Raw genomic sequence first — 57671 nt, forward strand, 5'->3', positions numbered from 1 at the left:
CTGGGGCCCCAGCCGTAACAGGATTATCGCCTGTGACCATAACCGTTTTGATGCCCATGGCGCGCAAGGCTGCAAAGCGCTCCTTGATATCCGGTTTCACCACGTCTTTGAGATGAATCACGCCAAGCAGCTTGCCATTGTGCGTTACACCGAGTGGTGTGCCGCCTGCACGCGCTATGGAATCAACAGCTTTTTGAAAACTTTGCGGCGCGTTGTCCTTGGTCAAGCCCGCTACGTTCAAGATTGAGTCTATTGCACCTTTGCGGATTTGCTCCTTGCCAACATCGACGCCGGAAATTCGTGTCTGGGCGGCAAAGGGAATAAAGCTGGCATCCTTGCCATCCAGCACAGTGGTGGAGAGCCCATAATCAGCCTGTGCCAGAGCCACGATGGAGCGGCCTTCGGCGGTTTCATCGGAAAGCGAGGCTTGCAGCGCTGCACTTGCAAGCTCTTCCTCTGGAATACCGTCAACCGGGATGAACTCAGTTGCCATGCGATTACCGAAAGTGATCGTGCCGGTCTTGTCGAGCAGCAGCGTGTCCACATCGCCAGCAGCTTCCACGGCACGACCGGACGTTGCAATCACATTGAACCCGATGAGGCGATCCATGCCTGCAATGCCGATAGCAGAAAGCAGCCCGCCGATAGTCGTGGGTATGAGTGTTACAAACAGGGCTGCCAACACAGTCACTGTCATGATCGTGCCGGAATAGGCAGCCAGGCCGGAAACAGTCACAACGGCAATCAGAAACACCAGCGTCAGACCGGAAAGCAGGATCGACAGTGCTATTTCATTGGGCGTCTTTTGCCTCTCTGCACCTTCGATAAGAGCGATCATGCGATCAACGAAGGTTTCGCCGGGTTTGGTCGTGATACGCACAATGAGCCAGTCCGACAATACCTGCGTGCCGCCGGTCACCGCAGAACGGTCGCCGCCCGATTCACGAATGACGGGAGCAGATTCTCCAGTTATGGCGCTTTCATTGACAGAGGCAACGCCTTCGACGATTTCGCCGTCGCCGGGCACAAGATCGTTGACCTCGATGAATACAAGATCGCCAACCTTGAGGCTTGTTGCCGGGACAACATCATAGTCCCGGCCATTGGCAGATTTCAGCCGCTTTGCCACAAGATCGGATTTCGTGCGTTTCAGACTGTCCGCCTGCGCTTTACCGCGACCCTCAGCGATGGCTTCCGAGAACGTCGCGAAAATCACCGTGAACCAGAGCCACGCAGCAATTTGCCCGGAAAACAGCGGAGTTCCACTGCCATTCGCGATGTCCCGCAGCCATAGAAGCGTCACCATAGCTGCAACAACTTCGGTGGTGAAAATGACAGGGTTGTGCACCAGCTTCAGGGGATTGAGTTTGACAAACGATCCTTTCAGCGCCTGAAGCAGGATGCCGCTGTCAAACATTGATATTGATTTTGCCTTTGAAGACATTTTGAAGATCCTTCGAGCAGTTCCAGCAAAAGTGTGAACGGTTTTGCGTCTGGAACTGCGTTAAAACGATGAACTAGAAAGTCTGACCGGAGAGCATCAGGAAATGCTCGACGATGGGACCAAGGGCGAGCGCAGGGAAATACTGCAGACCGCCGAGAATGATGATGATGCCAACGAGCAGGCCCACGAACAGTGGTCCATCCGTGGGGAACGTGCCCGCTGATGCCGGAACCTTCTGTTTGCCCACCAACGATCCGGCGATTGCAAGAACCGGGACGATATAGGCAAAGCGGCCAAGCAGCATGGCTATACCGAGTGTCGTGTTGTACCAGATCGAATTGGCTGTAAGACCGGCAAAGGCGGAGCCATTATTGCCTGCGGCAGACGAATAGGCGTAGAGAATTTCCGACAGGCCGTGCGGGCCTTTGTTGAGCAATCCGGCAAGTCCGGCAGGCAGGATTGCCGAGATCGCCGTGAAGCCAAGAATTGCGAGCGGCAACACCAGAACAGCCAGCATGGCGAACTTCATTTCCCGTGACTCGATCTTCTTGCCAAGGAATTCAGGAGTACGCCCGACCATCAATCCAGCAACAAACACCGCAAGAATTGCGAAAATAACCATGCCGTAAAGCCCGGAGCCAACACCGCCCGGCAATACTTCGCCAAGCTGGATCAGGAACATGGGAACAAGGCCGCCCAACGGGGTCAGCGAAGCGTGCATGGCATTCACGCCGCCGTTGGAAAGGCCCGTGGTCACGGCCGCGTAAAGGGCAGTGCCTGCCTGTCCAAAGCGTATTTCCTTGCCTTCCATATTACCTTGCAATGGGTCCAGACCAAGCTGAGTCAGGATAGGATTGCCGCTTGTTTCAGCCCAGTAGACTGCACCAATGCCGATAACGAGAAGGATCGCCATTGCAGACAGCAATGCCCAGGCCTGACGACGATTGCCGGTAATCTGGCCGAATGTGTAGACCATCGCCGATGAGACAACGAGCATCGAGAACACACCCAGATAGTTGGAAAATGCGTTGGGATTTTCGAATGGATGCGCGGCATTTACGTTGAAGAAACCGCCGCCATTGGTGCCAAGTTGCTTGATGGCTTCCTGGCTGGCGACAGGTCCGGTCGAAATGATCTGCTTTGCGCCTTCCAAAGTCGTGGCAGTAAACGAACCGTCCAGTGTTTGCGGCATGCCGAGTGCGACGAAGAGAAGTGCTACAATAACCGCCAGCGGCAAAAGCACGTAAAGTGTCGCCCTCGTCATATCGACCCAGAAGTTGCCGAGTGTCGTCATGTTTGAGCGCACAAATGCCTTGGAAAGGGCAACTGCGATTGCCATGCCGGTTGCGGCAGACAGGAAGTTTTGAACAGTCAATCCAGCCATCTGGCTGAAATTGCTCATCGTGGTCTCACCGCCATAGGATTGCCAGTTGGTATTGGTGATGAAACTGACCGCCGTATTGAACGCCAGATCAGGCGCGACACCGGCAAAGCCTTGCGGATTGAATGGCAGGACAGCCTGCAATCTCAATATGCCGTAAAGGACAAGAAAGCCCGCCATGCTGAAAAGCAGAACGCCAAAAGCATAAGCGATCCAGTTTTGCTCACGGTTTTTGTCAATTCCGGCAACAGCGTAAAAGGCACGCTCAACGGGAACGAAAACCGGCGAGAGAGGCGTTCTCTCTCCGGCAAAAACACGGCTCATGTAAAGACCAAGCGGCTTGATCGCCAAAAGAACAGCGAGCAGCGTCAGGCTGATTTGCAGCCATCCGACGAGTGTCATTGGTAGTCTCCGAATAGGGAATTAGGGTACTTGGCAAAAGCCAGAAAACTATGCAGCGAGAGCCGAAAAGGCTTGAGAACCGGAGCTGAGCGTACTTTTTTGTACGTGAGCACCGGATCGCATAACCAAGCCGTTTGAAGGCCACCCTGAGCGATTTTCAAGCTGCTAGAAGCGCTCGGGCGCGACAAGCGTCACGACCAGATAAGCGCAAAGCCCGGCAGCAACGCCAAGGCCAAGAACAAGCTCAAACACGGCTCAATGCCTGTGCGTACAGGCCCAGAAGCAGCAAAATACCGCAACCAAGCGCGACAAATATGAAATCCAGCATTTCAGATATCCAAATCGTTTCGATGGACTGAGAATGCGCTTATGGACGTCAGTTATCGATTGCGAATAATGGCACCCGATATAAGGATTATGTAAGGATCAGGCGCGCTCCGCACCCTTCCTTGTCGTTTCAACCGCATAGACTGAACTTGTGGCAGTGATGAACAGGCGCGACCCGTTAGATCCTCCAAATGTCAGATTGGCGACGACTTCGGGTATCAGAATGCGTCCCAGCCTGCGTCCTTCGGGTGTATAGCAATGGATACCATCTACGGCGGAAATCCACAGCAACCCTTCGGTATCGACGCGCAGGCCGTCTGGCACCATATCAATATCGGCGACAACACTGCTCGCGCCGAGTTTGGTATCATCGAGCACTTCCAGCGCCCTGACATGATGCGGGCGACTATCGTCAAAGCCGAAACCATGTCCGCGCGCACGGCCAGAATCGGCAATGTAAAGGACGCTTTCGTCCGGCGAGAATGCCAATCCATTCGGGCGGTCGAAATCTCCAGCCACCAGCTCCACCTCGCCCGTTGACGGGTCGAGCCTGTACACATTGTTGCTGCCGATCTCGCTATCTGCCCGGATACCTTCATGATCAGAAATTATCCCGTAAGGCGGATCGGTGAACCAGATCGAGCCATCGGACTTGACCACCAGATCATTGGGGGAGTTCAGGCGCTTGCCTTGCCAGTGGGTTGCAAGAACCTCGTAAGTGCCATCCTTGCCAGTGCGGCTGATGCATCGTCCACCATGCTCGCAGGAGACCATATTGCCCCCGCGATCCACTGCGCTGCCATTTGTGCGCTGCGAAGGCTGGCGGAAAACCCGTGTGCCTTTTTCCTCCGACCACGTCATCATTCGATTGTTTGGTATGTCGGAGAAGCGCAGTTCGCTTATATCATCAAGCCATACAGGCCCTTCAACCCAGATATATCCGGTCGAAATGCGCTCCAGTGTGGCACCCGGTTGGAAAAAGGATTGAAAGGCTGGATCGTCCTGCGCAAGAAATTCGTGTTGCGACACCATAATCAAAACCCCTCCCGCTTCGATGATCATTGCCTCAGACTTGCCGAACATTTATCTCAAGCAACATATACTAGTATAAAGCTATCAATGATTTGCAAGAGGAAACGACGCTCTAATGACTGAAATCCTGATCAATCCAGATGACCTTTCTGCTCGTCTTGCGGCAGCGCTGAAGAACGAGAATGTATCGGATGAAGCAGTCACGGCAACCACCCGTGCGCTGATGCACGCATCACGTCTTGGTGTCGACAGTCATGGCGCACGGTTGATCACGCATTACTGCAATGTCCTTCGCGGCGGGAGGGTAAATCCACAGCCGGCAATCTCGACACAGCGCACAGGGCCCGCCACTGCCATTGTCGATGGCGATAACGGGCTTGGTCATTTGACTGCCTATCGCGCCACCGCGCTCGCCATAGAGATAGCCCGTGAATGCGGTATTGGCGCTGTGGGAGCAATCCGCTCTTCGCATTTCGGCGCTGCCGGTGCCTATGCACTTGATATCGCAGAGGCCGGTATGATCGGCTTTGCTACAACGAACACGGATTCGGTCGTGACGCTCTTCGATGGTGCCAGTGCCTTTCACGGAACCAATCCACTTGCGTTCGCAGCAACTGTGGCGGGCGGCAAGCCATGGCTTCTCGACATGGCGACATCATCTATACCACTCAACCGTGTACTGCTTTATCGCTCCTTGCAAAAAGAACTGCCTGAAGGCGTTGCGGCCGATGCCGAAGGTGCCCCTACCCATAATGCGGACGAGGCGGAAATGCTGTTGCCGCTAGGCGGTGCGGGATATGGTTTCAAGGGAGCCGCGTTGGCGGGTGTTGCCACGCTTCTGTCGGCAGTCCTGATGGGGACAACACTCGATGCCGATTTCATTCCGATGGTCAGCAAGGACGATGTTTCCACCCCGCGTAACATGGGGCATTTCTTCATCGCCATTGATCCGGCGCGTTTCGCCGGAGCCGATATTTTTGCCACAGGCATGCGAGCCTATCTGGATCAGCTGCGTGCGGTTCCCGCCGTTGCAGGCGGCAAGGTCATGGCACCCGGCGACCGTGAATGGGCCGTGGAGGAACAACGGATGCGCGATGGCATTCCAATTGATCCTGACACGGCGGCATTCCTCGGCGTCAGCGCCTGATCAGCACCGACTATTTGGCCTTTTTGGCGCCAACGAGTTCATCCCACTTCCTGAAGGCAATAACCATCTTGTCCGGCTTTAGCGGTAGTTCGATTGGGTTATTGGCAATCAAATCAGCATATTCCGGCCTGCCAAATTCCTTGATGACATCCTGGCTGTGTTGCGGCGCCATCGAAAGCGGTACGTTCTTCACAGCAGGTCCCGGATAGAGATAGCCTTCGTCATAGGCATAGGCCTGCGCTTTGGGTGTCAGCAGGAACGCCATCAGGTCAAGCACAACCGCAACCTTATCTTCGGCGATCCCTTTCGGAACGCACATGAAGAACGCGTCGGACACCCAATGGAAACCTTTCAGCGTGCCGATCTTGGCCGTTTCCGGCACGATGCCCAGCGCACGTGGATTGATATCCCAACCCGTTGTGCTGATGATGATATCGCGCGAACCTTCGCCAAATTCCTTCATCGTTACGCCGGTTCCCGCCGGATAGTAGTCGATGTACTGACCGATTTCCGCCAGATAGGCCCATGTCTTTTCCCAGCCATCGACCGGGTCGGAAGGGTCTTTATCGCCAAGCAGATAGGGCAGCCCCATCATGAATGTGCGGCCCGGACCTGAATTTGTCGGGCGGGCATACATAAAGCGGCCTGGATTTTCCTTGGCATAGGCAAGCAATTCTTCGGCAGTCTCTGGCACTTTCTTTACGCGCTCGGGGTCATATTCCAGCAAGGGGCCGGATGGGTAATAGTTGATGACCACACCGAAGCCATCGCCTTGCGCCTTCAGAAGATTCAACGCGGCTGGCTCGTAATTCTCTTCAAGATTGGGGAAAGTAGACGAGAAGTCCGGCAGCAGCTTCATCCATGTCTCGTTGACAAGACCTGCAGCAAGACCGTCGCTGCCCGTCAGCACAAGATCGATATCGACGCGATTAGCACTTTGCTGAGCCTTGAGTTTTCCGGCAAGCTCGGTCACAGGAGCCTTAGCGAAAATGATCCGCGAAGCGCGTTCCGGAAAAGCCTTGGCATATTCTTCAAATGCAGGCTGGCTCAGGGCCAATGCACCGCCAACGTCCATAACAGTGATGACGACCGGCGACGCGGGCAATGCAGGTGCCGCAGCGCGTGCTCCGGTAACCCCGGTAACGAGCGAAGCGGCCATGCCGCCGAGCACCGCGCGGCGGTTCAATCTGAAAAACTCCTGTGTCATTTTATTCCCCTTTTGTCTTTTGGATTGTTCATCGGAAAAAGCGCTCTTCATTGCCAATACGCACGCGCGTGATCGCCATCGCGTCCGACCAGTCTAGCTCACTCTCTGCCAGATTTATTCCACGCGCGGTCAACACCGGCGCCAGAACCTCCAGCAACCTTGTAGACGCCATCTCGACCGCCTGTTCAAACGTGGCGATATTCCAGCGCACGAGATTGCGCACCGCATCGTCCAGGCACAGCGATGAACCCGCCAGTCCCGTCGCACCGCTCTGGCTAACCGTGCCATCATCGGAGCGATCAACGTTCATACCGGCAAAAGCGTAAGTACCTGTCGGTGCAGCAGCGGCAGCAACCGCATCTGTTACCAAAGCTGATCGCTCAAAACCTTTGGCTCGGATCAGGCTTTTCAGCACATAGGCAGGCATGTGAATGCCATCGGCGATGAACGTGGCAAGCAGGCGATCTTCTGCCAATTGCGCGAAGAGTGGATTGTCCAGCTTGGGCAATATTTGCGGCAGGCCATTACCCAGATGGGTGGAAAGACCTGCTCCTGCATCCGCCGCAGCAGAGACTAGCTGGCTGGTGGCGGAAGAATGACCTATCGAGACGAGCCGGTTGTCGGCACGCATTGCTTTCACGAATTCAATGCCGCCATGAACCTCCGGTGCAACTGTAACCAGAAGGATCGGCCGCTCGATCAGCTTCTGCAAAGCGGTTACAAGAGCGGGATCAGCACCAATCATCGCATTGGCCGGATGACATCCGGAAAAACCATCAGCAGGGTTTAAGAATGGCCCTTCCAGATGGTACCCCGGACACATCAGCGGTCCAAGACGGCTTTCGGATACAGCCCTGTCCAATGCGGTGAAACGTGCTTCGAGTTCGTTGCGGTGGGCCGTAATGATTGTTGGCAGGCACGTCGTCACCCCTGTTGCCAGCATGGCTTCAAGAGCACGATCCATCGCCTCAGGCGTGAGTTGCGGATCGTTGAAATCAACGCCCGCAAAACCATTCACCTGTATGTCAACGAGGCCGTTCGTAATCATGCAAGTCTCGATGCAGAGTGAGGCTCAAGGAAGAGTACGGTGTTCGGATGTTTCTGCACGATTGATGCCGGGTGCATCGGATCGACCTTGCCTTGCACTGCGTCCTTTACAGCCTGCGACTTACGCTCGTCGGGCACCGACAATATGATGAGTTCGCTTTTCAGTATCTGCCTGATGCTCATTGAAATGGCTTTTTCCGGAACCGCCTCAAGCGTCGGAAACCATCCCTCACCCATCTGCTGTTTGCGGCAGGCCTCATCGAGCGTCACGACAATATAAGGTTTGTCAGTTTCAAAATCCGCGGGCGGGTCATTGAATGCAAGGTGGCAGTTCTCGCCGATTCCCGCAAAACACACGTCAATGTCATGGCGGGTTATCAATGCACTGACTCGCTCTGCTTCGGCTGCGGCGTCACCCTCTCCATTAATAGGATGAAATGCAACAGCCCCACCCAAAGGATCCACGAATCGCTCCTGCAGGAATTTGCGAAAGCTTGCCGGGTGGCTGATCTCCATTCCTACATATTCGTCGAGATGAAAAGCTGTTACTTTCGACCAGTCAATATTCTCTGCGGCAACCAAATTCTGCAGAACTTCGAACTGGCTTGCGCCCGTGGCAACAATGATCGAAGCTTTTCCTTTGGCCGATATTGCAGCTCGGATAGCTTCTGCGCCAAGCTTGGCCGCCGCCGCACCAAGAGAAGCCTTGTCAGGAAGTTGCCTTATATCGATCATATTTTATCCCTTTTGGACATGTCATTCGCCTTGCTCTCATAGTAAGCACAGCTTTATATGACACAGCAAGGTATTTTCGAATATTAAAGTTCAAAAATAGAAACAGGCAGAAACTCAATGTTTTTGACGATAGATGAAACGGCTTACGAGGATGCACACCAGCGTGATTGTGCGCGTGTTGCAGCCCTGCTTTCTGGTGAAGGTCCACATTCACGCGCCAGCGTTGCCGATCGTTTGAAAATGACATCGACGGCGACATCCCATGTCGTTGGAGATTTGACAGAACGTGGTCTTGTCATGGAACGTCCAGGTACAAAGGTTGGTCGTGGACGCCCGCCAATCGGGATAGCCCTGAATTTGAAGCGTCTTGGTGCATCCATCATCCATATATCCAGCAGAACATTGCTGGGATTTCTTCTCGACCTTGGCGGAACTGTTCTTGAGCATAAGGCTGTGGAAATTCCTGCTGATTCGGACAATGCAGCAATGGCTGAGGCCATGCGGCAGCTTGTACAGTGGCTGATCAACAAATGCCCTGTTGGAATGCTCCATCTGGGTACTTCGGTTGCCGTGCCGGGTGTTGTAGATGTCAAAGCCCGAACCTGGCTGATAACTTCGCGCTGGCCGAAGGTGCGCAATCTCGATATCGGCAACGCCCTCGCGCCGGTCACACCCGTTGTCCTCGTTTGCCGCCATCTCGATGCGGAATTGGATGCACGCACGACGCGGGAGACAGCGTATCGTAGTGGCAATACCCTGCTGTTGCATTGGGGATGGGGGATTGGCCTTTCCTGCAGTATTGGCGGCCAGCCTCTACTGCAAAATGGCGGCCCTTTCGGCGAGATTGGTCATTGGCGTTTCAACGCGCTGGATCAACGTGAATGCGATTGCGGTAATCATGGATGTCTTGAAACGGGCGCCGCATTGTGGGCCCTGCTGCCGCATCTGCGGAAATTATGGCCCAATCTTTCAGAGGAAGAAGAACCGTTGGCCGGGCAACTCGCTGGTCTGCCGTTGCTCGATATTCCTGAAATGGCGGAGGCAATAAAGCTGATGGCGCGCTCGCTGACAAATGTTTGTCGTCTGCTGTTTCCGTCACGTGTCATCATAACAGGCCCCTTCGTTGCAAATGCAGACGTTTGGGAAGCCTTCACGGCCGCATTCAAGACAGAGGGACTTATCGGTTCTCTGGAGTTGCCAGCCTTGATCGCTGATAAATTCAGCCAGGAATATGTTATCCATGGAGCATGCCTGCCGCTCCTCAATGCCGGACTGGAAAGCTTCATCCGGGAGAACAAGCGCGCAGCATAAATGATACAAAAAAGCCCGTATTGCACGGGCTTTTGAGTCAAGTCCTGACAGGTAAGATTATGGCTGGTTTGAGTAGTAGATACCGAAGTTGATCGCAATCAACACTGCCAGCATGGCTACAAAGCCAATGACGAAGTTGAGCAATCTTTTCAAACCGGATTGCTCACGGCTTTTCTTGGAAAACGCCATGACGATAGCAACGCCAAAAGAGATTCCGACAATTGCCGGAAGGGTCATCATGTTCATTTGGGATTCTCTGTTTAAGGTAGGACGTAACTGCATAGCTATCATCGCCGCCCTGAACAAGCTTCAACTGAACTCTATTTGCAACACGTATGTTGATAACATTCCGGAACAAAAGCTTTCGCCGAATATTGTTCTTGAGAGCTGCTTAAAGGAGAACTCCCATGGGCTTACCCATAACCATACACCCATATAATGGACCGGTGACCGTGCGATTTCTTGATGTCGTTATTGCATCGACCACAAAGGCGCTGGAGTTGCGCGAGGCGGGCCATGATCCTGTGCTCTACATACCTTTCGACGATATTTACTTCGTTCATCTCGAAAAGACCCAAACCCACACCCATTGCCCGTTCAAGGGTGACGCTTCCTACTGGCGGGTGACCGGTCAGGGCGAAGCTGCCAATGACACTATGTGGTCCTATGAAGACCCGAAGATCGAGGTAAACCAGATCAAGGGATATGGGGCATTCGATGCCCGCAAAGTAACATTTGAAGGGCTTGAGGGCGCCCGGCAAGTTCTGCCATAGCTTTCAAACACTCAGGCGCGGCACCGCATCAATCAACACCCGTGTCGCATTGGATTGTGGATTGGCGAGCACATCTTCCGTTGTGCCCTGCTCTACAATCCGCCCCTCATCCATAACAACCAAACGATCTGCAAAGGCGCGAACCACAGCCAGGTCATGAGAGATAAACAGGTAGGAAACGCCCGTTTCTTCCTGCAAATCCAGCAGCAGATTAAGAATTTGTGCGCGCACGGAAACGTCCAGCGCCGACACGGGCTCGTCAAGCACGATAAGTTGTGGAGTGGTCAGGATTGCCCGGGCAATGGCTATGCGCTGGCGCTGGCCACCGGACAATTCAAGCGGCAGGCGTTGCAGATATTCCTTGCCCAGCCCCACACGCTCCAGAGCGTCAATAATAACCGCACCGAATTCGTTCCTGTCGGCAAGGCCGTGAATTCGCAGAGGATCTTCCAGTATGCGCTTTACATTCGCACGCGGATTAAACGCAGCCAGCGGGTCCTGAAATACCATCTGAAATCGCGGCCTGATGCGGCGCAACGCATTGCCGCCCATGCGCGAAATATCCTGTCCCAGAATGTGGATGGTTCCTTCGTCAGGCTGTGTCAGCCGCATCACCAGTCGGGCCAGCGTGGTCTTGCCGGAACCGGAGCTGCCCAGTACAGCCAAAGTTTCACCGTGAGCAACCGAAAGATTAATGTCCTTGAGCCCATTACGGCTGCGTTCGCCGAAACGTTTGGCAACATTTCTCAATTCCAGCATTGGCGAAGATGACGTTTCCATCACTGCCACTCCAATGTAATTTCCGGAAGGCGTCTGCTGCGCGGCTTTTCCAGTGAGACATAAGTATCGATCAGCGCCTTGGTATAAGGGTGCTTCGGCTCCTTCAGCAGCTGTCCAGCTGGAGCCATTTCCACAAGGTCGCCCTTGTAGAGCACAGCAATCTCATCGGCCCGCTCGGAAGCGAGCGCAATGTCATGGGTAACAAACAAAAGGGTCAACCCGCCATCCTTCACCAGTTCATCCAGTACATCGACAATGTGTCGCTGGATCACTGTATCAAGCGCGCTGGTGGGCTCGTCTGCAATCAATATGGAAGGATTACCTGCAAGCGCCGCGGCCAGAGCGATACGCTGTTTCTGCCCGCCTGAAAACTCGTGAGGATAGCTGTTGAGTCGTGACAGGGCCTTGGGAATTTTAACCCTGTCGAGTAGTTCTGCGGCATGCACCCGTGCCGATATCCAACCCATGCCCAGATGTGTCATCGCCACTTCGGCAATCTGGTCACCAATTTTCATGACCGGATCGAGACTGCCGCTCGCATCCTGAAACAACACGCCAATATCACTGCCCAGCTTTGGCGTACGGCTTTCGAATTCTATGGCACCATTGATCCGCGCCTGTTTTGGCAGGAGACCGGCAATGGCCATCGCCAAGGTCGATTTTCCCGACCCGCTCATTCCTATCAGTGCAAGCCTGCCGCCCTTTGCCAGTTCCAGCGATACGTCTTTTATTGCCGTGGTGCTGCCATAGCTCACATTCAGATTCCGCACATTCAGGTAAGCCTTTGTCATGACTGCAACCTTTCCTTGCGGGAAAGCCCCCTTCCAACCAGATGGACACTGAGAACGGTCACGACCAGTGCGATACCCGGTACGATTGAAAGGTACGGTGCTGCCCGTAAAACTGTGCGGCCTTCTGCTATCATCGTGCCCCAGGTCACACGGTTCGGGTCGCCGAAACCAAGGAAGGAAAGCGCCGCTTCAATGAGGATTGCAGTAGCAACCGAAATCGCCGCGAGTGAAGCTGTCGGGCCGAACGCGTTGGGGAGTATCTCCCGAAATGCAATTTCCATGGGTCGCATGCCAAGTGTGCGCGCTGCCGCAACGAAATCCCGTTCGCGCAAAGACAACACTTCGGCACGGGTAACGCGGGCAGCCTGCGTCCAGTTGCCAAGGCTGATAGCCAGGATCAACGTGGGTATACTGGGCCCAGTGACACTGATCGTGGCGAGGGCAAGAAGAAAACCTGGCACAGTCTGAAATGCTTCGGTGATCCGCATGAGAACTGTATCTGCAAAGCCGCCAAGAAAGCCGGAAATTGTTCCGACAACACTGCCTACAAGCAAAGCTGTTGCGGCCGAAAAGAAAGCGACAAGCAGCGTGGTCCGGGTGCCATGGACCAACCCCGCAAGCACATCGCGACCAAGCCTGTCAGTGCCAAGCAGATGCGCTTCAGACACAAATGGTTTCAGCATGGCTTCGCCGCTGATTGCGAGCGGATCACCCGGCGCAATCCACGGAGCCAGCAAGGCCATCAGCGTAAGAAGTACAAGCAGAGTGGCACCGATCCGTGCCTCAAGATTGAGCGATTTCATCGGCTGATCCTCACGCGGGGATCGAGTTTCCCATAGGCCAGATCAACCAGAAGATTAGCAATAATCACCGTAACAGCACTGCACAGGAGCACGCCTAGCAGCAGCGGCGTATCGCGCCGTGCCACAGCTTCAGCGGCAAGTCGGCCAAACCCCGGAATACTGAATACACTTTCCACCACCACACTGCCGCCGAGCATGGCAGCAGATTGCCAACCGAGCATCGTTATCGCCGGCAGGATTGCGTTGCGGGCGACGTGACGCCACACGATGCGGCGGCGGGTCAATCCCCTCGCCTCCAGACCTTTGACGAATGGATCGCGCCAGATTTCCGCCATGCGGTCACGCATCAGCCGCAGATAAAGAGCCAGATAAACCATTGCCAATGCTGAGACCGGCAAAACCAGATGCACGGCAATATCGCCCAGCCTTGCCAGACCGGTCTTGCCAGAGGCAATTGATTCAATTCCGCCAATCGGCAACCAGCGCAGGTCAACGGCAAAGATCACGATCAAGACCAGACCAAGCCAGAAGCCCGGCACCGCATAAATTGCCAGAGATCCTGTCGATAATATGCGATCGCGCCATGATCCCGGGCGAGCGCCTGCCACCACGCCAAGCAGCGATCCGGCAAAGAATGCCGAGCCTGTCGCAATACTCATCAGCAGCAATGTAACCGGCAATCTTTCCGCTATGACTGATGTTACCGGTCGCTCGAATGCAGTCGACCAGCCAAGATCTCCATGGGCCAAGGCGGATATATAGGCCTCGAAACGATGGACCGGGCCTTTGTCCAAGCCCCATTCATTACGCAGCTGCGCAATCTGTTCTGCATCCATTGCGCCTGACCGTGCGACATAGGCATCCACCGCATCACCCGAAGCCGCCTCAAGCAGCAGAAAACTGCCAACCAGTACGATGAACAGCACGGGAATTGTGGTGATAAGGCGTTTCAGGAAAAAGGAAGCAAGAAGCGGCAAAGGAACCTCTGAGAACTTGTAGCGGTCAAACAATGATCAATTCGATGTTTCAATCAATCGAAAAATAGTATATACACCATGGTATATACATTAGTTTAAGAGGTCACATCATGCCACACACTGCCAAGGTGTTTCGCTCTGGAAATTCCCAAGCTGTGAGACTACCCAAAGAGTTTCGACTGGATACAGACGAAGTTGATATTTCCCGCGAAGGAGATGCAATTATATTGCGCCCCCGCAATAGCTCTGCCTGGAGTTCGCTGAAGGCTGCACTTAAGCGCGGTTTTAGCGATGACTTTTTGCAAGCAGAACGAGATCAACCTCCAATGCAGGACCGGCCAGAATTGGACGACCTGTTCAAATGATTCGCTATATCCTTGATACAAATGCGATAATTTCCCTTATAGGCAAAAAATCAGATAATTTGATCGCACGAATACTTGAAAAAGCCGAAGGTGACATTGCTGTCTCTTCCATAGTCGTTCACGAGCTTTATTTTGGTGCTTATCGGAGTCAAAAAGTACAAAACAATCTCGAAACCCTGCGTCTCCTTCTGCATGATTTTTCATTGCTGGAGTTTGACCGCGAAGATGCCCGTGTCTCCGGAGAAATACGCGCTATGCTTGCAGGCATTGGTACGCCCATCGGGCCATACGATGTGCTTATTGCCGGCCAAGCCAAAGCGCGAAATCTCGTCCTTGTTACGAATAATGTTCGGGAGTTCGCCCGTGTTGAAAACCTTATGGTCGAAGATTGGACTAACTAGCTTTTCAACCAAACATTCGACCAGTTGGAAACGGCCCAACGCGGATTATCCGAAACGTTGCCCACCGTGTCCCTTGCAACAGTAATGAATGAAAACTCTGCGACGTTGATCAGCGGCAGGTCTTCAGCAACCTTCTTCTGAAGCTCTTTATACAATCCCGCCCGCTTCGCGCCATCAAGCTCTGAAGCCGCGCTTTTGATAAGCTTGTCAATTTCCGCATTGGCATAGCCATACTGGTTGGAGAAAGGCACGCCAGCCGGCAGGCCGCTTTCAAACAGGATCGTCGTCGAGATTGCCGGATCGGAGCGATAGACCGGCGTAGCGACGGTAATATCGAAGTCATGATCGGTATAAACCGCCTTCAAATGTGCAGGCGTATCATTGCTGACCACTACGGCATCAATGCCGATCTTGCCGAGCGCCTGACGAAGATAATCGCCAAACTGCTTGGTTTCGTTGAAAAATGGTGCCGGCAGCAGCTTCAGCTTGAAGCGGTTGCCATCGCTGCCGCGCTTATATCCGGCTTCATCGAGCAAAATCTCTGCCTTGGCCGGGTCAAAAGCGTAGGTTGCCGTTTCGGGTTCATAGAAGGTCTGGTCGTAAGCTGGCACAGGGCCTGTCGATGATTTGGCATAACCGAGGAAAATGGTCTTCACCACAAAATCGTGATCAATCGCATGCGCAATGGCCTGACGCACTTTCACGTCCGCCAATTCCTTTCGGCGGTGATTTATCTCTACAATCAACTGATAAGTCAGACCTTCATAGCCGTTGGCATAAACCTTCAGACCTGAGGATTTAGAGATACGGCCGAGATCAGCGAGGGGAACCGCTGAGAACGCCGCCAACTGTATCTCCTCTGCCTCCAGCGCATTACCAGCGGCAGCACGATCAGGCAGGAACTGATACACGATTTCATCCAGCAGCGGCTCGCCCTGCTGCCAATAGGCATCGTTGCGCTTGAGCAGGAAATATTCGCCCGGCTTGTACTCACCGAATTTGAACGGGCCAGTACCAACCAGTTTCTGATTGGCCGGGTTTTTGGCGATATCCGTGCCTTCATACAGATGTTTCGGTATCACCGAGGTTACCACCGGCAAAGCATTGCGAATAAGCTGGAATGGTGTCGGCTCCGAGAATTTCAGGATTGCGGTATGTTCATCCGGTGTTTCCACGGCAGCAAGGTTTTTGAACACGACGCGCCCGAGGTTCTGCAACTTCTTCCAGACTTCCAGCGCGGAGAACGCCACATCCGCCGAAGTGAATGGCTTGCCATCGTGCCAGGTCACACCCTCACGCAGCTTGAATGTCACCGACAGCCCATCTTCCGATCCTTCCCATGAAGTGGCGAGCCGGGGATCGAGCCCATCCTTGCCCTTGTAGGACTGCTCAGCCAGTGGCTCGATTACTTTGCTTGCGACGAAGAAAACACCATTTGAAGCAACGATAGCAGGGTTGAGATTGGCAGGCTCACTATCCCCCGCAACGACCAGACGGCCACCCTTCACCGGGGTCTCCTGAGCCCAGCCCGATTGCGGAACCAGAGTCATAGCGCCCACGCTGGCGCTCAGTTGAAGAAAGGTACGGCGATTCAGCAGGATACGGGACATGGTTGAAATCCTTCAATCAGTGGATCTGGATAGAATGGAGCTTAATGCTGTGATCGTTTTGCGGGCAAATTCCGGCTCGGCAGATGCGCCCATATGGGCGATGCGCAGCACTTTTCCCGTGGTATCGCCGCGCCCGAGCGAAAGTAATATGCCATGCTCGTTCAAAAGCCGGTCACGCAGTTCTACATCGGTATAGCCACCGGGTATTTTGAAAGCCGTTGCAGTGGGCGCGCACCAAGCCTCGCGTTTCGGCCACAGCGTGACGCCCAGCTCAAGCAAACCCGCACGTGCGATTGCTGCCGTCTCAGCGTGGCGCGCCCAAACATTTTCCGGCCCTTCCAGCGCATAGCGGTCCAAGGCTGCATCCAGCGCATAAATCTCTGCAATAGAGGGTGTCACCGGAAATGTCCTGCCCGGTATCGAAGCATCTTTCCAGGCGGCAAGGCTGAGGAAAGAGCCGCGCGGTGCATCGGCGTTGCGCTCGATCTTTTCCCACCCACGCTCGCTGACGCTGATCAGGCTGAGGCCAGGCGTGCTTCCAAGGCATTTCGATGGCGATGTGATGAAAATATCCACATGAGCAGCCTGCGGATGGGCATCAAGGCCACCGAATGACGATACGGCATCAACGATGAGATACGCCCCATGCTCCGCCACGGTTGCACCAATCTCGTTCAGCGGGTTGAGCGTGCCGGACGGTGTGTCGTGATGGCAGAGCGAAACCACGCTGATATCGGGCCGGCGGTGCAATGCTTCCCGAACAGCCTGCGGATCGATGATCTCGTCAAAAGGAACGGCAAGCTCAACCACTTCCTTGCCATAACGTCCTGCCCAGCTCTCAAATCCTTTGCCATAAACGCCAGAAACAAGGTTGAGAACCACGTCATTTCCGCCGATCAAAGCAGCCGCCGCTGCCTCAATGCCAAGAATGGCTTCTCCCTGCATTATGACGGGCGCAATGCTGCTACGGAACGCAACCCGCAGCTTCTCGATTACATCTGCGTAAAACTGCCGGAAGGTCGGGTGATAATCATAGAGAACCGGCGACCCCAGCGCTTTAAGCACTTCCGGATAAACGGGAACAGGCCCGGTCGTGAGCATCAACGGTGGAACAGGTAAAGGCAATGGCACTTTGGAATTTCATCCCACAGTTGGACGCTGATGGCGCGGAAGTTGAACCATATTCGCCAGATTACCGAAACCCAAGAAAAACCATTCCAATAATCTTGTCACCATTGCAAATCTGTTGTCGATGATTGAAAGTTATAATGTTTCTGCGAAAACATTATAACTAGGTTGTTCACTCCAGCGGGATTACGTCCACCGATTGCTTGCCTTCCTGGGAGCCGCTGGTCTTCAACACCCCGACTATAGGCGACACATCGGCATAATCACGGCCACAACCAATTGTAATGTGGTCATTGCTGGCGGCCATATTATTGGTGGGGTCGAACTCAAGCCAACCTGCCTCCCTGCCGCACCAGGCACGCACCCACGCATGCATGGCGTCGGCACCTTCAAGGCGTACCTTGCCAGGTGCCGGTATGGTGCGCAGGAAACCGCTGACATACCCCGCAGGAATGCCAAGTCCGCGCAGGCCTGCAATCATGACATGGCTGAAATCCTGGCAAACACCTGCCTTCAGGTCGAATGCCTGACGGGCGTTTGTCCGCACATCTGTTGCATCGCCATCATACTTAAAATCCGAGTAAATGCGTCGGTTCAGGTCGTTTACAGCTTCCGTAACAGTCTTCGTATTGGCGAGGCTCAATGCCGCATAGGCTGTGATATCTGGATCGATGGCAGCGTGTTTGCTGGACGTCAGGAAGTGGTGTGGCGCATCGGCGGCAATCGACCAGACGCTGCGAATTTCTTTTTTCAACCCCGCAATATCCGGCGAAACGTCGAACATTAGTGGAGGCCTTGTAACATTGACCCGCGCCGTCATTGTCACATCAAGGGTTTCATGCGGATTGCGATAGACGATTGAAGTCACTGAATTGGAAAAGAAATCCATAAACTCCGAGCGCTCAGCCGATGCAGGCTCAAAGGAAAGGCTGGACGCGATAACGCGTTGAACACCCGGCAATGTCTGCGGCATGACCCGGACATGATGACGCCCTGCTGCGGCCGAGCGAGCGTAATCATAATGCAGATGAAGGCGGATATTATAGAGCATCAACAGGTATCCTCAGGCAAAATACGTGTCGGAAATTGCATCAGCCAAAGCACCGATATCGAAGGCGACCTTGTGAAGCGTTTCGGGCGTCAGTTCTCCCGCCTCGGATATTGCGAGTTGCGTATGCAGGCGCAGTACATCCTTGGAAAAAGTCTGCATGCTGGTTACCGCACCGCGCCCACCTTCGCGCACCGGCAAAAGGCCGAATTCCGTTTTCAATGCATCCAGCTGGAAAATGATCGAACGCGGATTGAGCGGATCGAGCGCCAGCAGATCGAGTACACTGATCCGGCCTGAATAAACGCTGTATTGCCTGCGATGCGTCATGACACTGTCGCCGATTTCCAGCAGCATTTCCAACGAGCCCTCAGCAGCGTCATGACGGGCAAGGCGCGCAAGGACGCTTGCCATCTGAATGCCGCGTTCGATGCGACGGCCGATCTCAAGAAACCGCCAGCCGGTAAAGCGATACATGTTTTCGTGGACGAGACCGGAAAACCCTGCAAGCTTGCGCAGGATGATAGTCATGGCGCGCGTGGCGTCATCCCCCGGCGTCACCACATCGGAAAAACGGTGCACTGTCTTGGACAGATCATGCAGGGCAAGCCAGCCATCTGGCGAAAAGCGGTCGCGAATGCGTCCGGCAGAAAGCATCGCGCCATCGATGGAACGCTGAAGGCCCTTTGGAATGGCCTGATCCAGATCGACCCCGAGCGGCTTCAGATAGTCACGCATCTCGGTCAATAGTGGCAATTCCTGATTGGGTGCCTCGGCAAAGCGTGCATGGCATGCCCGCAATATACGCGCGGTGCCTTCGGCACGTTCGATGTAGCGGCCCATCCAAAGCAGATTTTCCGCAGCCCGTGCGGGCAATGTCCCCGGCACATTGCGCTGAAACAAATCATCTTCGCGTGGCAGCAGCGTGTCTTTTGCAACCGGGCCCTTGCTGGTAACCCACACATCAGCTGCCTGCCCGCCCCGCTGCATGGCAATCGCAGCGGTGTCGAGCGTGAAGCCAACACGGGCAAAGCCGCCGGGCATGAAGCTCCAGCCATCCTTGTGGCGTGCTGCAAACACCCGCAGCACAAAGGGACGCGGCTCCAACTTGCCATCGACATAGACCGGCGTTGTAGAAAGTTTGACGGCTTCCTGCCCTACGAGACCGCGCCCGTCATTTTGCAAGCGCTCAAGCAATTGGCTGCGTGCCTCGGGGTCGAGCTTCGATCCAAGCACTGTCGCCCGCACATCTTCGAACGGCAATCGCGTTGAAAGAGCCGGGCCAACCATCATCTGATCAAGCCGGTCCATCACATGCTTGCGCTCTTTCTCTTGCCCGCACCACCATGTTGCAATACTTGGCAACGCCAAATCACGTTCATGCAATGCCTTTGAAATTGCTGGTAGGAACGCGAGCAGCGCACGGGTTTCCAGAATGCCGGAGCCGAGCGCATTGACCAGCGAAACTGTCCGCCTGCGCAAGGCGCCTACCATTCCCGGCGTGCCGATCCACGAGTCTGATTTCAACTCCAGCGGATCCATATAAGCAGCATCCATGCGCCGCCACAGCACATCAATCGGCTTTAGTCCGGAAACGGTTCGCACCATCACCCTGCCCTTGGCGACTGTCAGGTCCTCGCCTTCCAGCAACATGAAGCCGAGATAGCGGGCGATGTAGGCATGTTCGAAATAGGTTTCGTTGTTCGGCCCGGGTGTCAGGATCGCGGCGCGAGCCTGCGGATCGATGATCAACGATTGCATGGAATCGCGGAAGTCCTTGAAGAACCCTGCAAGCCGGTGAACATTCATCGAGGCGGAAATATCGGATAATGCGCGGGTCGTCGCGACGCGGTTCTCCAGCGCAAAACCGGCACCGGACGGCGCCTGCGTCCTGTCGCCAAGCACCCACCACTGCCCGTTGGGAGCACGACCCAGCTCAAATGCGCAGAAATGCAGGAAGCGACCACCCGCTGGTTTGATCCCGGCAACAGGATGCAGAAATTCCGGATTAGACGCGATCAAATCGGGCGGCAAAACGCCATCGCGCACCAGCTTTCCCTCGCCATAGATATCGGCAACAATATCTTCGAGTAGATCGGCGCGCTCGGTTAAGCCAGCAGTGATGGTGCTCCAATCCTGCTCATTGATCAGCAGTGGAATATGTGCAAGCGGCCATTGCCGCTCCTGCGTGCCGTTCTCGTCGTAGACACGGTAGAAGACTCCGGCATCAAGCAAATACTGGTTTGCCCGGGCGAAACGAGTTGCAAGCTTTTCCGGCCCGATTTCATCCAGCGAACCAAGCAGTTTTCCCCAGCCCGGACGTAAGGCACCGGCAGCATCAACCATCTCGTCAGCAACTCCCGGCAAGGGAGTATATCCCGCAAGCAGGCCGGCAATTGAACGTGTTTTGGCTTTATTCACTTGTGACATTATCGATCTATATTGGGTTTCGTACAGACTGCATACTTATTGTGCGTGGTTCCCCCTTCGACAGGCTCAGGATGCTCACCATGATGAAGGTGGGTTGATTGCAGGCGGTACAAACCGTGCCATCGCTGTCTATTGCAAAACACCAGCATTCCTCATGGTGAGCCCCGTCGAACCACGCACAACCGGTATGCAAGTAGCTATAATTCGATCCATTATTTGGACTTAGAATCGTTATGAAGCGCCTTAACCCGAGCAAACATCTCTTCAATTGAAATTCCGATCTCCGGGTTATTTATAATCTGTGTCAACCTGTTGAGAATTTCATCGTGCAATAGACTTTCTTTCATAACTTCAAGACCACTATTACCATAAAACATGCAGTGTTCTTTCAAGCACGTGGCCTTCTCAAATCGAGCGTCATCGGGAATTCCGGCGATGGTTGTTCTTTGCGCAGCTCGTAAGCACCAGCCGTATGGCCGCGCGGCTCAAATCGCGCAAGCCTGCGGGCTTCGGCTTCGTTGGAATTAATCGGAAAGGTATCATAGCTGCGCCCACCCGGATGCGCGACATGATAGGTGCAACCTGCAATCGCTCGCCCGGACCACTGATCGTAAATGTCAAATACCAATGGCGTATTGACCGGAATCATTGGATGCAGACCGGAGCGTGGTTGCCAGGCCTTATAGCGGACACCGGCAACAGCGGTACCATTGGTTTCGGTCATTCTCAGGGGCACTTCGCGGCCATTGCAGGCCACGCTGTAACGCGCTGCATTATAGCCTTCGACCTTGATCTGCAGACGCTCCACGGAGCTGTCGACGAAACGGACCGTTCCGCCGATAGCACCCTGCTCACCCATGACATGCCATGGCTCCAAGGCTTGCCGTAGTTCGAGTTTGACGCCTTCATTTTCAATTTCCCCACAGAAAGGAAACCGGAATTCCAGCTGCGCCTCGAACCATTCCGGGCGGAAGTCAAAGCCATTCTGCCGCAGATCGGCAAGCACATCGAGAAAATCCTGCCAAACGAAGGCAGGCAGCATGAACCGGTCATGCAAGGTTGTGCCCCAACGCACAAAACCGCCCTCTATAGGATTATTCCAAAAGCGCGCAATCAGAGCGCGTACCAGCAATTGCTGCGCAAGGCTCATGCGTGCATTCGGCGGCATCTCGAAACCACGAAACTCGACAAGTCCGAGGCGTCCAGTCGGCCCATCGGGCGAAAACAGCTTGTCGATGCATATTTCAGAACGATGGGTATTACCGGTCACGTCAACAAGCAAATTGCGGAAGAGCCTGTCCACCAGCCACGGCAAGGGCGGTGTGCCATGCCCCGGCAGCGGCACTTGCGCCATGGCGATTTCCAGCTCGTAGAGACTGTCGTGACGGGCCTCGTCGAACCGCGGCGCTTGACTGGTCGGGCCAACAAACATTCCGGAGAACAGATAGGACAGGGATGGATGACGCTGCCAATGCAGTACCAGACTTTTCAAAAGGTCGGGACGACGCAGGAACGGGCTGTCATTTGGCGTTTCACCGCCGACCACCACGTGGTTGCCACCACCTGTACCGGTATGCCGCCCATCGATCATGAACTTGTCAGCACCAAGCCTCGTTTGCCGTGCCTCTTCATAAATGGTCTCGGTGGTCGCAACGCATTCGCGCCAGTTCGATGCGGGATGAATGTTCACTTCAATCACGCCCGGGTCAGGCGCAACACGTATGACGCTGATGCGCGGGTCTTGGGGCGGACCATAGCCCTCAATGTGCACCGGCAGACCGAGCTTGGCTGCTGCTGCTTCTGCTGCGCCTACAAGCTCAAGATAATCCTCAAGCGCTTCCACTGGCGGCATGAAGACACTCAACCGGCCATCGCGCGGTTCAACCGAGATGGCGGTCCGAACAGCCCCGCCAATCTCGCCCAGCTCCTGCTCCACCCGCTCCTGCGTCGTGCCCTCGGCGGCGGTGAATGAAGCGACTGCCTGTGACGCTTCCCTCGGATCAACCACTGCTGCTACTGGCGAATCCGGCAATGGGCCACGCTCAACAGAGGGGTCAACCGGCACGATAAATGGAAACTCGGAAGGTGGAACATGCGGCAGTGCGCCTAGGGGCAAGCGATAACCCACAGGCGAGTCACCCGGCACGAGAAACAGCTTGCCGCGCCGGGTTGTCCATTTTTCGCTGCGCCAGCGTGGACCTTGAGCGGCTTGGCTGTTCCAGCGCTGCACCGGCAGCACAAAGCCGGTTGGCTCGGTTAATCCGCGTTCAAATACACGCGCCATACGGCTGCGCTCTTCGGGGTCTTTCAGTTTTGAATTCGAGGGGTCGACATTGGCTGGAAGATTGCCTTCCTTTACGATCCATTCCGCCGGATCTTCATAGGCTGCCGCAACCATATCGTCTTCAACACCAAGCTCACCAGCCATGCCAACGAGCAATTTACCGGCATCCTCCGGCTTTACATCTGCCTTGCTGTTTTCAGCGGCGATAAGATCAGGATTGACCCAGATGGGTTCTCCGTCCTTGCGCCAGTACAGTGAAAAGGTCCACCGTGGCAGGCTCTCACCCGGATACCACTTGCCCTGCCCGTAATGCAGAAAACCACCCGGGGCAAAACGATCCCGCAAGCGGCGGATAAGCTTGTCAGCCTTTTCGCGTTTTGTCGGGCCGACTGCATCGGTATTCCACTCGCCGGATTCGAAATCGTCGATGGAAACGAATGTCGGTTCGCCGCCCATGGTCAGACGCACGTCCCGCTCTTTCAGCAATGCGTCGACCTGATTGCCAAGCGCATCGAGCGCTTGCCACGATTCATCAGAGAATGGTTTCGTGATGCGCGGATGCTCCGACACCCGCGTCACGCGCATGTCAAAACCAAATTCGACATTGGCAGGCTCCGCCATACCGGAAATGGGCGCGGCGTTGCGATAGTGCGGCGTTGCGGCCAGCGGAACATGGCTTTCGCCGGTCAAAAGGCCCGAGGTCGGGTCAAGCCCTATCCACCCTGCGCCAGGCAGATAAACCTCACACCAGGCATGCAGATCGGTGAAATCCGTTGTTGTCCCGGCAGGACCATCCAGCGCCACAAGATCGGGCTTCAATTGGATCAGATAGCCCGAAACAAAACGTGCTGCCAAACCGAGATGGCGCAATGTCTGTACCAAAAGCCAACTGGAGTCACGGCATGAACCTGTACGGACATTCAATGTGGTTTCCGGCTCCTGCACGCCGGTTTCCATGCGTATGACATAGCCGACTTCGCGCTGGATACGAGCGTTCAGATCAACAACGAAATTCACCGTATTTGTGCTGGTGCGGTCAATGGACGCCAGAAAATCCGACAGCAACGGACCAATCGGGTCCGGCTTCATGTAGATCGACAAATCGTCGCGTATTTCTTCCGGATAGGTGAAAGGCCAAATTTCCGCGATTGGTTCGACAAAGAAATCAAACGGATTATAGACCGTCATATCAGCAACGATATCGACTTCGATCTTCAACTCAGTGACAGGTTCTGGAAACACGAACCGCGCAAGAAAATTGCCGTAGGGGTCCTGCTGCAGATTGACGAAATGGTTCGCTGGACTGACTTTCAGCGAATGGCTCAACACCTTTGTGCGGGAATGCGGCGCGGGTTGAAGCCGGATGATCTGCGGCCCGAGCATGATGGGGCGGTCATATTTATAATGGGTCAGGTGATAGACTGCTGCGTGAATTGCCATGTCGCCCCAAAATTCAATATAAAATTCAATGTTCGCCGAAAGAGTACGCGCGAAGCCTAGCCTACTCCAAGCGCATGTTCACGCTTTAAAAGCTTATCCTGCCATTTATTTTAGCACGTGCTGAATCTGCACCTTAAACGGGCTGATAATTTCCAAGCGAAGAGCAAAATAATTTGCATCTAACTCGCTGCGTGGTTCGACGGGGCTCACCATGAGGTAGATGGTTTGACTGCATGTTGGTCGCCAACCTTCGAGAGTTAACTTCTTGCAATCAGTCCACCTTCCTCATGGTGAGCCCCGTCGAACCACGCAGAGAAACCAATGCAGTAAAGGGGATCGCTGAAGATCACCCTGGAAATGAAAAAGACCCGGACGAGCTGGCAAGTTACGTTCCGGGTCTCATTTCATTAACACCAGGAAAACGGGAGGCGGGCGAAAGCCTGCCTCTCACTCCTGAAATAAAGATATCATTTCCCTCGATTTTTCCAAGCACTATCTCTTTTGTGCCATTTCATTTCCCACATTGTTCCACTAGTAATCATCACCGATGGTTTCTCTGGCCAGACAATGCCGGAGATTAAAAGGGAACACGGTGAGGCGTACCCAAAAGGGACCGAAACCGTGGCTGCCCCCGCAACTGTAAGCGGCGAGCGACGCCTGACTACGCCACTGATCGCAGGATCGGGAAGGCAAGGCAACGCTGAGACCCGCAAGCCAGGAGACCTGCCATCAAAATTGAAATTCGAACCGGACGGGGTGTGCCGGGAGCGAAGTGATAACCTGTCCGCATAGCGGAACGCCTTGCATGGCGCCGGGATCATCGCTGACGTTCCCCTACCCGTTTTAATGTTGGATAGGCATGAACGTTTCGCGCACCACTACAGCCCGTGTTCAGATTTTCCCGCCTTTTGCACAATCACCATTGACGATTGTTATAACATTACTATACCGCAAAGCCATGCTGAATGGATCGGATTATTTCTACGGCACGGGAGCAAGGGCATGACACATATTCAGCTCGATGCGAAAGCTGTGACCTATCAAACCGGCCCTCATATTCTCGTCGATGCTGCTTCTCTCAGCGTCAGATGCGGTGCCCGTCTGGCAATCATTGGCCCCAACGGCGCTGGTAAATCTACCCTTCTGCGCATGCTCGCGGGATTGCAACAGCCAACATCCGGCCAGATAGATTTCAACGGCAAGAATGTGGGGCATATGACACCCCTCGAACGTGCCCGGCAGTTCGCTTTCGTCGGTCAGACCGATGCACCGGACCAGCAACTGCTTGTCGAGGATTATGTATCGCTTGGGCGCATTCCCCATCTCGGCCTGCTTACAAAAGCGGCGGATCGGGAAATTGTCGAGGATTCGATGCAACGCGCAAGGATAACGCATTTCCGCCGCCGCCCTCTGGGTTCGCTATCCGGCGGTGAGCGTCAACGCATGCAATTGGCACGGGCGCTCAGCCAACAGCCTGCAATCCTGTTTCTGGATGAACCTACCAATCACCTCGACCCCAAAGCACGCAGTGAGCTGCTTTCGCTGGTAGCTGGACTGGACGTTACAACCATCGCGGTCCTGCACGATTTACCGCTTGTCGCGCCATTCGCAACCCATGTTGCCGTCATGCACAGCACGCAACTGGTAGCATCAGGCACACCGGATGAGACGCTGACACCGCGCATCGTCAGTGATGTATTCGATCTTGACGTGCTCCGCCTGCGCCATCCGTCACGCCAGCGCGACCTCATGGTCTTTGAAGCACCTGAACCAAATCACACTACCCATCCTCATCCACGGAGCATTTGATGAAAAAGTCTTTTCTCGCCTTCGCATTGACCGTGCTTTCAGCACCGGCCTTTGCCTTTCCTGTTACGGTTGATAGCTGTGGCAGGTCATTGACATTTGATGCGGCTCCCAAACGTGTTGTCGTTAACGATATCAATATGAGCGAGATGGCTTTTGCGCTTGGCTTACAGCCGCTCATGGTCGGCGTGACCGGCATCACCGGCTGGTACAAGCTCGATGATGCATTTATCAAGCAGCAAGGTTCCATACCGGAACTCGCACCCAAAAACCCGACCCTTGAAAACCTGATCGCCGTACAGCCGGATTTCTTCTTCGCGGGATGGAATTACGGCATGCGCGTCGGTGGTGAAGTCACACCCGATACTCTTGCGCCTTTTGGTATCAAGACACTTGAATTGACCGAAAGCTGCGTACATATCGACAAGAACCGCTCTGCCGCCACAATGGATCTCCTCTACGGTGATATCGAAAAGCTGGGCAAGATTTTTGGCAAGGAAGACCAATCCGAAAAGCTTGTTGCCGGCTGGAAAACTCAACTTGCCGAGATCAAAAAGAAGGTCGGTGCCAACAGCGGTACCCGCGTATTTCTTTACGATTCCGGCGAGGACAAGCCCTTCACGGCTGGCAAATTTGCCATCCCGACCGCGCTGATCAGCGAGGCTGGCGGCGTCAATATCATGGACGATCTTGAATCGAATTGGGCTACTACCTCATGGGAAACGGTAGCAGCGCGCAATCCGGAATTCCTCGTGCTTCTCGATTATCAGGACGATGCGGGATATAAAAAGCTCCTCGACTTCCTGAGAAGCCATCCGGCGATGAAAGAAACCGACGCTGTGAAGAACGAGCGTTTTGTCGCTCTCCGCTATGCCGAACTTACGCCCGGCCCAGCGAACATCGAAGCCATCGAGAAGATCGCCAAGGCAATGCACCCGGAAGCATTCTGAGTGCATCTCCAGACAGGAACAAAGCTCACGCTTGCAGCAAGCACGGTGCTGATCATCGTGCTTGCTTTGCTGTCCATTGCCTATGGGTCAACCTTCATCGCGCTTGGCGATGTCGTCAATGCGCTGGCGCACTTCTCCGGTCTCAGCGACCTGACCACGACAGTGCCCATCGAGCGGATCATCGTCGATCTGCGGCTGCCACGCGCCATTCTTGGTCTATGCGTCGGTGCCGGACTTGGTATCATCGGCGCAATGCTGCAGACAGTCACACGCAATGATCTGGCGGATCCATTCCTGTTCGGCCTGTCATCTGGTGCTGCAGCGGGTGCTGTTTCTGTTATCAGTATATTCGGCGACCGGTTCGGCGTGTGGACCCTGCCCATAGCCGCGTTCAGCGGCGGTATGCTCGCGGCCATAATCGTCCTGCTGCTGGTACGCCGCGTGCAGGGTCAGGGCCCGGAACGAATGATCCTTGCCGGACTTGCCGTCTCGTTCATATTCACCGCACTTGCCAATTACATGGTGTTTTCCGGTGATCAGCGCGCCGCACATTCCGTATTGTTCTGGACACTTGGCGGCCTCGGGCTTGCGCGCTGGGATAATCTGCCTCTGGCTCTGACTGGCCTGGTATCGATCCTGATCTTCGCCCTCTATAATCACCGCAACCTTGATGCATTTCTTGCCGGTGAAAACACAGCGGAAAGTCTTGGCGTGCGTGTCAATCGTACACGCAACATCGTGTTCATTGTCTGCGCTTTTTCAACCGCCATTTTCGTATCGGTCTCGGGTGTCATTGGCTTTGTTGGCCTGATGATCCCGCATATTGCCCGGCGCTTTTCCGGTCAGCTCCACGCCGGCCTGATTGTAACCTGCGCTCTTTTCGGTGCCATATTGCTGCTGATGAGCGATCTTACCGCAAGGCTGCTGCTCGCCCCGCAGGAATTGCCCATCGGTGTCGTTACCAGCTCCATCGGTGCATTTTTTGTGGTGACTCTGCTGCTACGGAAGCGGGCGGGATAATATTGTTTGCAGATCGACATTAAGAGGCATATGCTATGGCATATGCTAAGAGTGCGAGATTTCCATGATGCAAGAACGTCAAGTCAAATTATTCCGTAATGGACGCAATCAGGCTGTTCGCATTCCTGTAGAGTTTGAAATGCAGGGCGACACAGCAATCATGCATCGTGAAGGTAATCGTCTCGTCATTGAACCTGTTAAAAGACGGTCGTTGACCGAAATATTGGCGACACTTCCTCCACTTGGTGAGGAGTTCGCAGATATCAACAATGATGATCTCCTGCCCCTTCGCGATATTGACCTATGAGCCACCTATACATGCTCGACACGAACACAATCTCAGAACTGGTACGCCATCCTGATGGCCATGTTGCGAGAAAAGTTAGAGATAACGAGCATTTGGGTCTATGCACCAGCATCATCGTGTCCAGTGAGCTTCGTTTTGGCGTCGCGAAAAACAATTCAGAGCGCTTGCGTCTCCAAGTAGATGCGATCCTATCCGGCTTGGATGTTCTACCCTTCGAACATCCGGCAGATTATCACTATGGGAGAATCCGTGCCGAGTTGCATTCAATCGGCAAAATTATCGGGCCCAATGATATTCTTATAGCTGCACATGCCTGTGCACGCGGCACCATACTTGTAACAAACAATTTGAAAGAATTCAGCCGGGTTCCAGGTCTTAAAGCAGAAACCTGGTTATAGCCTGCCTCTTGCGACAAAGCCGGGGTTCGCAAAATCAGCGTCATCGGCCTGATTGCGGCGGCCATAGGTCAGCAATTCACCATCAAGCGTTAGCGTCACGCCACCAGCGGCTCGTAATACCGCATCTCCGGCAGCCGTATCCCATTCCATTGTGCGGCTCAGGCGCGGATAGATATCTGCCTCACCCCGTGCCAGCAGGCCGAACTTTATCGATGATCCAACGGAAACACATTCTTCAATGTCGAAATCCTCCAGATGCGCATCGGTTTCCGGCGTGCGATGCGAGCGGCTGGCAACCGCAATCATCTGGTCTGGCGCCTTGCGGCACGAAATCGACCGGGACGAGATGATGCCGCCGCTGTGATCGAGTGTAACTTCCTTTGCACCGTCCGGACCGCCAGTGAACAGCCAGCCGCGAACGGGAGCATAAACGACACCCAGCACAGGAATACCATGTTCAATCAGCGCAATATTGACCGTGAAATCGCCGTTGCGATTAACGAATTCCCGCGTTCCGTCCAGCGGATCGACGAGGTAAAACCTGTCACCAAGATCGCCGGGCACATGTCCGCCGGAAACTTCCTCCTCGGCAACGACGGGTATATCCGGTGTTGCGCGCCGCAATGCTTCAAGAATAATTGCTTCTGCCGCATGGTCGGCGGCGGTGACAGGCGACTTATCGTCTTTAAGTGCTACGTCGCAGCCTTCCTCATAGATGCGCAGAATTTCCAGTCCGGCAGCGATCGCGGTTGTTTCGAATACGGAAAGCAATGATCCGTAGTCGAGAGTTGGAAGTGCCGAATTTACTGTCACGTTCAGCCCTGTCTAAATCGACCACGAACTATGATCGAAATTAAAAATGATTCCGCGATCAGTGAGCAGTTTTTCTACTTCCGAAGCAAGTTCTTCGGTCGTCCGTCCAACTGTTTTCAGATGAAGCTCAGGGTGTTCCGGCGCCTCATACGGCGAATCCACGCCGGTGAAATTCTTGATCTCGCCGCGCAAAGCCTTCGCATAAAGCCCCTTCGGATCACGCCGTGCACATTCTTCGAATGGCGTATCGACATAAACTTCCATGAACTCACCATCGCCGAGCAACTCGCGAACCATGCGCCGTTCGGCGATAAAGGGCGAGATGAATGAAACGAGCACGATCAAACCCGCATCAACCATAAGCTTGGCAACTTCACCAACGCGGCGGATATTCTCCACCCGGTCTTCTTCAGTAAATCCGAGATCGCGATTGAGGCCGTGGCGGACATTATCCCCATCAAGAATATATGTGTGCTTGCCGAGCGCAGCCAATCGCTTTTCGACAAGATTGGCTACCGTGGATTTGCCCGAACCTGACAGGCCGGTAAACCATATCACAGCCGGTTTCTGATCCTTCTGACCAGCACGGGATGTTTTGTCGACATCGAGCGCCTGCCAGTGAACATTGGAAGCGCGGCGTAGGGCAAAGTCGATCATGCCGGCACCGACTGTCGCATTTGTCAGCCGATCAATAAGAATGAACGAACCAGTCGAGCGGTTGGATTTGTAGCCGTCAAAAGCGACTGCTTCCTGCGTCGAAATATTGACGACACCAACTTCATTCAGATCAAGCGATTTGGCCGCTTCCTGCGCGAAACTGTTGATATCGACTCGATATTTCAGATCAGTGATCGTTGCCGTGACCTGATCCGTTTCGGTACGCAGAATATAAGAGCGACCGGGAATCAGGGGCGCTTCGGAAAACCACACAAGATGCGCGGCGAACTGGTCAGCGACCTCGGGACGATTATCCGGAGATACCAGCATATTGCCGCGCGATACTTCGACCTCGTCCTCCAGAACGATCGTCACGGCCTGCCCTTCGCCGGCCGTATCGAGATCGCCGTCCCAACTTGCAATGCGTTTGACGCGTGAAGACTTGCCGGATTTCGCGACCACGATCTGATCACCCGGTGCAATTGTGCCGGAAGCTATGGTGCCTGAAAATCCGCGAAAATCGAGATTGGGTCTGTTGACGTACTGCACCGGAAACCGGAACGGGCGTGTGGCATCGGCATCGTCCAGCGCCACATTTTCCAGATGCTGCAACAGTGATGGACCCTGGTACCAAGGCAGGTTTTCAGATGGCGCAGTTACATTGTCGCCAAAGCGCGCTGAAAGCGGAATTGCCTGTATGGTTTTGAATCCGAGTTCGCTTGCAAACTCCTGATATTGTGTGACAATCGTCTCAAACACCTCCTGCGAATAATTCACAAGATCGATCTTGTTGATCGCAAGCACAATGTTGCGGATACCCAGCAGCGACGCGATAAAACTATGACGCCGCGTTTGACGCAAAATGCCCTGCCGCGCATCGACGAGGACAATGGCCAGGTCAGCCGTTGAAGCACCGGTTGCCATATTACGGGTGTACTGCTCGTGGCCCGGCGTATCTGCAACGATGAATTTACGCTTCGGCGTCGAGAAAAACCGATAGGCAACATCAATCGTGATGCCTTGTTCCCGCTCAGCTTCAAGCCCATCGACGAGCAATGCAAAGTCGATATCTTCACCATTGGTGCCATGTTTGCGGCTATCGTTCTGCAATGCCGCAAGCTGATCTTCGAAGATCAGCTTGGTGTCATAGAGAAGGCGACCGATCAGCGTCGACTTGCCATCATCCACCGAACCGCAGGTCAGGAACCGCAGCAGTGACTTCTTTTCCTGTTCTGCCATGTACGCGCTGATTTCATCAGCAGCGGACTGTGCCGCAGGGATTTCAATCTGGGCCAGTTTGCTCATCAGAAATAGCCCTCACGCTTTTTCTTTTCCATCGAACCGGCCTCGTCCCGATCGATCATGCGACCCTGACGCTCCGACGTTCTCGCGATCAGCATTTCGCTGACGATCTCGGGAAGTGTTGCCGCGTCGGATTCAACTGCTCCGGTTAGGGGATAGCAGCCCAGTGTACGGAAGCGCACCATTTTCTCCTGCAGAACTTCGCCCGGCAGGAGTTGCATCCGCTCATCATCACGCATGATCAGCATACCGTCACGCTCCACGACCGGACGCTTGGCGGCAAAGTACAGGGGAACAATCGGGATATTCTCCTGCATGATGTATTGCCAGACATCAAGTTCCGTCCAGTTGGAGATGGGAAACACCCGGATCGATTCACCTTTTGCCACGCGGGTATTGTAGATTTTCCACATTTCGGGGCGCTGGTTCTTTGGGTCCCACGAATGCTGGGCATTGCGGAAAGAAAAAATACGCTCTTTCGCGCGGGCCTTTTCCTCGTCGCGGCGCGCACCGCCAAATGCAGCGTCAAAACCAAATTTATCCAAGGCCTGACGCAGTGCGACAGTCTTCATGATGTGGGTGTGGGTGTTCGATCCATGCACAAAGGGGCTGATGCCCTGTTCAATGCCTTCCTGATTGCTATGGACCCGCAGATCAAAGCCGAGACGTTCAGCTTCTGAATCACGAAACGCGATCATCTCCCTGAATTTCCACGTGCTATCAATATGAAGGAATGGAAATGGCGGTTTGGCCGGATAAAAGGCCTTCATCGCCAGATGCAGCATCACGGACGAATCTTTCCCGATGGAATACATCATCACCGGATTGGCAAACGTAGCAGCAACCTCGCGAAAAATATGGATCGCTTCGGCTTCGAGACGCTGGAGATGCGTCAAATTCTTGGTCATGAAAATCACTATCCACTCATGTCGTCAGGGATAACACCCTGCAACGAATACCGACCAAACCCAAACGCAGTTCATCACGTTTCGGCAGCGGCCGCAAACATAGTGTAGCTGCCTGCTTTAGGAAAAGGATAGTTTCTCAGGGCAACATAAATCCGCGCCAATTTATTGCCCTTACATCGCAATTATCAGAACATCATTCCCTTTGCCCGACAATGCACCATCAACTCGTTTTAAAAGCGCTTCCCACTAGAAAATAAATCCTCACGGAATCAGCATATGGTTGTGACCGGGACCACCTTACAATTGACGAATGGAACGACCCGCCGTAGATGAGCAGACAATAATGGGATGCTGTTCGCATGGATATTTGCACATTCTGGTATGGCCCGCGGCTGAGAGAAGTTGACCGTGTCTGCCTCGCTTCAATGGCCCTGACTGGCCAGAGGGTAAAGCTGTATGCCTTCGAAGACATCGAAAACCTGCCGAAATCCGTCGAGCTGCACGATGCTTCAGAGATATTGAGCAAGGACTATTTTTACAGGCTTGATCCGGACTTTCCCGATATTCCAAAACATACTCGCGTCATTGGCCAGTTCAGTGATCTGTTTCGCGTCAGGCTGATGAAGAAACAGCAAGGTTTGTGGCTCGACACAGATATCTACCTGACCAAACAGTTTCATCCCTCGCCCGATCGTCCGTATCTGGCCCGGGAAAACTTTTTCCGCCTCGGCGTTTCCGCCATGTACCTTCCGCCGGATAATCCGGTCATCAAAGAATTCGATGATTACATGGAAAGTACGCAGATTGTTCCCCCGTGGCTTGGTTTCCGCCGACGCGTCCTGCGTCCGGCATGGTTCCGCCTGACCGGCAAGAAAGTTTCTCCAGCAATGGTCGGAATTACAGTTTTTGCCAATGACGGAATTTCCCGTCTGGCCAAACGCTATGGTTTCTTCAAGGACGGTGCTCCAAAGGAGAATTTCTATTACTGGACCGCCCGCGACGCGCTGCGTATCTATGACCCGGCCTATGGTCTTGAGCCGCTAAATCATCCGGACTTTATCGGCTTCCATATCCACAAAAAGGGGCCATCAAACGAACCGCCGGTAGAAGGCAGCTTTTATCACTGGGCGGTTCAAAGGGTCCAGCACCTGCTTTAGCCGGATCGGCTAGAGCAAATTTTGTTTATATAGAGCCATTCTGTTTCGTGGATGACGCGACAATCCACGCGGAAGGTAGCGAGGTCGATGTTTATCCATCGGACGCAGCTGCCTGACAAAGTGGTTGGCCGTCAGCCGGAAACCTGAAAGGCCGGGTGAATTCGGGCCAAATCCATCGGGTTTTATCATCGTCCGATGGGCAAACATCGGCCTCGTTAAACCCCTCGACCTTGCCCGCGAATTCCCTCCGGCAGAATGACTCCATATAAGCAAAAATTGCTCTAGAGCAATATCCCAAGGCCGTGTTTCTCCACCACAGCAAGCAATTTCAATGCCATGCCGCTCGGTCGCTTCGCGCCGCTTTCCCACTTTTGAACCGTTGATTCGCTTGTATTGAGATAGCTCGCGAATACAGGCTGGCTCACGTGATTACTCTCGCGCAATGCTTTGATGGCCTTCGGTTCAAATTCAGGAATAACGAGACAACTTTGATCGAACTCACGCATTGTGGCTTTGTCGATTGTGCCAGCGCGATACATCCCTGCTACGCCGCTGTGGATAGCTTCAAAAACATCACTTTTGAAATGGTTCTTCACGCTCACGTACATATCTCCAACAGTTCTTCCAGCTGCAATTCTTTTAGAATATCGGCGTCCGATTTACGGCCATAAAGTTCTGCAAAACGACGAAACTCCGTCAATTCAACCATTGTGATATTCGCTCGATCTTTCTTGGCAAACAAAAAAGCATAAACCCAATAATTCCCACCTTTTGCCAAAATTATTGAACGCCAAGCATTTTTTGCTCAACCGCTTCTTGAATACGCCGCCGCCTAAATCATCGGCCTGCCCCGTCATAACCTGTCCGATGGCTGTACATAGTTCAAAGTCATCAATACGGGCCTTTGCTGCGGCCTTTGCAAACCATGCTGTTTTGAAAATACGTTCACGCATAATAGATAGCACCCAGTCCTACTATTTTCAATATCAATAAAATATTAGCGCGATAAAAGCTGATCTCGAAAACAAGAGCAAGCTGCAGAAAACACTATAAAATTCAGAAGAAGATCTTGGCTGGGGCGGGAGGGTTCGAACCTCCGAATGACGGTATCAAAAACCGTTGCCTTACCACTTGGCGACGCCCCAACACGTCTGCATCGGATCATAAATCCTTATGCGACAGCGCGGCTTATAACCGTTGGTTCCAGCTTGTGCAACGTGAATGATCGGCCAGTTTGTCTCATCCCACAATTGTTTCCGCATTATTTTCATGACAAGGGTGCTGTATTGCATTTCTGACCGGGGACCAGCATTGAACACCATCATAATTCCATTCGTGTCCATTGCGATTGCAAGCGCAATTCTCCTCTGGTTTGCCATGCAGATGTTGCCGTCAAGCTTTCTGGGCGCTGCGATCACCGAGCGGTCGAACCATAGCCAGCCTGCGCGTCAGCTTGGTGGTCTTGCCATTGTCCCGGCTATCCTCGTTTCGCTTTGGATTTTCGGTGCTGATACAGGACTTCCTGTCCACTTCCTTGTACCTGCAACTATTGCTGCGCTGATCCTATGGGTCATCGGCTTTCTTGATGACCGGCATCATCTGCCGGAATCGATCCGTCTTGTATCGCAGTTGATCGCCTCGGTTATTGCCATTTATGGCTTGGGGGAGGATTTCCGGTTGCTGCCAGACTTTTTGCCGCTGCTGGTCGAGCGGGCGTTGCTCGTCGTGGCCTTGATCTACTTCATCAACCTTACAAATTTCATGGACGGCATAGATTTGATGGTCGTCGCAGGGCTGGGACTTCCCTTGGCGCTGCTTGCCGGCTTTTCCCTGTTTGGTCTGGTCAGTCTCGGAACAGGAAATCTCGCCATGTCCATTGCAGGCGGACTGGCTGGTTTTTCCTTTTTCAATCGCCCGAAGGCAACAGTCTTTCTCGGCGATTCGGGTAGTCTTCCAATTGGCCTGCTCAGCGGTCTTGCATTCTTCATGGCAGCGCGGGAAACGACCATATTGGCAGGGCTGATATTGCCGCTGTTCTTTATCGCCGACGCTACCTCGACCCTGTTCATGAGGCTGGCTGCGGGTGAAAATATTCTGGCCGCGCACTCCAGACATGCCTATCAGGTGGCCAAACGTTCAGGATGGCCTGTCTGGCTGATCATCACCAGCGTCGCAGCATTGAACATTCTGCTTGCAGCCTGTGCACTGTTCACCCTGCAATCAGGCTGGAGCGGCGCTCTCGCCACCATCATAGCTCTCGCCGCAGTAATTGCATTGCTTGTGCGGCTGAGAATCGGCAAGTCACAGAACTGAACGACAGCCTTCAGGAAGCCGCGATGGTATAAAGCAATTTACGCACGCTCTCCGCATCCTGTTTCGCTATCAGATTGCGCAGCTCATTAATCGAGCCCGGAAGATGATCAAGCGCATTGACGCGGCGCTGAGCCTGCAGGATTTTAGGATGCCGCGTTGGTGTCACGCTGTCCGGCTCGTAGAAGAGTTCTTCATGCAGTTTTTCGCCGTCACGAATGCCCACAGTGATGATCTCGATATCACCCTCAGGATTATTATTGTCCTTGATGGATAGTCCGGCGAGAAGCACCATGTTTTCTGCCAGGTCGCGAATGCGCACGGCTTCACCCATTTCAAGCATCAATATATCGCCACCACCAGAAAGCGCACCGGCCTGTATGATAAGCTCGGCGGCTTCGCGTACTGACATGAAGTACCGGGTCATCTCATCATGCGTCAGGGTAATAGGCCCGCCGCTTGCAATCTGTTCGCGAAACAATGGCACGACCGACCCGCTCGATCCGATAACATTGCCGAAACGAACCGAGGCAAACACCTGGCCGGTGTTCTCCGCCTGCGCCTGATTGCCATAATAGCGAACAATCAACTCCGCCCAGCGCTTCGTCGCTCCCATGACATTGGATGGGCGCACTGCCTTGTCGGATGAAATAAGCACAAAGTTGCGAACATTCGCCTCACGGGAGCATCTGACCAGAACTTCTGTTCCGATCACGTTGTTGCGTGCACCCTCCACGGCATTCTCTTCGACAAGCGGGACATGCTTATATGCAGCGCAATGATATACGTTCTCGACTTTATGCTCAGCCAAAACCCGGCGTATCAGGATTTCATCGCTGATTGACCCGAGAACCGGCAGCACAATGCAGTCGCTGATTGCATTCAATTCGCGCTGCAACTGGTAAATACTGTGTTCGTTGACATCGAAAATGATCAGTTTGGCAGGCGCCAGCTTTACAATTGTCCGGCACAGCTCCGAACCGATAGAACCACCGGCACCTGTAACAAGCACAACGCGCCCCTCGACGGTTTTGTCGAGTAGTTCAGGGTCAGCCGGAACCGGCGAGCGGCCGAGCAGATCATCAATATCAATGTCGCGCAGGTTGCTGACAATATATTTTCCAGCAGTAAGATCGGAAATTGCCGGGAGAATGCGCACTTTCACATCAAGCGCCTTGAGGCGGCCAACAAGCCTGCGCCGTTCGATACCGCTCAGCGCAGAGGTCGTGACGATCATCTCCTTGATGCCGAAATTCTCGACCAGATATTCGATTTTCGCAGGCGAATAGACCCGGATACCAAGAATATCCATGCCCTGCAGGCTTTTGTCATCGTCAATGAAACCGGCAACAAAAACTTCTTTCTGGGAGCGCAAGGCATTGGCCAGCTGGCGACCTGCATCACCAGCGCCAAAAATAACGCATTGACGCTCAAGTAGTTTGCCGCCCAAGGGGCTCCACAGAAGCCATTTTGCGGCAAAACGGCTGCCGCAGATAATGGCGATGCCCAAGACCCAATAAAGAAAGGGAATAGCGCGCGGGACACCGGCAGCACCCGTCATTTGCGTCAGGAACGCCAGACATACCCAAACGATGACCGCAATCGTCACCGCCTGAATCATGGTCCAGATTGCTTTGTCCGGCAGGTAACGGATAACAGCGCGGTAGAGACCAAAACGGATGAATATTGGCAATGCGATCAGCGGAGCAGAGATCATGAGCATGATCTGTTCGCCGTTCGGCATGAAGAACACACTGAACCTCAGCAAATAGCTGAGCCACACCGCAAATGTCAGTGTAACCATGTCGAAAATGACAAGCAGGACCTGCTTGTAACGACGCGGCATCATTGAGATGCTTTGCCGGAATGTTTCCAATTCTTTATTCCCCGGTATTCGCAATTAGGCCAGAGCAGTAGCATAGGTCGGCATAATTGCAATCTTTGTGTTGTGCATTAGCTCATCTCGCGATGCCCTGAATAAATTGGTGCGCCAACTTATCCAACACCCCGCCATTCGCCCTTAAAGTTCTGCCCTTTGGTACATGAGCAAGGAACATGGAATGGAACAGACTTCGAACCTCAAACTCCCCTATATCGCGCCCTCACAGGCACAAAAACACGTAACCCATAATGAAGCGATAAGGGCCCTCGACGCCTTGGTGCAGCTTTCTGTAGTGAGCCGCAATCTATCAGTTCCGCCAGTCGCTACGCCCGAAGGTGCACGTTACATTATCGGCGTGCAAGCTACGGGCCTTTGGGCGAACAGGGATAATCAAATCGCGGCATGGCAGGATGCCGCTTGGGCATTCTTCACTGCATTGGAGGGTTGGAACGTCTGGGTGGAGGAAGAAAAAAACTTTTTCGTTTTCCACCAGAAGAAATGGACCAGGATGGAAGTGAGCACCAATCCTGTGTCCCTTCTGGGTGTTGCAGCAACGGCAGACGATACAAACCGGCTCTCCATTAAAAGCCCCGCTTCGCTGTTTGATCATTCAGGGAGTGGTCATCAATTGAAGATTAACAAGGCCGACGACAATCAGGCCGCGTCCCTGTTGTTCCAGTCAAACTATCAGGGCCGTGCGGAAATGGGCACCATGTGGGGACGCGATTTTCGCATCAAAGCCAGCGCCGACGGCACACAATGGTTTGATGTGATGGTGGCTGACGGCGCAACCGGTCTTGCCCGTTTTCCCTCGGGCGTAGCTCATGCTGCTACGGGCAAGAAACAGTCCGGTTTCATTTTTCTGCCAGCGTCCGCTGTTGTGGCGACGATATTCCAGCCGCCTTCGGCTCCGGCAACGCCGACTGTAGTCTCGGTTTCAGGGAACCTTCTAAATCTCGGCGTCAACATGGCAGCTGCAATTTTCGCGACAAGCATGCGCGGTGCGGCGATGGTCCGCATCTGGAATACGACGCGCTCGCCAGCGCAATCCGCATGGGTGAAATGGGATACGACTACTGATCAGCTGCAGGTTTCAAATCCTGATCACATAAAATCGTGGCTCAAGGGCGATGCGATCCAGATTATCGATCCAGCCAAGAAAAATATCGCAGTCGATATCTCCCCGCTTATGCAAAAGGCTTTCGGCGCGGTGTTTTTGCAGGACGGCGTTTTGCTGAATGCAGGCCCGGCATCCGATATGACAATATTTTGCAATGAGCTTTCACCGATCTCGGCGAGCAATCTGGTTTATCTCAAGGGTGATGAAAAACGCAGTCTCATGGTTATGGGAGTCTATGGATAGCCACTGCATAAATCTTGTGCGTGGTTCGACGGGGCTCACCATGAGGAGGGTCAGTGATCTGCAGTGTTGCCAAGATATGGCTCCCTGCAATCATTCCACTTCCTCATGGTGAGCCCCGTCGAACCACGCACAACAGTCTTGCACTCAACTCCCCCGATAGGTCGAATACGACCAAGGCGTTACCAGCAATGGGACGTGATAATTGCCCTGAACATCCGAAATCGCGAACCTTATCGGAATATCCTCCAGAAACCGCGGCTCGGGCAACGAAACATTTTTTGCCTTGAAATACTCGCCCACATAGAATGTCAGCTCGTATTGTCCCACTGCCATGTCAGCGGAAGAGAGCAAAGGCGCATCCGTCCTGCCATCAGCATTGGTCACAACAGTTGCAAGCAACTGCCTCGCGCCATCCGCGTCTATGCGGTGCAATGTCAGGCGAACGCCTTCGGCGGGAAGGCCGTCTGCCGTATTCAGCACATGTGTTGATAGCTTGCCCATTGGAACCCTTTCAGGAAATCAAGTCGTCAAGACGAAAGCGTGCGATCTGGCTGATCTGATGCAGCGCCTCCAGCACTTCCTCACCGGAATTATTCTCAAGCCGTGTGCGGAAGGCCGTCATGATCGAATGTTTATCGTGTCCACGCACCGCCAGAATGAATGGAAAGTCGAACCTGCTTTGATAGGCATTGTTCAACGCATGAAACTCTTCAAATTCTTCGTCGGTTAACTTATCGAGGCCAGCGCCCTTTTGTTCAGATGTCGAGCTTGATGTGAGCTTGCCCTGCCGCGCCGCCTTGCCCGCAAGATCGGGGTGGGCGCGTATCAATCCAAGTTGCGCCATCTGCCCGGCTTTTTGAACCACGTCCACCATGGCTGAATGCAGTTGTTCAACACTTGAGAAAGGCCGCTGGTCAGCAACGCCTTCCGGAACCCAAGGTGAATGCTCGAATATGCCGCCCAGCGCTTCGATAAATTCATCGGGGCTTAGAGCATTCAATTGATCGAGATTCATTGTCATCCAGTTCATTTCCAATGGCACTGATGCCCGCGCGTGGTTCGACAAGCTCACCATGAGGAAAGTTTATTGATCGCAGGGCGCTTGATTTTGGCCGACTGCAATCCACCGCCCATCTTCATGGTGAGCTTGTCGAACCACGCATAATGATTTTGCCATCCATATACAGTAGAATCACGAATCCTTCAGCCTGCCTTTTGCTTCCCGCACTGAGCGCAAAACTGCTTCCGGAGTGGCGGGACTGTCCAGTTGTGGCACCGATCCGGCAATTGATGCAATCGCATCACGGATAGCAAGCCAGATTGAAATCCCCAGCATCAGAGGCGGCTCGCCAATGGCCTTGGAGCGAAATACCGTTTCCTCGCGGTTTGGCATATTGTCGAGGATACGCACGTTGAAAATTGGCGGCACGTCCCGTGAGCCCGGTATTTTATAGGTCGATGGCCCCACGGTTCGCAATCGCCCCGCCTTGTCCCACCAAAGCTCTTCGCACGTCACCCAGCCCATGCCCTGCACGAAAGCGCCTTCAATCTGGCCAAGATCGATTGCCGGATTAAGCGGCGAACCGACATCCTGCAAAATATCGGCGCGCAGGCAACGCGTTTCACCTGTCAGCGTGTCGATGGCAACTTCCGCCACTGCTGCTCCATAGCTGAAATAGAAAAACGGCCGACCCTTCATTGTCTTGCCGTCCCAATGGATTTTCGGCGTCGCGTAGTGACCGGCTTCCGAAAGCTGCACCCGTTTCGCCCAAGCCATTTTTGCCAGCTCGCCAAAGGAAACAGAGCGGTTGTCAGCGTGAACGCGGCCCTCGCGATAAATAATCACTTCTTCTTCGACATCGAAATGTTCGGCTGCAACGCGCGTCAGCCGCGCCTTGATTGCCGTTGCAGCCTTGAAAGCCGCCATGCCGTTGAGATCGGAACCCGTGGAAGCCGCAGTCGCGCTGGTATTGGGCACTTTACCCGTCGCGGTTGAAGAAATGCGAACCATGTCGAGCTCGACCTGAAACACCTCCGCCACGACCTGCGCCACCTTTACGAAAAGGCCCTGCCCCATTTCCGTGCCGCCATGGTTGAGAAAGATGGAGCCATCCAAATAGACATGTACAAGCGCGCCCGCCTGATTAAGCGAGGTCAGATTGAATGAAATCCCGAACTTTACCGGCATCATGGCGAGACCGCGCCGTATAACAGGATTTGCCGCGTTGTGCGCGTCGATTTCCGCACGCCGCTGCTGCCAATCGGCTGAAGCAAGCACTGCGTCAGTCACTTCGACGAGCCTGTTATCATCAACCTTCTGGCCGTAGGGCGTAGTATCGCCGGTTTCATCGCCGTAATAATTGACTGCCCGCACCGCATTCGGCTCAAGCTTCAACTCACGGGCAATTGTATCGATTATAGCCTCGATGGTGATAATGCCTTGCGGCCCGCCAAAACCCCGAAAGGCGGTGTTGGAAACCGTGTTGGTCTTGCAGGCATGGCCGACAAAACGGGCATGGGGGATATGGTAGGAATTATCCGTGTGGGTCAGCGCCCGCGTAATGACCGGCCCTGTCAGATCGGGCAGATTACCTGCACGCGCAAGATATTCCGCATCCAGACCCAGTATGCGTCCCCGTTCATCAACGCCCACCTTCCAGTTCACAACAAAATCATGCCGCTTGCCGGTTCCGGCCATATCGTCACGGCGTTTCAGCCGCATCTTGCAGGGTTTGCCGGTCTTTGCCGCAATCAGTGCAGCCGCTCCAGCGATAATGGTCGGCTGGCTTTCCTTACCGCCAAAACCACCGCCCATACGCCTTACCTGACATTCGACTGCATTGGCATGAATGCCCAAAATACCAGCCACATGGTGCTGGACCTCGGTTGGATGCTGCGTTGACGAATGCACCAGCATTTCGCCGTTTTCGCCGGGAATGGCATAGGCAATATGGGTTTCCAGATAGAAATGATCCTGGCCACCCATTTTGAGCTTGCCGGAAAAGACATGCGGCGCATCCGCCAGTGCCGTATCGACATCACCGTCGACGACCTCCTGTACAGGCACCACATAATTTTTGCGGCGATGCGCATCCTCAATATCAAGCACGGCCTCAAGCGGCTCAATATCCAGTTTGACCTTCTTGGCCGCCCTATAGGCCGTCTCAAAATCATTGGCGGCAACGACCGCAATCACCCGCCCCTCGTGATCGACAATATCTTCGGCAAACAAGGTTTCGCCCGTGTGGATCGGCCCGACCTCATTGTGACCGGGCACATCCTTCGCCGACCACACCCCTGCAACACCCTCCATTGCCAGCGCTTCGGTGGCATCGAAACTATTGAGTCTGCCGTGGGCTACCGGCGAAAGTACGAAGGCAGCATGCAATGTACCCGGCAGCTCGGGCATATCATCAATGTAGTTTGCTTCGCCCGCCACATGGCGTGCCGCGCTGTCATGGGCGATACCCTTGCCGACAATGCTGCGCTGAACGATTTTGGCGTCAGTATTCATAGCGCCATGACCTCGACTGTTTCACCAGCCACATCACGCCGGAACCGTTCTACAAGATTTGACGCAACTTGCAGGCGGTATTCCGCACTGCCGCGCCAGTCGCTCAGCGGCTGGAAACGCGCCGTAATGGCTGCGGCACAAGCATTTGCCGCCCGCTCGTCAAAGTCCGTTCCGACCAGCACCTGCTCGGCTTCGGTAGCGCGGAGCGGCGTTGCGGCCATGCCGCCAAAAGCGATACGCGCGCTACGTACTTGTCCATCTTCCCGGACAATGGAAAAGGCGCCGCAAACCGTCGAGATATCCTGATCATACCGTTTCGATATTTTGTATACTCGAAACTCCTGCCCCGGCTTTGGCTTGGGTATGGAAACCGAAGCGATCACCTCATTGGGCCGCAGTTCTGTCTTGCGGTAATCAAGAAAGAAATCTTCCAGCGCAAGGAAGCGGTGGCCACTGAGTGATGCCAGCTCAATCTCTGCACCGAGCGCAATCAAGGCCGGTGGTCCATCACCGATAGGACTGGCAGTTCCGATGTTCCCGCCAATCGTTCCCATCGAGCGGATCTGCGTTGATCCGAAGCGGCGAATGAGCGTGGCGAGCGATGGATAATGGCCGCCAACCCGCGCCAACACTTCTTCCCATGTAACCGCTGCACCGAAGCTCAGATGATTTTCGGTTTCGCGAACCTGCCGCATTTCGCGTACCGAACCAAGCGATATCACTTCATCCCAATCAGTATGATAGTCCGCAAGTGCGACACCAAGATCCGTGCCGCCGCCGAGGAGAATCGCCCCGGGCTTTTCGCTACGCAGGGTCAGCAGTTCATTCAGGGAAGCGGGCTGGTGAAAAACCGCGCCACCTTCGGCAAGCAGCGGCTGGGGTTCGATCTGTGCGAAAGCCGCTACATGCGGGCCGGTAATCTCAGCGCCACCGGCGGCAACAACCTTGCGCGCTGCCTCGACGATTGGTCGGTATCCTGTGCAACGGCAAAGGTTGCCCGCCAGCGCATCGTGGATTGCTTCATCATCCGCCTGCGGGTTGGCCGCCGCTAATCCCGCCAATGACATGACAATTCCGGGCGTGCAAAATCCGCACTGGGACGATCCATTCTCGGCCATAGCAGCCTGTATCGGATGTAGCTCACCTGTCTTCAGGCCCTCGACAGTAACCAGCGCCTTACCATCAATCTGGCCCATCGCGAGGATACAGCTATTGGCCGCGTGATATTTAACCTCACTGCCATCGACATGGCCGATCAGCACCGAGCACGCACCGCAATCGCCCTCAGCGCAACCCTCTTTGGTTCCGGTCAGGCGCGGTGCACTGCGTAGCCAATCGAGCACCGTGGTATCGGGCCGTACGCTGGCTTCGTGAATTTGACCATTTAGAAAAAAACGAACGGAATTTGACATGATATCAACTTCATCCGCCGCGGTGCCTGCGTCAAGAGGGAGTGAACAAAACAAGGTTAACTATGCAATGCCACAAATGCGTGGTTCGACGGGGCTCACCATGAGGAAGGTTGGTGGGCTGCAAATAATCCTCGACGCCACAAGATTTAACGCCCTTGCATTCATCCCACCTTCCTCATGGTGAGCCCTCCTGAGCTTGTCGAAGGGCGAACCACGCAGTAACGAGCATGCAACTTTTGGCTAATTGCCTTCCAATGATCCGTCTCTAAAATCCGGCATTTGACCGCGAAGAGCAACGATGGAAGTAACGGTTTACATTGTCCGATGCAGCGATAATTCCTACTATACCGGACTTACAAAACAAAACATCGAGGCCCGTATTTGGGAACATAATGCGGGAATCTGCGACGGTTACACGCGTTCCCGCAGACCTGTGGAACTCGTCTTTACCGAAACCTACAATTATATGTGGGATGCTATCGCACGAGAGCGGCAGATCAAAGGCTGGTCTCGTGTAAAGAAAGAAGCTCTTATCCGATTGGACTACGAGGGACTTCCGGCATTGGCCAAGAGCCATTCACGATAGCCCTTCCAGTTGCGAGGACACTGCAACAGCCAAGTGCGAGATTCGCCCTTCGACAAGCTCAGGAGGGCTCACCATGAGGAAGGTCAGGGGTTGGCGAGGAGCTAGTTTTGAGACGCTGCCGGTAAACCTGCAGTATCAACACCTTCCTCATGGTGAGCCCCGTCGAACCACGCAGTATACTGGTGCAGCGTATTATGTGGGAGCGTGCCAAACTAAACGAAGGGCGAACCACGCTGTTGCGATTTTGCAAATTTGCATGAGCCTGGCGAAACCACATGCACCAAGAATACAAGCGCCCCGAATATGAGACGCGCCTCAAATAACCTTGAGAAATTGAACCGGCACGGCATCAGTCAGCCAAACGCCGTTGTCAGCTTTCCAGAACTCGAAACCTTCCCGATGCATTTTGCCCGCGGCCACAAGCAAAAGGACAGGGCGTCCGTGTCGTCTCCCGACGGTCTCTGCAGTGGACTCATCAAGTGAAAGATGCACCTTCTGGCGTTTCCCCGGCTTCAGCCCGGATGCCAATATTGATTGCACCGATTGTTCGGTGGTACCGTGAAAAAGCTCTTCGGGTGGCTGCAAACTGACTAAACCCAGCTCCACTGCAACAGAATGCCCCTGCGCTGCGCGGATAAGCCTGCCATCGTCCGATATTGTAAAGCGCTTCTTGTCATTGGTTTCAACGACTTCGACAAGCGCCACTCTGTCAAATTTCATGCCTGCTTTTTCTGAGCGAAGCAGTAGATCGTCTATTTCTACCCAGCCGCCAGCATCGAGAGTGATCCCGAGTTTTGCCGGTTCATGACGGAGAACCAGACTGAGAAACTTGCTGATATCTTTTGCGCTGCGGGGAGATAACACGTCCTGAAATCCTGTTTAACTTCTAAACACTAGATCGCTCAATCCTGAAAACACTATCCGGCCAGAAATACTCTTCGAGATTGCTCCCTTCACCGCCGCGATCCACCACCAGAAAGTCGGAAGTCGTCTCTAGTGATATCAGCGGGTGATGCCAGACATTGCGATGGTAATTCACGCCCTGACTGCCCTGCGACAGAAATGCAACCGGATTGCCGGGCTTTCCGCCCTCATCCTTGCCGACCACCACCAGAAATGGCCGGTTTTGCAAAGGATAGAACGCCTGACTGCCGAGCGGATGGCGCTCCAGCATGCGGATATCAATTGGCGGCGTGAAAGCCTGCCCGCGGAAAATATTGATCAGAACGCGCGCCTGTTCGCCCGTTGCCTCAACTTTCGCAAGGTCATGATAACGCTCTGTTGTGCCGCCATTGATCAGGCGAAGCTCGGCGCCTGTTGTTTCGATCACATCGCCGAATGGCGCAAAAGCAGCCTTGGTCAGTGGCTGAACCTCAAGGGCGGTGATGTTCATGCCAGTGCCTTGCTATATCGATCCGGCGCGCTACCCACACATCATTGTGCTGCTGAACATAGTCGAGAAAACGCTCCAGCGCCGCAGCCCGCCCGGGCCGTCCAACCAGACGGCAATGCAATCCGACCGACATCATTTTCGGCGCGCCCTCCTGCCCCTCCCTGTAGAGCACATCGAATGTGTCTCTGAGATACGCATAAAACTGGTCGCCTGAATTGAAACCCTGCGGCGTGGCGAAGCGCATATCATTGGCGTCCAACGTATAGGGCACGATCAGATGAGGACCTTTCGGCCCCTCGATCCAATAAGGCAATTCATCCGCATAACTATCGGCGGAATAGACGAAACCGCCCTCTTCCATGACAAGCTTCAATGTATTGTCTGATGGCTTGCCCTGATAGATACCGAGCGGTCGCGAGCCGGTAATTTCGGTGTGCAGACGCACCGCTTCAAGAATGTGCTCGCGCTCTATCGCCTCAGGAAAGTCCTTGTATTCCAACCAGCGTAAACCGTGACTGGCGATTTCCCAATCGGCCTCTTTCATCGCGGCGACCGCTTCCGGATTGCGCGCCATGGCAAGCGTCACACCATAGACCGTGACAGGCATTTTGCGGCGAGTAAACAAGCGCCATAGCCGCCAGAAACCAGCCCGGGAGCCATATTCGTAAATGGATTCCATGTTGAGGTTGCGTTGGCCGGGCCAAGCCTGTGCCCCAACAATCTCGGACAGAAGGTTTTCGGATGCCGGGTCCTGATCAAGAATGCAGCTTTCGCCACCCTCCTCGTAATTCACGACGAACTGTACAGCCAGCTTGGCGCCGCCCGGCCACTTAGGGTCGGGCGTATTGCGGCCATAGCCTATCAGATTGCGCGGATAGTCTGCCAATAGAAATCAGCGGCGCTTGAGCAGCGATCCAAGCGCCGGAACAACAGCCGCGGCAAGGGCAAGCTTCAGTATATCGGCAACGATGAAAGGACCAACGCCAAAGGTGAAAGCTTTTTCGTAGCCGAAGAGGTATGCCATCCAGAAAAATCCGAAGCCGAGAATAAGTATTTCGCCGGCAAGCATGGCAAGACCCAATGCAATCGGATTGCGTGTGAAGCCCTTGTCAGCAGCGCGGCCAACGATCCAGCATGCAGCAACATAACCAACGAGATAACCGCCTGTCGGTCCTACCATATAGGCAAGGCCAATGCCCTTTTCCGGCGTTCCGGTGAAAACCGGCATCCCAAGCGCGCCTTCGAGCAAATAAAGTGCCATGGTGGCAACTGCGAGACGCGAACCATAGGCGGCGGAAATAGCGAAGACCGCAAAAGTCGTCATAGCCACGTTGACATAGACCATGTCGATTTTTGTCTTGGCAGCGAGTGTCAAAAGAGCCGCGCCAACAAAAGCGAGCGTGACAAACCAAACGGCTTTCGCCAGCTGGCCTTCCGGCTGGAATGTTTCTGCCAATGAGCGTGTTTGTGCAGTGATCATGATCTATCTCCCGTATTGGCTTTCGCCATCTTGGAGAAAAGGTATATTGAGGTTCATGCCGCACTGCAATAGTCCTAAAGGCGCATAAAGGTCAGCTGAATCCATGTCCCTTTCATTCGATAGCAAATTCGCGCCGCATTATGGCGAGGCCGTGAATATTGCGCCGCATGTCCAGCGGATTACCGTGAATAATCCGAGCCCGTTCACTTTTTACGGCACGAATTCCTACCTCGTCGGCAGGGATACGCTGGCACTGATCGACCCCGGCCCGCTTGACGATTCCCATAAGGCAACTCTTCTGCAAGCCATTGCCGGACGCCCGGTCAGCCATATTTTTGTCAGCCATACGCACCGCGATCACTCTCCCCTTGCAACAGTTCTCAAGGATGAGTTGGGCGCGTTGCTGGTGGCGGAGGGACCGCACCGTGCGGCACGCCCCCTGCATACGGGTGAGGTCAACCTGCTCGACGCCAGCGCCGACACGGATTTTGTTCCTGATATCATCGCCGCCGATAATACGGTCATCAATGGCGATGGCTGGGCGTTGCGGACGATACACACACCTGGACATACCGCCAATCACGCGGTTTTTGCTCTTGAGAACACAGGCATATTATTTTCGGCCGACCACATCATGGCATGGTCAACCTCCATCGTTGCGCCTCCGGATGGGTCCATGTCCGATTACATGGCTTCGCTCGACGTGATGCTTGAACTCGATTCGCGGGTCTATTTTCCCGGTCACGGCGGCGCTGTCACCAAGCCGAAAGCCTTTGTGCGCGGCCTGCGCGGGCACCGCAAAATGCGCGAACGCGCCATTCTTGAAAGGGTGCGTGCCGGAGATCAAACCATCGCGACCATGGTTGCCGCGATCTACCGCGATACAGATCCGCGCCTACATGGCGCGGCGGCTCTTTCCGTCCTCGCCCATCTTGAGGACATGGTGGCTCGCGGTCTTGTGCAGACTGACGGTAATGCCGCGATTGATGGCATTTACCGGATCTGAGTGTCAGGAATTATCAGCGGGAGGAACTTCCGTCGTTTCTTCTTCAGGCTGCACGCCCTGCACTTCCGTATCGAGAGCAGCCATGAAAGCTGTGATGCGGTCAGCATTCTCGCCAAGATCATGGGTGCCGTACCGCGAAACCGACCGCATATCGACATAGGTGGTTTCGCCTTCATCGCTCAGCCGGATGACGACATCGCTGGTAAAACCCAGAAGCCAGGTCCGGGCCACCACCCCGACCAGAATTTCCTCGGTTTCTCCCGGCTCCCCCTTCTGGCTGACAATTGTCCAGCCATTATTGGCGATAACAGTTTTGACTGCCGCCAGAATCCGATCCGGAGACCCGTCATAGCGACGGCCGGTCACCTCACGATAGGCGTTGGCCTGCAGGCTCCTGCTTTCCTGATCATTGATAACCGGGTTCATGTTTGCTGTACGCGCGCCCGTATCCAGCAATGCCGGCGGATCGGTCAGATCCGTCGAAACATCGTAAATGGTGGGCAGCACAAGGGCCTGATACAAGGTTGTCATGAACGGCACCAGAACGAGAAGTGCGATCACTGCCCCCCAAAAGGCCCGGGTAAATCCGATGTCCCCACGCCGCCACAGGCTGGTGAAACCTTTCAAGGCAAGCAGCAAAGCCAACAAGGCAAGTCCGGCAACGATGGCGAGCAGCCACAGGAATTCCGGTGTTTCGATTTGCTCGAAACGATGACCCAGCCCCGAAACCACGAAAAGCATGAGGCTGAGAAACGCAATGCGAACCGACCATTTTGCTGAAATCGAATGGCGGCGGCGCCATTGGCTTGAGTGTTGCGGTCGCATGGTTTCCTGAAATTCCGGTCAGTGACAGGCAAACAGCTAATCGTATTTTGCCAATGACACAAGCACATGGCGACCGGCTTCCCCTTCGTTTTCAAGGGGAAGTTATTGCGCGTATCTTGTATGAGTTACGCGATCACAGGCACATAAGCTCGCTTGGTTGATCATATTTTAAGCCAATGGCCGGATCTGTCCTGCTAATCTGGCCGTTTCAATATGCCCCGCGTAGCGTCGCAGATAAAGCGAGCGGTTAGACGCATCAACAAACGATATGTCTTACCAACCGTCCTTCGTGAGGAACGCTACCGTGCTGGTGCCATTATCAATTGAGTATGCTTTTGAACGAGCCCAAACTTCGGGAAACCTCGGCGCTGGGCTCAGGGTTGTTGATTTACTCGCAAACGTCGTCTCGCTTGGCTGGAACATCGTCCGCAGACACGGGCGGCTTGCCGGCTTCGGCCTTTTCCAAGGCGAGCTTTGACTCGCTCAGCAATCGTTCCAGATCGGCCTTGTCTTTAACCAGGCTGGCTATTGTATCTTTGAGCGCTTTGACTTTCCCCAAAATGCCCGGACTGTTTCCGCCGGCTGTCGCCAGTTCGGCTTCAAGTTCCTTGAGTTTGTCTTTCAGGCTGCTTGCCTCAGCGGCATTGCTGTCGCGTGCCGATTCAAGTTGGCCAATCTGCTCGGCCAAAACTGTCTGGTCACTTTTCAGGCGATCGATCAGTTTGGCGCTTTCAGCGATCTGCTTTGTTAGCGCATCAACACCTGTTGCCGGATCATTGAGTTTTGCTACCTGTCCGGCCAGAATGGTTTTCTCGTCCTGAAGAGTCGCAACAAGCGTCTTGTTTGCTTGCAGCTGATTTTTGAGCGCTTCCAAGCCCGAGTTAGGGTCCTGAAGCGTGGCCACCGACGCAGCCAACTTGCTCTCAATATCGTCAATATGGGCATTTTTTGATACAAGACTGTTCTGAATATTGACGATTTCCGTGCGAAGCGTGGCATTCATTCCACCTTCCGCAGCCAGTCTGGTTTTCGCATCGTCGAGCAATTCATCAAGCCTCGTGCTGTCCGTCCTGTTCTGCTCCAGCGCCTTGTTGAGCGTTGCGATCTGCCCAGCAAGTTCCTGACGCTGATTGGCATTTTCCGAGGTAAGAACCTCAATCTTCCTGGCAAACTCACCCTTCTCGTTCACGAGTTCGGCGTTCTGACGCTTGAGCTCGCCGATCTCGGTTTGAAAGGTCGCTTCTGATGTATCCGATGTGTCGGATTTGGAATCAGACCCATTACAGGCAGCGGCGAAGACAAGCGGCAATAATAAGTAAAAACGGTGTTTCAAAATCTCGCTCCTGAAATGGATCAACTTAAAAATGGTCGATAAAAAAGGCCCGTTTAAAGCGGCTATGTAAAATCGTGATGACAATTCCAGACCGGATAAGGTCGTCGCCTTATCCGGAGATTTAAGCCGTTTACATTTTATGAGTGTATCGGATGGCACACTGCTGCCATCATCGAATCAATGATTTGGGTGGAACATGGTGCGGAGAATATACCGCTGACAGAAGATAACATGACGAGGCCGGACATGATGCCTGAAACTGGCAAAGCGGTTTCGCTTGAAGTTGTAGAAGTAGAACTGGCGCTCGGCGCGCAGGACATCCTTGCCGATGGCTTTGAAGGTGCGCTGCAAAAGGCTGTAGAACTTGTCGGCGGCAAATTGATTTTCAATATCAGGGCTCCGGAAAACAGTGTCTACCAACGTGTTGCAGCAATCTCGGTTTCAGATGGTTCAGATGAACAGACGGTCTTTGTCACTTTGGGCAATGACGGCACTACCTTTGCAGTGACCGCGGACAAATCCGATATCAATGTGGGCGGTGATCTGCCCTTGCTCTAAAGCCACTGCTGCCCGATTGAATCTAAAGCTTGAAGACACCAAAAACATTGAGAAGATTAATCGTCACGGTCAGCGTGCTGAAGATCGCTGCCCATACCAGCGCATGCACCGCAAAAGCGGCCGAATAGACGCCGCCCTTGTCAGGCAAAGCTTTTATACGCTCGTCCAGCAAATCAATGCGTGATGCGAGTTTTTCAACCGCCTGACTGATCTGGGTTGCTTCTGCCGCGTTCATGCCTGCCATTTTAATATCCGCTTTTTCATAGTCAATCGCCAAGCCCGTCCGGGCAGCAACGGATCGGATAATGGGCCGCTTTCCCTGGCACGGCAATTGAGCTTTAGTCTGACGTCAGCCCATAAACTTTGCGCGGGCCCTTGCTCTTCATTCAAGTCAGGCTAAGCTCCAGCATCCCATAACCGGAGTTATAAAATGGCGACCAGCCGTCCCCTCACCAATGTCCAGCAGCGCGATGTGAACGCCCTTCTTCATCCTTACACACCGATCCACAAACTGCATGAGAACGGCCCGCTGGTCATGGGGCATGGCAAGGGCGTCTATTTGTACGACACGCAAGGCAAGGAATATATTGAGGGAATGTCCGGCCTGTGGTGCGCAGGTCTTGGCTTCGGCGATGAAGAGATGATCGAGGCCGCAACAGAGCAGATGCGTACCCTGCCCTATTATCACCTCTTTGGTGGCAAGGGCATGGAACCCGCAATCGAGCTGGCTGAAAAGCTCAAGGAGATCGCGCCCGTACCGATTTCAAAAGTGTTCTACACGTCATCAGGTTCCGAGGCGAATGATACGCAGGTCAAGCTTGCATGGTATTACAACAATGCGCTTGGTCGCCCTAAAAAGAAGAAGATCATTTCCCGTGTCAAAGCCTATCACGGCGTAACGATCATGGCCGCCTCGCTGACCGGCCTTCCCTATAATCACAAGGGTTGGGATCTGCCCGTAGAAGGAATTCTCCACACGGATTGCCCGCATTATTATCGTTTCGGTCAGGAAGGCGAGAGCGAAGCTGAGTTCGTCGCACGTCTGGCCGCATCGCTGCGCGATATGATCGAGCGCGAGGGGCCGGATACAATAGCCGCCTTCATTGCCGAGCCCGTGATGGGCGCAGGTGGCGTACTCGTTCCGCCAGCCAGTTATTTCGGCGCAATCGAACCAATCCTGCGCGAGCATGATATCCTGATCATTTCCGATGAGGTTATCAATGGCTTCGGCCGCACCGGAAATTGGTGGGGAAGCCAGAGTGTCGGCATGACGCCAACCACTATTTCCGCCGCCAAGCAATTGACCGCAGCCTATTCGCCGCTGGGTGCCGTGCTTGTACCTGAAGACATCTATCAGGCCTATGTCGATCATAGTGCCCAGATCGGCACGTTCGGCCACGGCTTTACCTATGGCGGGCATCCGGTTGGCTGTGCACTCGGCGTCAAGGCAATCGAGATTTACCAGCGTCGCAATATTGTCGATTATGTACGCGGTCTTACACCGCTGTTTGAGGCGCGACTTGCCAAGGTCAAGGATCATCCGCTGGTCGGGGAAGTGCGCAATTGCGGCTTGATGGGTGCTGTCGAGCTTGTCGCCGATAAAGCGACCAAACGTTCGTTCAATCCGGCCCATGCTGTCGGCCCGACCTTGGCGCGATATCTTGAAGGTCATGGCGCCGTGCTTCGTGCGGTCGGAGACAGTATTGCCTTCTGCCCACCCATGATCATCACCGAGGACGAATTGAACGAGCTGTTCAACCGTTTTGAACTCGCTCTTGCGGATACGGAAGCCTATGTATCAAAGGGTGGATTGCGCACGGCTTGACAGCGGGAAATCTCGTGAAGTTTGAGAAGTTTTTCATCCCCTCCGGCGAAGCTGGTGCGAAGTTGGAAGTCGTGGCAGCCAAACCCCAGGATGAAGGGCCGCATCCAACGATTATCTTCAACCACGGCTCCACCGGTGTTGGGCGTAACACCGCGGTTTTCAGGAGGACAATAGCCCCTGCCATCGCGGCAAACTATTTTACGGAACGCGGCTGGATGGTGCTTTTCCCGCAGCGCCGCGGAAGAGGAAAATCCGGGGGAGCATATGGCGAGGGCCTTGCTTGCGATGGCTCCGGCTACTCCTGCGATGTAGACATTGCAATTGCCGGCTTTGAACGGGCCGTCGAGGATATGGATGCAGTCGTGCGCCATGTGCGCGAACGATCCGATGTGGACCAGACCCGGCTTGCCGTCGGGGGAGTATCGCGCGGCGGCATCCTGTCTATTGCCTATGCGGGAATGCGCCCGGGAACCTTTCAGGGGGCCATCAATTTCAATGGTGGCTGGCTTGGCCGGGCATGTCCCAGCCATGAACTTGTAAACCCGACCCTTTTCAAACGTGGCGCTTCGGCTGGCATTTCGACGCTTTGGCTGCATGGGAGCTACGACCAGTACTACCGGATAGGTCACTGTCGGGGGAACTTTGAAAAATTCCGAGCGGCGGGCGGGCAGGGAGAATTCATCGCCGCCCCGATGGGCCATGCACTGTTGTTCAAGCCTGCTCTGTGGAAGGCGCAACTTGATCGCTACATGGCCGGCATTACCATAAGGCCAGATCCATAACGGACCAGCAAATAAGGGAGGAACGTACATTGCAAAAGAAAGCTGCACTTCTTGATCGCGCAGAATGGGCGCAGGCGCCGGATGTCTGGTATGGCGAATTCGAAGGCTCTGTCTTTGGAGCAGACGCATCGGTCATGTTCTATACCACCGATAAAGTGAACCATGGCCCCAGGCTTCACCAGCATCCCTATGACGAAATCTTTATCGTTCGCCAAGGCCGCGCTTTGTTTACTGTTGGCGACCAGCAGATAGAGGCTGTTGCGGGGCAAATCGTATTTGGACCGGCAAATGTGCCGCACAAATTCATAAACCTCGGACCGGGACGTCTGGAAACGACTGACATTCATGTCACTGCATCATTTGTACAGGAAGACCTGGAATAGCGGCGAACATACCCATGGCCGCAAGAGAGGCGACCAGAATGTCTGAGGGAGTTTAGCCATTACAGAACATGCAGTTGTGATAGTTGGAGCAGGTCCGACAGGCCTGATGCTGGCAGGCGAATTGGCCTTGGCAGGCATTGACGCAGCCATCGTCGAACGCCGTCCGGATCAGGAACTTGCCGGTTCCCGCGCCGGTGGTCTGAGTTCGCGCACGCTGGAGGTTCTCGATCAGCGCGGAATCGTCGACCGTTTTCTGGCGGAGGGACAAAAAGCTCAGGTTACGGGATTTGCGGCGATAAGGCTGGACATCAGCGATTTTCCGACAAGGCATAATTATGGATTGGCGCTCAGGCAAAAACATATTGAACGCATTCTCGCCGAATGGGTCGGTGAACTGGCGGTGCCAATCTATCGCAACCGTGAGCTGAGCTCCTTCGCGCAAGATAAAAGCGGTGTAACAATCGAGCTGTCCGATGGTACATCACTTCGGGCATATTATCTTGTCGGCTGCGATGGCGGTCGCAGTCTGGTCCGCAAAGCAGCTGGCATCGAATTTCCGGGTTGGCACGCGACGACCAGCAACATTCTTGCCGAAGCCCAAATGACGGAAGAGCCGCCGCTTGGTGTCCACCGCACGGCACAGGGCATCCATGCGTTTGGCAGGGAGAAATATGAAATCCTTGATGGCAAGGTAGTTTTTGCCAGTGATGGTCCTTTGAACATCATGGTGACCGAACCGAATACCGAAGCTGCCACAGAGCCAACGCTGCGTGATCTCAGTGAGGCCCTCATGGCAGCATGCGGAAAAGATTATGGCATACATAGTCCAACATGGATTTCGCGGTTTACTGACGTTTCGCGGCAAGCTGCAACTTACCGCAGCGGCCGGGTATTACTGGCTGGCGATGCCGCGCACGTGCATTCGCCGGTGGGTGGACAAGGGCTGAATACCGGCGTGCAGGATGCGGTCAATCTCGGCTGGAAGCTTGCCCAAGTGGTGAAAGCAATATCTCCCGAAGCTTTGCTGGACACTTATCACGCAGAGCGCCACCCGGTTGCTGCGCGCGTGCTGCGCACAACAATGGCGCAGGTTGCACTGCAACGCACTGATGACCGCACTGAAGCCCTGCGTGAGATCATGTCGGAATTGTTCGGCATGGATACACTCCGCAAACGGATCGCCGCCGAAATGTCCGGACTTGGTATCCATTACGACCTTGGCGGCGGACATCCGCTTGTTGGCCGCCGCATACCCGATCTTCACCTGATAGTGGCTAGCGGTCGGGTGCGAATGTTTGAGCTTTTGCATGATGCGCAGCCAATATTTTTAAATCTTGGCGTGCCCGGCAGGTTTGACATCGAAGCATGGTCAGACCGCGTGCAACTGCTTGATGCCCGTTATGATGGCCCATGGGACCTGCCCGAACTGAGTTCCGTCACCGCTCCAACCGCAGTGTTGGTCCGGCCAGACGGATATGTTGCATGGGTGAGCGAGGGAACCCAGGACGGTCTTCGCGATGCGATGACCATTTGGTTCGGAACACCTGCGTGACAGACATTCCGGTTCCGGATTTCAGTTCAATCTCAGCGTGGAGCAAGGCCGTCAAGCAGGAAGTCGAGACCTTTTCTGAACGCGCCGTCCCAATCATTGTCGAGCAGCAGGCGAGTACGTTCAATTGTGGGGTAGCGACCGCTGATCTGTTCGAGGCGCTGTTGCGCGGCAACCATTTCATCATCGGAGAGGTCAAAACTCGCCCGGGTAATTGTTGCACCCATGACATAGTTCCACAGGGACCATATCGCCACGTTTAAATCGGCATCCGTCACGCCTGCCCCGGACAAGGTTTTGCTCAACAATTCCAAGCGGTTGAGTATGTTGGAACCAAGCGCCCGGCGCGGTAACAGAGCTGCTGACCATGGGTGACGCAACATGCTGGTGCGCCAGTCTTCAAGCATATGAATGACTTCTGCACGCCAGTTTTCTGAGGGCGCTATTTGCTGTGATCCGCGATATTCGAGAACGCAATCGAGCGCCAGATCAAACACCTTTTCCTTGTTGTCAACATGCCAGTAAAGGCTCATGGCACCCGCACCGAGGCGATCGGCCAGCCGCCGCATCGACAATCCGTCAACCCCGTTTTCGTCCAGCATTTCCACCGCGGTCGTAATAATACGTTCCAGCGACAGTGGCGGCTCGCTGTGCATCTCACGATCAGAATCGGATAACCGGGTTTTCCGCCGGGACCGTTTGTTCGACATGCTGCTGGGTTTGGCTGACATCATTTTCCTTGGCAATGAGTCCATAGATTTAAGCTGACAACAGGTGATTGTCGATTCAAAGTGATTGACTCGTACGGCGTACGATGCAATTTAATCGTACGCCGTACGAGTTGACTGTGCGGAGTGGAATCGAAGTTTAATCCTGCCGGGCGCGATGGCATTTTCCGCAGCCGGCAATACCCAAGAGCGAACCATGTCACGCGCAATCAAGCATCTATTTATCGGAGGGCTCATCATCATGAATATGGGATTTTCTAGTGCGGCGACAGCACATGAAACTGATCGCAAACTGACAATCGTCAATCCCAAGACTCTCTACGACCCGACACCGAATGGTTATAGCACCGCCGTGATTACACCCGGTGGGGGCCGTGTGGCCTATATTTCCGGACAGGGTGGCCAAGATAGCACAGGCGGCCTGTCACCGGATTTCGCCGTGCAGGTAAAGCAGGCTTATGCAAACCTGCACGCTGCCATTGATGCGCTCGGTGCCAAGCCGGATCAGGTAGCCAAGCTCACAATTTTCGTGGTCGATCACGACATGTCCAAGCTTGAAGT

Annotated in this window: 53 protein-coding genes, 1 tRNA gene, 2 pseudogenes and 1 riboswitch (1 of these 57 running past the window's edge); of the genes and pseudogenes, 21 read left to right on the top strand and 35 right to left on the bottom strand. The window is 54.2% G+C overall.

What is annotated here, in order from left to right; genetic code table 11:
• The 3 genes from kdpB to PMI41_RS22735 all read right to left on the bottom strand — a co-directional run.
• On the bottom strand, nt 1-1444 hold a 1444-nt coding region (kdpB, locus tag PMI41_RS22720), incomplete at its 3' end, for a potassium-transporting ATPase subunit KdpB (RefSeq protein ID WP_008128817.1).
• A gap of 73 nt (nt 1445-1517) precedes the next feature.
• Nucleotides 1518-3227, bottom strand: a complete 1710-nt coding sequence (gene kdpA / locus PMI41_RS22725; protein WP_008128818.1) for a potassium-transporting ATPase subunit KdpA — start codon at nt 3225-3227, stop codon at nt 1518-1520.
• 426 nt (nt 3228-3653) lie between these two features.
• Nucleotides 3654-4586, bottom strand: coding sequence for an SMP-30/gluconolactonase/LRE family protein (locus tag PMI41_RS22735; RefSeq protein WP_008128820.1), 933 nt, complete (start codon nt 4584-4586; stop codon nt 3654-3656).
• A gap of 115 nt (nt 4587-4701) precedes the next feature.
• Between PMI41_RS22735 and PMI41_RS22740 the strand changes: the two genes are divergently transcribed.
• Nucleotides 4702-5733: an Ldh family oxidoreductase gene (locus PMI41_RS22740; RefSeq protein ID WP_008128822.1), complete on the top strand. Its 1032-nt coding sequence runs from the start codon at nt 4702-4704 to the stop codon at nt 5731-5733.
• Nucleotides 5734-5743: 10 nt separating this feature from the next.
• On the opposite strand, the gene PMI41_RS22745 is transcribed toward PMI41_RS22740, so the two are convergent.
• The 3 genes from PMI41_RS22745 to PMI41_RS22755 form a co-directional block, all read right to left on the bottom strand.
• Entirely contained in the window at nt 5744-6892 is a 1149-nt protein-coding gene (locus PMI41_RS22745; protein ID WP_157179479.1) for an extracellular solute-binding protein, read from the bottom strand.
• Between the two features lie 76 nt (nt 6893-6968).
• Nucleotides 6969-7988 (bottom strand): amidohydrolase family protein, encoded by a 1020-nt coding sequence (locus PMI41_RS22750; RefSeq protein ID WP_008128826.1) that lies wholly within the window; start codon nt 7986-7988, stop codon nt 6969-6971.
• Nucleotides 7985-8722, bottom strand: a complete 738-nt coding sequence (locus PMI41_RS22755; RefSeq protein ID WP_008128828.1) for a glucosamine-6-phosphate deaminase — start codon at nt 8720-8722, stop codon at nt 7985-7987. Before PMI41_RS22755 ends, PMI41_RS22750 begins: the two co-directional genes overlap by 4 nt.
• A 117-nt stretch (nt 8723-8839) precedes the next feature.
• Between PMI41_RS22755 and PMI41_RS22760 the strand changes: the two genes are divergently transcribed.
• Nucleotides 8840-10033, top strand: a complete 1194-nt coding sequence (locus PMI41_RS22760; RefSeq protein ID WP_008128830.1) for an ROK family transcriptional regulator — start codon at nt 8840-8842, stop codon at nt 10031-10033.
• Nucleotides 10034-10090: 57 nt separating this feature from the next.
• Here PMI41_RS22760 and PMI41_RS22765 read toward each other — a convergent pair whose 3' ends face one another.
• On the bottom strand, nt 10091-10279 hold the full coding sequence (locus PMI41_RS22765) for a hypothetical protein (RefSeq protein ID WP_008128831.1): 189 nt from the start codon (nt 10277-10279) through the stop codon (nt 10091-10093).
• Nucleotides 10280-10440: 161 nt separating this feature from the next.
• Between PMI41_RS22765 and PMI41_RS22770 the strand changes: the two genes are divergently transcribed.
• The gene (locus PMI41_RS22770; RefSeq protein WP_008128833.1) at nt 10441-10806 is read left to right on the top strand and encodes a DUF427 domain-containing protein; all 366 of its coding nucleotides are present in this window, start codon (nt 10441-10443) and stop codon (nt 10804-10806) included.
• A gap of 3 nt (nt 10807-10809) precedes the next feature.
• Here the strand turns inward: PMI41_RS22770 and PMI41_RS22775 are convergent, their stop codons facing one another.
• From PMI41_RS22775 to PMI41_RS22790, 4 genes are read right to left on the bottom strand one after another with little or no spacing between them, the layout of a single operon-like run.
• Nucleotides 10810-11586: an ATP-binding cassette domain-containing protein gene (locus PMI41_RS22775; protein ID WP_008128835.1), complete on the bottom strand. Its 777-nt coding sequence runs from the start codon at nt 11584-11586 to the stop codon at nt 10810-10812.
• A complete protein-coding gene (locus PMI41_RS22780; protein ID WP_008128837.1) occupies nt 11586-12377 on the bottom strand; it encodes an ABC transporter ATP-binding protein in 792 nt (263 codons plus the stop codon). Before PMI41_RS22780 ends, PMI41_RS22775 begins: the two co-directional genes overlap by 1 nt.
• A complete protein-coding gene (locus PMI41_RS22785; RefSeq protein WP_008128839.1) occupies nt 12374-13180 on the bottom strand; it encodes an ABC transporter permease in 807 nt (268 codons plus the stop codon). The genes PMI41_RS22780 and PMI41_RS22785 overlap by 4 nt, the downstream gene beginning before the upstream one ends.
• Nucleotides 13177-14190, bottom strand: coding sequence for an ABC transporter permease (locus tag PMI41_RS22790; protein WP_244423998.1), 1014 nt, complete (start codon nt 14188-14190; stop codon nt 13177-13179). Before PMI41_RS22790 ends, PMI41_RS22785 begins: the two co-directional genes overlap by 4 nt.
• Nucleotides 14191-14267: 77 nt before the next feature.
• On the opposite strand from PMI41_RS22790, the gene PMI41_RS22795 reads away from it, so the two are divergent.
• Both PMI41_RS22795 and PMI41_RS22800 read left to right on the top strand, forming a co-directional pair.
• Nucleotides 14268-14522, top strand: coding sequence for an AbrB/MazE/SpoVT family DNA-binding domain-containing protein (locus PMI41_RS22795; protein ID WP_008128843.1), 255 nt, complete (start codon nt 14268-14270; stop codon nt 14520-14522).
• Nucleotides 14519-14923: a type II toxin-antitoxin system VapC family toxin gene (locus tag PMI41_RS22800; RefSeq protein ID WP_008128845.1), complete on the top strand. Its 405-nt coding sequence runs from the start codon at nt 14519-14521 to the stop codon at nt 14921-14923. Before PMI41_RS22795 ends, PMI41_RS22800 begins: the two co-directional genes overlap by 4 nt.
• On the opposite strand, the gene PMI41_RS22805 is transcribed toward PMI41_RS22800, so the two are convergent.
• The 5 genes from PMI41_RS22805 to PMI41_RS22825 form a co-directional block, all read right to left on the bottom strand.
• Nucleotides 14920-16533, bottom strand: a complete 1614-nt coding sequence (locus PMI41_RS22805) for an ABC transporter substrate-binding protein (protein WP_008128848.1) — start codon at nt 16531-16533, stop codon at nt 14920-14922. The two genes, PMI41_RS22800 and PMI41_RS22805, sit on opposite strands and share 4 nt — an antisense overlap.
• A gap of 12 nt (nt 16534-16545) precedes the next feature.
• Complete coding sequence (locus PMI41_RS22810; RefSeq protein WP_202949308.1) at nt 16546-17664, bottom strand: alanine--glyoxylate aminotransferase family protein; 1119 nt, start codon at nt 17662-17664, stop codon at nt 16546-16548.
• A gap of 169 nt (nt 17665-17833) precedes the next feature.
• Entirely contained in the window at nt 17834-18712 is an 879-nt protein-coding gene (locus tag PMI41_RS22815) for a transglutaminase family protein (RefSeq protein ID WP_008128851.1), read from the bottom strand.
• A 12-nt stretch (nt 18713-18724) separates the two neighbouring features.
• Entirely contained in the window at nt 18725-21139 is a 2415-nt protein-coding gene (locus PMI41_RS22820) for a circularly permuted type 2 ATP-grasp protein (protein ID WP_008128853.1), read from the bottom strand.
• A gap of 388 nt (nt 21140-21527) precedes the next feature.
• Nucleotides 21528-24863, bottom strand: a complete 3336-nt coding sequence (locus tag PMI41_RS22825; RefSeq protein WP_008128855.1) for a transglutaminase family protein — start codon at nt 24861-24863, stop codon at nt 21528-21530.
• A 531-nt stretch (nt 24864-25394) separates the two neighbouring features.
• A riboswitch (cobalamin riboswitch) is annotated at nt 25395-25609 on the top strand.
• Nucleotides 25610-25865: 256 nt separating this feature from the next.
• On the opposite strand from PMI41_RS22825, the gene PMI41_RS22830 reads away from it, so the two are divergent.
• The 5 genes from PMI41_RS22830 (at nt 25866) to PMI41_RS22850 (ending at nt 29344) form a co-directional block, all read left to right on the top strand.
• Nucleotides 25866-26672, top strand: a complete 807-nt coding sequence (locus PMI41_RS22830; protein WP_008128856.1) for an ABC transporter ATP-binding protein — start codon at nt 25866-25868, stop codon at nt 26670-26672.
• On the top strand, nt 26672-27619 hold the full coding sequence (locus PMI41_RS22835; protein ID WP_008128857.1) for an ABC transporter substrate-binding protein: 948 nt from the start codon (nt 26672-26674) through the stop codon (nt 27617-27619). Before PMI41_RS22830 ends, PMI41_RS22835 begins: the two co-directional genes overlap by 1 nt.
• Entirely contained in the window at nt 27620-28639 is a 1020-nt protein-coding gene (locus tag PMI41_RS22840) for an iron ABC transporter permease (RefSeq protein WP_008128858.1), read from the top strand.
• Nucleotides 28640-28703: 64 nt separating this feature from the next.
• Nucleotides 28704-28946, top strand: a complete 243-nt coding sequence (locus PMI41_RS22845; protein WP_008128859.1) for an AbrB/MazE/SpoVT family DNA-binding domain-containing protein — start codon at nt 28704-28706, stop codon at nt 28944-28946.
• The gene (locus tag PMI41_RS22850) at nt 28943-29344 is read left to right on the top strand and encodes a type II toxin-antitoxin system VapC family toxin (protein WP_040856549.1); all 402 of its coding nucleotides are present in this window, start codon (nt 28943-28945) and stop codon (nt 29342-29344) included. Before PMI41_RS22845 ends, PMI41_RS22850 begins: the two co-directional genes overlap by 4 nt.
• Here the strand turns inward: PMI41_RS22850 and cysQ are convergent.
• The 3 genes from cysQ to cysD are packed head-to-tail and all read right to left on the bottom strand — an operon-like array spanning nt 29339 to nt 33024.
• Nucleotides 29339-30157 carry a 3'(2'),5'-bisphosphate nucleotidase CysQ gene (gene cysQ, locus PMI41_RS22855; RefSeq protein WP_008128862.1) on the bottom strand — a complete coding sequence of 273 codons (819 nt, stop codon included), beginning with the start codon at nt 30155-30157 and terminating at the stop codon, nt 29339-29341. The two genes, PMI41_RS22850 and cysQ, sit on opposite strands and share 6 nt — an antisense overlap.
• Before the next feature lie 12 nt (nt 30158-30169).
• Nucleotides 30170-32119: a sulfate adenylyltransferase subunit CysN gene (gene cysN / locus PMI41_RS22860; protein WP_008128864.1), complete on the bottom strand. Its 1950-nt coding sequence runs from the start codon at nt 32117-32119 to the stop codon at nt 30170-30172.
• Complete coding sequence (gene cysD, locus PMI41_RS22865) at nt 32119-33024, bottom strand: sulfate adenylyltransferase subunit CysD (RefSeq protein ID WP_008128865.1); 906 nt, start codon at nt 33022-33024, stop codon at nt 32119-32121. Before cysD ends, cysN begins: the two co-directional genes overlap by 1 nt.
• Before the next feature lie 359 nt (nt 33025-33383).
• Between cysD and PMI41_RS22870 the strand changes: the two genes are divergently transcribed.
• Nucleotides 33384-34181 carry a capsular polysaccharide synthesis protein gene (locus PMI41_RS22870; RefSeq protein WP_008128867.1) on the top strand — a complete coding sequence of 266 codons (798 nt, stop codon included), beginning with the start codon at nt 33384-33386 and terminating at the stop codon, nt 34179-34181.
• Between the two features lie 281 nt (nt 34182-34462).
• Here the strand turns inward: PMI41_RS22870 and PMI41_RS22875 are convergent, their stop codons facing one another.
• From PMI41_RS22875 to PMI41_RS22885, 3 genes and pseudogenes are all read right to left on the bottom strand, one after another.
• Complete coding sequence (locus tag PMI41_RS22875; RefSeq protein WP_008128869.1) at nt 34463-34783, bottom strand: DNA-binding transcriptional regulator; 321 nt, start codon at nt 34781-34783, stop codon at nt 34463-34465.
• Nucleotides 34780-35134 (bottom strand): annotated as a pseudogene (locus PMI41_RS22880) (type II toxin-antitoxin system RelE/ParE family toxin). The gene PMI41_RS22875 and the pseudogene PMI41_RS22880 overlap by 4 nt, the downstream one beginning before the upstream one ends.
• Before the next feature lie 117 nt (nt 35135-35251).
• Nucleotides 35252-35326: transfer RNA gene (locus tag PMI41_RS22885), tRNA-Gln, on the bottom strand.
• 166 nt (nt 35327-35492) lie between these two features.
• On the opposite strand from PMI41_RS22885, the gene PMI41_RS22890 reads away from it, so the two are divergent.
• Nucleotides 35493-36494 carry a hypothetical protein gene (locus PMI41_RS22890; RefSeq protein WP_040856584.1) on the top strand — a complete coding sequence of 334 codons (1002 nt, stop codon included), beginning with the start codon at nt 35493-35495 and terminating at the stop codon, nt 36492-36494.
• 10 nt (nt 36495-36504) lie between these two features.
• Here the strand turns inward: PMI41_RS22890 and PMI41_RS22895 are convergent, their stop codons facing one another.
• Nucleotides 36505-38340, bottom strand: coding sequence for a nucleoside-diphosphate sugar epimerase/dehydratase (locus PMI41_RS22895; RefSeq protein WP_008128875.1), 1836 nt, complete (start codon nt 38338-38340; stop codon nt 36505-36507).
• Nucleotides 38341-38551: 211 nt separating this feature from the next.
• Here PMI41_RS22895 and PMI41_RS24420 point away from each other — a divergent pair, with 211 nt between their 5' ends.
• Nucleotides 38552-39736 (top strand): DUF2793 domain-containing protein, encoded by a 1185-nt coding sequence (locus tag PMI41_RS24420; RefSeq protein WP_008128876.1) that lies wholly within the window; start codon nt 38552-38554, stop codon nt 39734-39736.
• Between the two features lie 144 nt (nt 39737-39880).
• Here the strand turns inward: PMI41_RS24420 and uraH are convergent, their stop codons facing one another.
• The 4 genes from uraH to xdhA all read right to left on the bottom strand — a co-directional run bounded on the left by uraH (nt 39881) and on the right by xdhA (nt 44662).
• Nucleotides 39881-40237: a hydroxyisourate hydrolase gene (gene uraH, locus PMI41_RS22905; protein WP_008128878.1), complete on the bottom strand. Its 357-nt coding sequence runs from the start codon at nt 40235-40237 to the stop codon at nt 39881-39883.
• A gap of 10 nt (nt 40238-40247) precedes the next feature.
• On the bottom strand, nt 40248-40757 hold the full coding sequence (gene uraD / locus PMI41_RS22910; RefSeq protein WP_157179474.1) for a 2-oxo-4-hydroxy-4-carboxy-5-ureidoimidazoline decarboxylase: 510 nt from the start codon (nt 40755-40757) through the stop codon (nt 40248-40250).
• Between the two features lie 171 nt (nt 40758-40928).
• A complete protein-coding gene (gene xdhB, locus PMI41_RS22915) occupies nt 40929-43250 on the bottom strand; it encodes a xanthine dehydrogenase molybdopterin binding subunit (RefSeq protein WP_008128881.1) in 2322 nt (773 codons plus the stop codon).
• Complete coding sequence (xdhA, locus tag PMI41_RS22920; protein ID WP_008128883.1) at nt 43247-44662, bottom strand: xanthine dehydrogenase small subunit; 1416 nt, start codon at nt 44660-44662, stop codon at nt 43247-43249. Before xdhA ends, xdhB begins: the two co-directional genes overlap by 4 nt.
• 298 nt (nt 44663-44960) lie before the next feature.
• Between xdhA and PMI41_RS22925 the strand changes: the two genes are divergently transcribed.
• Entirely contained in the window at nt 44961-45248 is a 288-nt protein-coding gene (locus PMI41_RS22925; RefSeq protein WP_008128885.1) for a GIY-YIG nuclease family protein, read from the top strand.
• A 315-nt stretch (nt 45249-45563) separates the two neighbouring features.
• Here PMI41_RS22925 and PMI41_RS22930 read toward each other — a convergent pair whose 3' ends face one another.
• The 4 genes and pseudogenes from PMI41_RS22930 to PMI41_RS22945 form a co-directional block, all read right to left on the bottom strand.
• Entirely contained in the window at nt 45564-46112 is a 549-nt protein-coding gene (locus PMI41_RS22930) for an RNA 2'-phosphotransferase (protein WP_008128888.1), read from the bottom strand.
• A gap of 22 nt (nt 46113-46134) precedes the next feature.
• Nucleotides 46135-46641 carry an ureidoglycolate lyase gene (locus PMI41_RS22935; protein ID WP_008128890.1) on the bottom strand — a complete coding sequence of 169 codons (507 nt, stop codon included), beginning with the start codon at nt 46639-46641 and terminating at the stop codon, nt 46135-46137.
• Nucleotides 46625-47527, bottom strand: a pseudogene (puuE, locus tag PMI41_RS22940) (allantoinase PuuE); the annotation flags it as partial. The pseudogene puuE and the gene PMI41_RS22935, both read right to left, overlap by 17 nt.
• Before the next feature lie 6 nt (nt 47528-47533).
• Nucleotides 47534-48121, bottom strand: coding sequence for a biotin transporter BioY (locus tag PMI41_RS22945; RefSeq protein ID WP_008128893.1), 588 nt, complete (start codon nt 48119-48121; stop codon nt 47534-47536).
• Between the two features lie 103 nt (nt 48122-48224).
• Here PMI41_RS22945 and PMI41_RS22950 point away from each other — a divergent pair, with 103 nt between their 5' ends.
• Complete coding sequence (locus PMI41_RS22950; protein ID WP_008128894.1) at nt 48225-49127, top strand: MBL fold metallo-hydrolase; 903 nt, start codon at nt 48225-48227, stop codon at nt 49125-49127.
• Nucleotides 49128-49130: 3 nt separating this feature from the next.
• On the opposite strand, the gene PMI41_RS22955 is transcribed toward PMI41_RS22950, so the two are convergent.
• Together PMI41_RS22955 and PMI41_RS22960 are read right to left on the bottom strand one after the other, a co-directional pair.
• A complete protein-coding gene (locus PMI41_RS22955; protein ID WP_008128896.1) occupies nt 49131-49952 on the bottom strand; it encodes a DUF1499 domain-containing protein in 822 nt (273 codons plus the stop codon).
• Nucleotides 49953-50340: 388 nt separating this feature from the next.
• Nucleotides 50341-51285, bottom strand: a complete 945-nt coding sequence (locus PMI41_RS22960; RefSeq protein WP_008128898.1) for a hypothetical protein — start codon at nt 51283-51285, stop codon at nt 50341-50343.
• Between the two features lie 246 nt (nt 51286-51531).
• Here PMI41_RS22960 and PMI41_RS22965 point away from each other — a divergent pair, with 246 nt between their 5' ends.
• Complete coding sequence (locus tag PMI41_RS22965) at nt 51532-51843, top strand: hypothetical protein (protein WP_008128899.1); 312 nt, start codon at nt 51532-51534, stop codon at nt 51841-51843.
• Nucleotides 51844-51865: 22 nt separating this feature from the next.
• Here PMI41_RS22965 and PMI41_RS22970 read toward each other — a convergent pair whose 3' ends face one another.
• Nucleotides 51866-52087: a hypothetical protein gene (locus PMI41_RS22970; RefSeq protein ID WP_008128901.1), complete on the bottom strand. Its 222-nt coding sequence runs from the start codon at nt 52085-52087 to the stop codon at nt 51866-51868.
• A 186-nt stretch (nt 52088-52273) separates the two neighbouring features.
• Here PMI41_RS22970 and PMI41_RS22975 point away from each other — a divergent pair, with 186 nt between their 5' ends.
• From PMI41_RS22975 to PMI41_RS22990, 4 genes are read left to right on the top strand one after another with little or no spacing between them, the layout of a single operon-like run.
• Entirely contained in the window at nt 52274-53668 is a 1395-nt protein-coding gene (locus PMI41_RS22975) for an aminotransferase (protein WP_008128903.1), read from the top strand.
• 14 nt (nt 53669-53682) lie between these two features.
• On the top strand, nt 53683-54450 hold the full coding sequence (locus PMI41_RS22980; protein ID WP_008128905.1) for an alpha/beta hydrolase: 768 nt from the start codon (nt 53683-53685) through the stop codon (nt 54448-54450).
• A 29-nt stretch (nt 54451-54479) separates the two neighbouring features.
• On the top strand, nt 54480-54833 hold the full coding sequence (locus PMI41_RS22985) for a cupin domain-containing protein (protein WP_008128908.1): 354 nt from the start codon (nt 54480-54482) through the stop codon (nt 54831-54833).
• Between the two features lie 58 nt (nt 54834-54891).
• Nucleotides 54892-56385, top strand: a complete 1494-nt coding sequence (locus PMI41_RS22990) for an FAD-dependent monooxygenase (protein WP_040856562.1) — start codon at nt 54892-54894, stop codon at nt 56383-56385.
• A gap of 32 nt (nt 56386-56417) precedes the next feature.
• Here PMI41_RS22990 and PMI41_RS22995 read toward each other — a convergent pair whose 3' ends face one another.
• Nucleotides 56418-57113 (bottom strand): TetR/AcrR family transcriptional regulator C-terminal domain-containing protein, encoded by a 696-nt coding sequence (locus tag PMI41_RS22995; RefSeq protein WP_008128912.1) that lies wholly within the window; start codon nt 57111-57113, stop codon nt 56418-56420.
• Between the two features lie 193 nt (nt 57114-57306).
• On the opposite strand from PMI41_RS22995, the gene PMI41_RS23000 reads away from it, so the two are divergent.
• Nucleotides 57307-57671: the 5' portion of a RidA family protein gene (locus PMI41_RS23000; protein ID WP_040856598.1), read on the top strand. 124 nt of this gene lie beyond the right edge of the window; the window shows 365 of its 489 coding nt (coding positions 1-365); its start codon is at nt 57307-57309; the stop codon falls past the right edge of the window.

The sequence above is a fragment of the Phyllobacterium sp. YR531 genome (assembly GCF_000282595.1).
Lineage (GTDB): Bacteria > Pseudomonadota > Alphaproteobacteria > Rhizobiales > Rhizobiaceae > Phyllobacterium.

What these genes read in the sequence shown, in the direction of transcription:
- kdpA (WP_008128818.1), bottom strand. Translation starts at nt 3,227, where the DNA reads ATGACACTCGTCGGATGGCTGCAAATCAGCCTGACGCTGCTCGCTGTT.
- PMI41_RS22735 (WP_008128820.1), bottom strand. Translation starts at nt 4,586, where the DNA reads ATGGTGTCGCAACACGAATTTCTTGCGCAGGACGATCCAGCCTTTCAA.
- PMI41_RS22740 (WP_008128822.1), top strand. Translation starts at nt 4,702, where the DNA reads ATGACTGAAATCCTGATCAATCCAGATGACCTTTCTGCTCGTCTTGCG.
- PMI41_RS22745 (WP_157179479.1), bottom strand. Translation starts at nt 6,892, where the DNA reads ATGGCCGCTTCGCTCGTTACCGGGGTTACCGGAGCACGCGCTGCGGCA.
- PMI41_RS22750 (WP_008128826.1), bottom strand. Translation starts at nt 7,988, where the DNA reads ATGATTACGAACGGCCTCGTTGACATACAGGTGAATGGTTTTGCGGGC.
- PMI41_RS22755 (WP_008128828.1), bottom strand. Translation starts at nt 8,722, where the DNA reads ATGATCGATATAAGGCAACTTCCTGACAAGGCTTCTCTTGGTGCGGCG.
- PMI41_RS22760 (WP_008128830.1), top strand. Translation starts at nt 8,840, where the DNA reads ATGTTTTTGACGATAGATGAAACGGCTTACGAGGATGCACACCAGCGT.
- PMI41_RS22765 (WP_008128831.1), bottom strand. Translation starts at nt 10,279, where the DNA reads ATGAACATGATGACCCTTCCGGCAATTGTCGGAATCTCTTTTGGCGTT.
- PMI41_RS22770 (WP_008128833.1), top strand. Translation starts at nt 10,441, where the DNA reads ATGGGCTTACCCATAACCATACACCCATATAATGGACCGGTGACCGTG.
- PMI41_RS22775 (WP_008128835.1), bottom strand. Translation starts at nt 11,586, where the DNA reads ATGGAAACGTCATCTTCGCCAATGCTGGAATTGAGAAATGTTGCCAAA.
- PMI41_RS22780 (WP_008128837.1), bottom strand. Translation starts at nt 12,377, where the DNA reads ATGACAAAGGCTTACCTGAATGTGCGGAATCTGAATGTGAGCTATGGC.
- PMI41_RS22785 (WP_008128839.1), bottom strand. Translation starts at nt 13,180, where the DNA reads ATGAAATCGCTCAATCTTGAGGCACGGATCGGTGCCACTCTGCTTGTA.
- PMI41_RS22795 (WP_008128843.1), top strand. Translation starts at nt 14,268, where the DNA reads ATGCCACACACTGCCAAGGTGTTTCGCTCTGGAAATTCCCAAGCTGTG.
- PMI41_RS22800 (WP_008128845.1), top strand. Translation starts at nt 14,519, where the DNA reads ATGATTCGCTATATCCTTGATACAAATGCGATAATTTCCCTTATAGGC.
- PMI41_RS22805 (WP_008128848.1), bottom strand. Translation starts at nt 16,533, where the DNA reads ATGTCCCGTATCCTGCTGAATCGCCGTACCTTTCTTCAACTGAGCGCC.
- PMI41_RS22815 (WP_008128851.1), bottom strand. Translation starts at nt 18,712, where the DNA reads ATGCTCTATAATATCCGCCTTCATCTGCATTATGATTACGCTCGCTCG.
- PMI41_RS22820 (WP_008128853.1), bottom strand. Translation starts at nt 21,139, where the DNA reads ATGTCACAAGTGAATAAAGCCAAAACACGTTCAATTGCCGGCCTGCTT.
- PMI41_RS22825 (WP_008128855.1), bottom strand. Translation starts at nt 24,863, where the DNA reads ATGGCAATTCACGCAGCAGTCTATCACCTGACCCATTATAAATATGAC.
- PMI41_RS22830 (WP_008128856.1), top strand. Translation starts at nt 25,866, where the DNA reads ATGACACATATTCAGCTCGATGCGAAAGCTGTGACCTATCAAACCGGC.
- PMI41_RS22835 (WP_008128857.1), top strand. Translation starts at nt 26,672, where the DNA reads ATGAAAAAGTCTTTTCTCGCCTTCGCATTGACCGTGCTTTCAGCACCG.
- PMI41_RS22845 (WP_008128859.1), top strand. Translation starts at nt 28,704, where the DNA reads ATGATGCAAGAACGTCAAGTCAAATTATTCCGTAATGGACGCAATCAG.
- PMI41_RS22850 (WP_040856549.1), top strand. Translation starts at nt 28,943, where the DNA reads ATGAGCCACCTATACATGCTCGACACGAACACAATCTCAGAACTGGTA.
- cysN (WP_008128864.1), bottom strand. Translation starts at nt 32,119, where the DNA reads ATGAGCAAACTGGCCCAGATTGAAATCCCTGCGGCACAGTCCGCTGCT.
- cysD (WP_008128865.1), bottom strand. Translation starts at nt 33,024, where the DNA reads ATGACCAAGAATTTGACGCATCTCCAGCGTCTCGAAGCCGAAGCGATC.
- PMI41_RS22870 (WP_008128867.1), top strand. Translation starts at nt 33,384, where the DNA reads ATGGATATTTGCACATTCTGGTATGGCCCGCGGCTGAGAGAAGTTGAC.
- PMI41_RS22895 (WP_008128875.1), bottom strand. Translation starts at nt 38,340, where the DNA reads ATGATGCCGCGTCGTTACAAGCAGGTCCTGCTTGTCATTTTCGACATG.
- PMI41_RS24420 (WP_008128876.1), top strand. Translation starts at nt 38,552, where the DNA reads ATGGAACAGACTTCGAACCTCAAACTCCCCTATATCGCGCCCTCACAG.
- uraH (WP_008128878.1), bottom strand. Translation starts at nt 40,237, where the DNA reads ATGGGCAAGCTATCAACACATGTGCTGAATACGGCAGACGGCCTTCCC.
- uraD (WP_157179474.1), bottom strand. Translation starts at nt 40,757, where the DNA reads ATGACAATGAATCTCGATCAATTGAATGCTCTAAGCCCCGATGAATTT.
- xdhB (WP_008128881.1), bottom strand. Translation starts at nt 43,250, where the DNA reads ATGAATACTGACGCCAAAATCGTTCAGCGCAGCATTGTCGGCAAGGGT.
- xdhA (WP_008128883.1), bottom strand. Translation starts at nt 44,662, where the DNA reads ATGTCAAATTCCGTTCGTTTTTTTCTAAATGGTCAAATTCACGAAGCC.
- PMI41_RS22925 (WP_008128885.1), top strand. Translation starts at nt 44,961, where the DNA reads ATGGAAGTAACGGTTTACATTGTCCGATGCAGCGATAATTCCTACTAT.
- PMI41_RS22935 (WP_008128890.1), bottom strand. Translation starts at nt 46,641, where the DNA reads ATGAACATCACCGCCCTTGAGGTTCAGCCACTGACCAAGGCTGCTTTT.
- PMI41_RS22945 (WP_008128893.1), bottom strand. Translation starts at nt 48,121, where the DNA reads ATGATCACTGCACAAACACGCTCATTGGCAGAAACATTCCAGCCGGAA.
- PMI41_RS22950 (WP_008128894.1), top strand. Translation starts at nt 48,225, where the DNA reads ATGTCCCTTTCATTCGATAGCAAATTCGCGCCGCATTATGGCGAGGCC.
- PMI41_RS22955 (WP_008128896.1), bottom strand. Translation starts at nt 49,952, where the DNA reads ATGCGACCGCAACACTCAAGCCAATGGCGCCGCCGCCATTCGATTTCA.
- PMI41_RS22965 (WP_008128899.1), top strand. Translation starts at nt 51,532, where the DNA reads ATGATGCCTGAAACTGGCAAAGCGGTTTCGCTTGAAGTTGTAGAAGTA.
- PMI41_RS22970 (WP_008128901.1), bottom strand. Translation starts at nt 52,087, where the DNA reads ATGGCAGGCATGAACGCGGCAGAAGCAACCCAGATCAGTCAGGCGGTT.
- PMI41_RS22975 (WP_008128903.1), top strand. Translation starts at nt 52,274, where the DNA reads ATGGCGACCAGCCGTCCCCTCACCAATGTCCAGCAGCGCGATGTGAAC.
- PMI41_RS22995 (WP_008128912.1), bottom strand. Translation starts at nt 57,113, where the DNA reads ATGTCAGCCAAACCCAGCAGCATGTCGAACAAACGGTCCCGGCGGAAA.